This is a genomic window from Rhodanobacter sp. FW101-FHT13A11 (assembly GCF_058790335.1).
On record NZ_JBYTCN010000004.1, the window covers coordinates 1 to 57,671 of the forward strand.

46 protein-coding genes (1 of these 46 running past the window's edge) are annotated in these 57,671 nt (G+C 66.8%); 23 read left to right on the plus strand and 23 right to left on the minus strand.

All coding sequences use genetic code 11. The features are described 5' to 3' along the window. Positions 1-97: 97 nt before the first annotated feature. From AC3WRN_RS05915 to xth, 3 genes are all read right to left on the minus strand, one after another. Positions 98-931: a pirin family protein gene (locus AC3WRN_RS05915; protein WP_492622272.1), complete on the minus strand. Its 834-nt coding sequence runs from the start codon at positions 929-931 to the stop codon at positions 98-100. A gap of 203 nt (positions 932-1,134) precedes the next feature. Further along, positions 1,135-1,812: a YecA/YgfB family protein gene (locus AC3WRN_RS05920; protein WP_068093590.1), complete on the minus strand. Its 678-nt coding sequence runs from the start codon at positions 1,810-1,812 to the stop codon at positions 1,135-1,137. Then, a complete protein-coding gene (gene xth / locus AC3WRN_RS05925; protein WP_068093593.1) occupies positions 1,813-2,592 on the minus strand; it encodes an exodeoxyribonuclease III in 780 nt (259 codons plus the stop codon). It lies immediately after the preceding gene. A 236-nt stretch (positions 2,593-2,828) separates the two neighbouring features. On the opposite strand from xth, the gene AC3WRN_RS05930 reads away from it, so the two are divergent. Next, the gene (locus AC3WRN_RS05930; protein WP_008438719.1) at positions 2,829-3,038 is read left to right on the plus strand and encodes a cold-shock protein; all 210 of its coding nucleotides are present in this window, start codon (positions 2,829-2,831) and stop codon (positions 3,036-3,038) included. A 58-nt stretch (positions 3,039-3,096) separates the two neighbouring features. On the opposite strand, the gene AC3WRN_RS05935 is transcribed toward AC3WRN_RS05930, so the two are convergent. Further along, complete coding sequence (locus AC3WRN_RS05935; RefSeq protein WP_492622273.1) at positions 3,097-5,169, minus strand: M3 family metallopeptidase; 2,073 nt, start codon at positions 5,167-5,169, stop codon at positions 3,097-3,099. An 89-nt stretch (positions 5,170-5,258) separates the two neighbouring features. Here AC3WRN_RS05935 and AC3WRN_RS05940 point away from each other — a divergent pair, with 89 nt between their 5' ends. Beyond that, positions 5,259-5,792, plus strand: a complete 534-nt coding sequence (locus AC3WRN_RS05940; protein WP_068093597.1) for a gamma carbonic anhydrase family protein — start codon at positions 5,259-5,261, stop codon at positions 5,790-5,792. Positions 5,793-5,803: 11 nt separating this feature from the next. Here the strand turns inward: AC3WRN_RS05940 and AC3WRN_RS05945 are convergent, their stop codons facing one another. Then, positions 5,804-6,346, minus strand: coding sequence for an energy transducer TonB (locus tag AC3WRN_RS05945; RefSeq protein WP_068093600.1), 543 nt, complete (start codon positions 6,344-6,346; stop codon positions 5,804-5,806). 138 nt (positions 6,347-6,484) lie between these two features. Further along, on the minus strand, positions 6,485-7,315 hold the full coding sequence (aroE, locus tag AC3WRN_RS05950) for a shikimate dehydrogenase (RefSeq protein ID WP_068093605.1): 831 nt from the start codon (positions 7,313-7,315) through the stop codon (positions 6,485-6,487). 124 nt (positions 7,316-7,439) lie between these two features. Here aroE and AC3WRN_RS05955 point away from each other — a divergent pair, with 124 nt between their 5' ends. After that, the gene (locus tag AC3WRN_RS05955) at positions 7,440-7,697 is read left to right on the plus strand and encodes a hypothetical protein (RefSeq protein ID WP_492622274.1); all 258 of its coding nucleotides are present in this window, start codon (positions 7,440-7,442) and stop codon (positions 7,695-7,697) included. A 79-nt stretch (positions 7,698-7,776) separates the two neighbouring features. Here AC3WRN_RS05955 and AC3WRN_RS05960 read toward each other — a convergent pair whose 3' ends face one another. Further along, on the minus strand, positions 7,777-9,264 hold the full coding sequence (locus AC3WRN_RS05960) for a RimK family ATP-grasp domain-containing protein (protein ID WP_068093608.1): 1,488 nt from the start codon (positions 9,262-9,264) through the stop codon (positions 7,777-7,779). Between the two features lie 198 nt (positions 9,265-9,462). Between AC3WRN_RS05960 and AC3WRN_RS05965 the strand changes: the two genes are divergently transcribed. Continuing rightward, the gene (locus AC3WRN_RS05965) at positions 9,463-9,996 is read left to right on the plus strand and encodes a GNAT family N-acetyltransferase (RefSeq protein WP_068093611.1); all 534 of its coding nucleotides are present in this window, start codon (positions 9,463-9,465) and stop codon (positions 9,994-9,996) included. 9 nt (positions 9,997-10,005) lie between these two features. Here AC3WRN_RS05965 and AC3WRN_RS05970 read toward each other — a convergent pair whose 3' ends face one another. Beyond that, positions 10,006-10,695 carry a hypothetical protein gene (locus AC3WRN_RS05970; RefSeq protein ID WP_492622275.1) on the minus strand — a complete coding sequence of 230 codons (690 nt, stop codon included), beginning with the start codon at positions 10,693-10,695 and terminating at the stop codon, positions 10,006-10,008. Positions 10,696-10,806: 111 nt separating this feature from the next. On the opposite strand from AC3WRN_RS05970, the gene lptM reads away from it, so the two are divergent. From lptM to rbsK, 8 genes are all read left to right on the plus strand, one after another. Beyond that, positions 10,807-10,971 carry an LPS translocon maturation chaperone LptM gene (gene lptM / locus AC3WRN_RS05975; protein ID WP_068093616.1) on the plus strand — a complete coding sequence of 55 codons (165 nt, stop codon included), beginning with the start codon at positions 10,807-10,809 and terminating at the stop codon, positions 10,969-10,971. Positions 10,972-10,981: 10 nt separating this feature from the next. Beyond that, complete coding sequence (dapF, locus tag AC3WRN_RS05980; protein WP_492622276.1) at positions 10,982-11,827, plus strand: diaminopimelate epimerase; 846 nt, start codon at positions 10,982-10,984, stop codon at positions 11,825-11,827. A gap of 94 nt (positions 11,828-11,921) precedes the next feature. Next, on the plus strand, positions 11,922-12,614 hold the full coding sequence (locus AC3WRN_RS05985; RefSeq protein ID WP_492622277.1) for a DUF484 family protein: 693 nt from the start codon (positions 11,922-11,924) through the stop codon (positions 12,612-12,614). A 7-nt stretch (positions 12,615-12,621) separates the two neighbouring features. Beyond that, on the plus strand, positions 12,622-13,509 hold the full coding sequence (xerC, locus tag AC3WRN_RS05990) for a tyrosine recombinase XerC (RefSeq protein WP_492622278.1): 888 nt from the start codon (positions 12,622-12,624) through the stop codon (positions 13,507-13,509). 112 nt (positions 13,510-13,621) lie between these two features. Continuing rightward, positions 13,622-14,158, plus strand: coding sequence for an ATP-dependent protease subunit HslV (gene hslV, locus AC3WRN_RS05995; protein WP_492622279.1), 537 nt, complete (start codon positions 13,622-13,624; stop codon positions 14,156-14,158). A 100-nt stretch (positions 14,159-14,258) separates the two neighbouring features. After that, positions 14,259-15,599 (plus strand): ATP-dependent protease ATPase subunit HslU, encoded by a 1,341-nt coding sequence (gene hslU / locus AC3WRN_RS06000; protein ID WP_068093630.1) that lies wholly within the window; start codon positions 14,259-14,261, stop codon positions 15,597-15,599. Positions 15,600-15,635: 36 nt separating this feature from the next. Beyond that, complete coding sequence (locus AC3WRN_RS06005) at positions 15,636-16,256, plus strand: hypothetical protein (RefSeq protein ID WP_492622280.1); 621 nt, start codon at positions 15,636-15,638, stop codon at positions 16,254-16,256. Between the two features lie 123 nt (positions 16,257-16,379). Further along, positions 16,380-17,279 carry a ribokinase gene (gene rbsK / locus AC3WRN_RS06010; RefSeq protein WP_492622281.1) on the plus strand — a complete coding sequence of 300 codons (900 nt, stop codon included), beginning with the start codon at positions 16,380-16,382 and terminating at the stop codon, positions 17,277-17,279. A gap of 74 nt (positions 17,280-17,353) precedes the next feature. On the opposite strand, the gene AC3WRN_RS06015 is transcribed toward rbsK, so the two are convergent. The 9 genes from AC3WRN_RS06015 to rpmH all read right to left on the minus strand — a co-directional run bounded on the left by AC3WRN_RS06015 (position 17,354) and on the right by rpmH (position 32,133). Further along, on the minus strand, positions 17,354-17,602 hold the full coding sequence (locus AC3WRN_RS06015) for an ATP-binding protein (RefSeq protein ID WP_492622282.1): 249 nt from the start codon (positions 17,600-17,602) through the stop codon (positions 17,354-17,356). Then, complete coding sequence (locus tag AC3WRN_RS06020; protein WP_492622283.1) at positions 17,599-19,131, minus strand: AAA family ATPase; 1,533 nt, start codon at positions 19,129-19,131, stop codon at positions 17,599-17,601. Before AC3WRN_RS06020 ends, AC3WRN_RS06015 begins: the two co-directional genes overlap by 4 nt. Beyond that, positions 19,128-23,078, minus strand: coding sequence for an Eco57I restriction-modification methylase domain-containing protein (locus AC3WRN_RS06025; RefSeq protein WP_492622284.1), 3,951 nt, complete (start codon positions 23,076-23,078; stop codon positions 19,128-19,130). The genes AC3WRN_RS06020 and AC3WRN_RS06025 overlap by 4 nt, the downstream gene beginning before the upstream one ends. Further along, positions 23,071-26,385, minus strand: coding sequence for a helicase-related protein (locus tag AC3WRN_RS06030; RefSeq protein WP_492622285.1), 3,315 nt, complete (start codon positions 26,383-26,385; stop codon positions 23,071-23,073). The genes AC3WRN_RS06025 and AC3WRN_RS06030 overlap by 8 nt, the downstream gene beginning before the upstream one ends. 150 nt (positions 26,386-26,535) lie before the next feature. Next, on the minus strand, positions 26,536-28,170 hold the full coding sequence (locus AC3WRN_RS06035) for an ATP-binding protein (protein WP_492622286.1): 1,635 nt from the start codon (positions 28,168-28,170) through the stop codon (positions 26,536-26,538). Between the two features lie 120 nt (positions 28,171-28,290). Beyond that, the gene (gene mnmE, locus AC3WRN_RS06040; protein WP_492622287.1) at positions 28,291-29,634 is read right to left on the minus strand and encodes a tRNA uridine-5-carboxymethylaminomethyl(34) synthesis GTPase MnmE; all 1,344 of its coding nucleotides are present in this window, start codon (positions 29,632-29,634) and stop codon (positions 28,291-28,293) included. 123 nt (positions 29,635-29,757) lie between these two features. Continuing rightward, positions 29,758-31,500, minus strand: coding sequence for a membrane protein insertase YidC (gene yidC / locus AC3WRN_RS06045; RefSeq protein ID WP_492622288.1), 1,743 nt, complete (start codon positions 31,498-31,500; stop codon positions 29,758-29,760). A 64-nt stretch (positions 31,501-31,564) separates the two neighbouring features. Continuing rightward, entirely contained in the window at positions 31,565-31,969 is a 405-nt protein-coding gene (rnpA, locus tag AC3WRN_RS06050) for a ribonuclease P protein component (protein WP_082823581.1), read from the minus strand. 29 nt (positions 31,970-31,998) lie between these two features. Beyond that, entirely contained in the window at positions 31,999-32,133 is a 135-nt protein-coding gene (gene rpmH, locus AC3WRN_RS06055; RefSeq protein ID WP_007510029.1) for a 50S ribosomal protein L34, read from the minus strand. 203 nt (positions 32,134-32,336) lie between these two features. Here rpmH and dnaA point away from each other — a divergent pair, with 203 nt between their 5' ends. The 9 genes from dnaA (at position 32,337) to AC3WRN_RS06100 (ending at position 42,738) form a co-directional block, all read left to right on the plus strand. Further along, positions 32,337-33,671: a chromosomal replication initiator protein DnaA gene (dnaA, locus tag AC3WRN_RS06060; RefSeq protein ID WP_492622289.1), complete on the plus strand. Its 1,335-nt coding sequence runs from the start codon at positions 32,337-32,339 to the stop codon at positions 33,669-33,671. A gap of 247 nt (positions 33,672-33,918) precedes the next feature. After that, entirely contained in the window at positions 33,919-35,019 is a 1,101-nt protein-coding gene (gene dnaN, locus AC3WRN_RS06065; protein ID WP_492622290.1) for a DNA polymerase III subunit beta, read from the plus strand. Positions 35,020-35,115: 96 nt separating this feature from the next. Then, positions 35,116-36,195 (plus strand): DNA replication/repair protein RecF, encoded by a 1,080-nt coding sequence (gene recF, locus AC3WRN_RS06070; RefSeq protein ID WP_492622467.1) that lies wholly within the window; start codon positions 35,116-35,118, stop codon positions 36,193-36,195. A 95-nt stretch (positions 36,196-36,290) separates the two neighbouring features. Next, on the plus strand, positions 36,291-38,726 hold the full coding sequence (gene gyrB / locus AC3WRN_RS06075; RefSeq protein ID WP_492622291.1) for a DNA topoisomerase (ATP-hydrolyzing) subunit B: 2,436 nt from the start codon (positions 36,291-36,293) through the stop codon (positions 38,724-38,726). A gap of 173 nt (positions 38,727-38,899) precedes the next feature. Next, complete coding sequence (locus tag AC3WRN_RS06080) at positions 38,900-40,189, plus strand: tetratricopeptide repeat protein (RefSeq protein ID WP_492622292.1); 1,290 nt, start codon at positions 38,900-38,902, stop codon at positions 40,187-40,189. Positions 40,190-40,406: 217 nt separating this feature from the next. After that, positions 40,407-41,066, plus strand: a complete 660-nt coding sequence (locus AC3WRN_RS06085) for an energy transducer TonB (protein WP_068093672.1) — start codon at positions 40,407-40,409, stop codon at positions 41,064-41,066. A gap of 55 nt (positions 41,067-41,121) precedes the next feature. Continuing rightward, positions 41,122-41,895: a MotA/TolQ/ExbB proton channel family protein gene (locus tag AC3WRN_RS06090; protein WP_201028733.1), complete on the plus strand. Its 774-nt coding sequence runs from the start codon at positions 41,122-41,124 to the stop codon at positions 41,893-41,895. 11 nt (positions 41,896-41,906) lie between these two features. Continuing rightward, a complete protein-coding gene (locus tag AC3WRN_RS06095; RefSeq protein ID WP_068093678.1) occupies positions 41,907-42,329 on the plus strand; it encodes an ExbD/TolR family protein in 423 nt (140 codons plus the stop codon). Between the two features lie 4 nt (positions 42,330-42,333). Then, complete coding sequence (locus AC3WRN_RS06100) at positions 42,334-42,738, plus strand: ExbD/TolR family protein (protein ID WP_492622293.1); 405 nt, start codon at positions 42,334-42,336, stop codon at positions 42,736-42,738. A 76-nt stretch (positions 42,739-42,814) separates the two neighbouring features. On the opposite strand, the gene AC3WRN_RS06105 is transcribed toward AC3WRN_RS06100, so the two are convergent. Both AC3WRN_RS06105 and AC3WRN_RS06110 read right to left on the minus strand, forming a co-directional pair. After that, positions 42,815-43,558, minus strand: a complete 744-nt coding sequence (locus AC3WRN_RS06105) for a pyridoxine 5'-phosphate synthase (protein ID WP_492622294.1) — start codon at positions 43,556-43,558, stop codon at positions 42,815-42,817. Positions 43,559-43,639: 81 nt separating this feature from the next. Next, the gene (locus AC3WRN_RS06110) at positions 43,640-44,218 is read right to left on the minus strand and encodes a 4'-phosphopantetheinyl transferase family protein (RefSeq protein WP_492622295.1); all 579 of its coding nucleotides are present in this window, start codon (positions 44,216-44,218) and stop codon (positions 43,640-43,642) included. A gap of 159 nt (positions 44,219-44,377) precedes the next feature. Between AC3WRN_RS06110 and AC3WRN_RS06115 the strand changes: the two genes are divergently transcribed. Further along, positions 44,378-47,857 (plus strand): hybrid sensor histidine kinase/response regulator, encoded by a 3,480-nt coding sequence (locus AC3WRN_RS06115; RefSeq protein ID WP_492622296.1) that lies wholly within the window; start codon positions 44,378-44,380, stop codon positions 47,855-47,857. Between the two features lie 21 nt (positions 47,858-47,878). On the opposite strand, the gene AC3WRN_RS06120 is transcribed toward AC3WRN_RS06115, so the two are convergent. The 4 genes from AC3WRN_RS06120 to acs form a co-directional block, all read right to left on the minus strand. Continuing rightward, the gene (locus AC3WRN_RS06120) at positions 47,879-49,342 is read right to left on the minus strand and encodes a glutamate synthase subunit beta (RefSeq protein ID WP_068093693.1); all 1,464 of its coding nucleotides are present in this window, start codon (positions 49,340-49,342) and stop codon (positions 47,879-47,881) included. A gap of 20 nt (positions 49,343-49,362) precedes the next feature. Further along, positions 49,363-54,066: a glutamate synthase-related protein gene (locus tag AC3WRN_RS06125; RefSeq protein WP_492622297.1), complete on the minus strand. Its 4,704-nt coding sequence runs from the start codon at positions 54,064-54,066 to the stop codon at positions 49,363-49,365. Positions 54,067-54,272: 206 nt separating this feature from the next. Next, complete coding sequence (locus tag AC3WRN_RS06130) at positions 54,273-54,944, minus strand: response regulator transcription factor (RefSeq protein WP_068093699.1); 672 nt, start codon at positions 54,942-54,944, stop codon at positions 54,273-54,275. Positions 54,945-55,042: 98 nt separating this feature from the next. Beyond that, entirely contained in the window at positions 55,043-56,983 is a 1,941-nt protein-coding gene (gene acs / locus AC3WRN_RS06135; protein WP_492622298.1) for an acetate--CoA ligase, read from the minus strand. 220 nt (positions 56,984-57,203) lie between these two features. Between acs and AC3WRN_RS06140 the strand changes: the two genes are divergently transcribed. Then, positions 57,204-57,671, plus strand: partial view of a hypothetical protein gene (locus AC3WRN_RS06140; RefSeq protein WP_492622299.1) — the 5' end (the start) only. 909 nt of this gene lie beyond the right edge of the window; 468 of the gene's 1,377 nt are visible here — the first part of the coding sequence; it begins with the start codon at positions 57,204-57,206; the stop codon falls past the right edge of the window.

Sequence of the window (57,671 nt, forward strand, 5' to 3'; positions counted from 1 at the left end):
GGGGGGGGGGGGGGGGGGGGGGGGGGGGGGGGGGGGGGGGGGGGGGGGGGGGGGGGGGGGGGGGGGGGGGGGGGGGGGCTCCTACCGGGCGGCGATCTCAGAACTTGCCCGTGCGGAAATCGGCGATCGCTTCGTGGATCTGCTCGGGCGTGTTCATCACGAACGGTCCGTAGCGCGCCACGCTCTCGTTCAGCGGCTTGCCGGCGACCACCAGCAGGCGCGAGGGCTGGTCGCCGCCGGCCAGCTGCAACTGTTCGCCCTCGGACAGCACGCCCAGTTCGCTGCGACGCAACTGCTCGCCGCCGACCAGGGCCGACTCGCCGTCGAACACGTAGGCGAAACCATGGTGGCCGACGGGAAGGTCCAGCGTGAACTTCGCGCCGGGCTGCAGGCCGATGTCCAGGTAGACCGGCGCGGTGACGATGCCCTCGACCGGGCCGGTGGCGCCGGCCAGCGTGCCGGCGATCACCTTCACCTCGACGCCGGCAGCCGGGTGCACCACCGGGATCCGCTCCGGGCCGATGTCCTGGTAGCGCGGCGCGGTCATCTTGTCCTTCGCCGGCAGGTTCACCCACAGCTGGAAGCCCCACATCAGGCCGTTTTCCTGCTGCGGCATTTCCGAATGCAGGATGCCGCGGCCGGCGGTCATCCACTGCACGCTGCCCGGGGTGAGGTCGCCACGGTTGCCGTGGTTGTCCTGATGCTGCATGTGCCCGGCCAGCATGTAGGTGACCGTCTCGAAGCCGCGATGCGGATGCTCCGGGAAGCCGGCGATGTAGTCGTCGGCGCTGTCGGAGCGGAACTCATCGAGCAGCAGGAACGGATCGAGCATGTCCAGCCCGGGCTGGCCGATGATGCGCTTCAGCTTCACGCCGGCACCGTCGGCGGTGTCGATGCCGTGGATGCGGCGGGCGATGTGGCGGTCGCTCATGGCGTACTCCGGTTCAAGGATGACTGGCCGCCAAGATGGCCCCGTTCGCGCGCCGATCCAAGCACCGGCGCCGGAACGGATCGCTCACGAAGAGCGAGGAGTGAGGGGAGAGGAGTGAGAAGTGAGAAGTGAGAAGTGAGAAGTGAGAGAAAGCACCTGGTGCGCCCGGCTTTTCTCTCACTTCTCACTCCTCACTCCCGCTCTCAATGCACCCAGTGCCCGCTGCGCTGGCGCGGCGGATTGCCATCGTCGTCGTCAGTGGGCTGCTGCTGGCGCACCATCGCCTCGACTTCCGCCTCGGTGGCGGGCTTGGCCTGCCAGTACTGGTTCACCGCGCCGAGCACGGCCGGCACCTGCGCCAGGCATTCGTCGTATTCGTCGTCGCTGAGCTTCTCGAACTCGGTGTCGGCGCTGAGGATGCCTTCGTCCACCGCCAGCGCCATCACCGGGCCGAGCAGTTCCATCAGCTGCGGGTCCTCGGCCAGCCGGCTCTCCCACAACCCGGCACGCAGGTCGATGCCGCGACTGAAGCCTTCGCACCAGCCGGCGGCGGACAGCATCGGACCGCCCTCCATCTCGACCTCGCCGAGGATCGGCTCGTAGGCGTCGACCTCGAGTTCGGCGATGATCGAATCGTTGAGCTTGGCCAGCAGCGCCAGCACCCGGTTGCCTTCGTCCTCGTCGGTGAACGGCTCGTGCAGCACCTCGGGCAGCCATTCGTCCGGCAGCACCAGCAGCGGGCCGACCGCCAGCGCGCTGAGCAGGCCGTGCACGCCGTCCAGCAGCAAGTCGCCTTCGCCGGTATGCGCGCGCAGGTAGCGGTCCAGCTCGTCCAGTTCGTTGTCGTCCAGCGAGCTGGGCCATTCGGTCTTCGAGGTCATTCAGATATCCAGGTCCAGCGTCACCGGCGTGTGGTCGGAGGGGCGCTCCCAGCGGCGCGGTTCGCGGTCGATCGCCGCCGCGGTGGCGGCGGATTTGAGGGCCTCGCCGATCAGGATCAGGTCGATGCGCAGGCCCATGTTGCGGCGGAACGCGGCCTGCCGATAGTCCCACCAGCTGTAGTGCCCAGGCTCCGGCTGGAACAGCCGGAAGCTGTCGTGCAGGCCGAGATCGGTGATCGCCTTCAGCGCGGCGCGCTCCGGCGGCGAGCACAGGATGTCCTCGCCCCAGGCGACCGGGTCGTAGACGTCGCGGTCGTCCGGGCAGATGTTGAAGTCGCCCAGCACGACCAGGTTCGGGTGGCGTTCCAGCTCGCGCGCCAGGAATTCGCGCACCCTGGCCAGCCAGTCCAGCTTGTAGGCATATTTCTCGTCGCCGACCGCCTTGCCGTTGACCACGTACAGGTCGACCACGCGAAGACCGCCAATGGTCGCCGCGAGGATGCGCCGCTGCGGATCGTCCAGGCCGGGGATGTCGGTGACGATGTCGCCGAAACCGTGATGGACTCCGTCGCGGGCCAGGATCGCCACGCCGTTGTAAGTCTTCTGGCCCGAATACGCCACGCGATAGCCGGCCGCCGCGAGCTCGTCGACCGGAAATTTCGCGTCCTCGAGCTTGGTTTCCTGCAGCGCCACGACGTCCGGCTGCGTGTCGGCCAGCCACTGGGTCAGCTGCGGCAGGCGCACCTTCAGCGAATTGACGTTCCACGAGGCGATCTTCATGGCGGCATTGTACGGGATGCACCGGCGGCCACCGCGGCGCGGGCGGGCCCGCGGCGGGATCCGGCCGGGCGGCGGCGCAAGATGAACGGGAAATGCGGAAAATCCACCGGCTGCGCTTATTCCGGTGTATGCTGACGGGGCAAGAGTCTGAGGAAACTCCTATTTTTGCTCCTATTGCGGCCCGTGCCTTCGCGCACCGGACCGCAAACACATCCATGCTTCAAAGGTAAAGTTACATGTCGGATCGTCAGAGCGGTACAGTCAAGTGGTTCAACGACGCCAAGGGTTTTGGCTTCATCACCCCGGAAAGCGGTGATGACCTGTTCGTGCATTTCCGCGCGATCCAGGGCACGGGCTTCAAGTCCCTGCAGGAAGGTCAGCGCGTCACGTTCATTGTCACCAAGGGCCAGAAGGGCCTGCAGGCTGAGGAAGTCCAGGCGGCCTGAAGTCCTCCGGACTTGGAACGCCTCGAAAAAGCCCGCTTCGGCGGGCTTTTTTGTGCCCCTACGCCAGCCCGTGGCTGCGCAGCAGTGCCTCCGGCTCCGGCTTGCGGCCGCGGAACGCGACGAAGCTTTCCAGCGCCGGGCGGCTGGCGCCGACGGCGAGGAACTCGCGGCGGAAGCGCTCGCCGGTGGCGCGGTCGATGACGCTGCCGCTTTCCCCCGCCTGCTCCTCGAACGCGCCGAACGCGTCGGCGCTGAGCAGCTCGGCCCACAGGTAGCTGTAGTAGCCGGCCGCGTAGCCGCCGGCGAAAATGTGGCTGAAGCCGTGCGGGAAACGTTGCCACGCCGGCGGATGCATCACCGCGACCTGCTTGCGCACCTCTTCCAGCACCGCCAGCGCACGCGCACCCTGCGCCGGGTCGTACTCCAGGTGCAGCAGGAAATCGAACAGGGCGAATTCCAGCTGGCGCACCAGGAACAGGCCGGCGTGGAAGTGCCGCGCGGCCAGCATGCGTTCGAACAGCTCGTCCGGCAACCGCGCGCCGGTCTGCCAGTGCCGGGCGAACAGGTCCAGCGCCTCGCGGTTCCAGCCGAAGTTCTCCATGAACTGGCTGGGCAGCTCCACCGCGTCCCATTCCACGCCGTCGATGCCGCCGATCGAGGGCAGCGCGATGCCGGTGAGCAGGTGGTGCAGGCCGTGGCCGAACTCGTGGAACAGGGTCAGCACGTCGTCGTGGGTGAGCAGGGCCGGCTTGCCCTCGGTGGGCGGCGCGAAGTTGCAGGTGAGGAAGGCCACCGGCTGCTGCGGCCCCGCGCCTCCCGGATCGGCGCCGTCGTCGAAGCGGGCGCGGCAGACGTCCATCCACGCGCCGCCGCGCTTGCCGTTGCGCGCGTACAGGTCGACATAGGCGCCGGCGAACACGCGGCCGGCGGCATCGCGCACGTCGTAGTAACGCACCTCGGGATGCCATACGTCGACGCCGTCGCGCGGGGCGAGGGTGATGCCGTAGAGTTTTCCGGCGAGGCCGAACAGGCCGTCGATCACCGACGGCAGCGGGAAGTACGGCTTCAGCTGTTCCTCGTCCAGCGCGTACTCGCGCTGGCGCAGCTTCTCCGCGGCGTAGCCCACGTCCCACGATTCGAGGTTGTCGAGTTTCAGCTCGGCGCTGGCGAACTCGCGCAGCCGGGCCAGCTCGCGCTGCGCCACCGGTTTCGCGCGCGCGGCCAGGTCGTGCAGGAACTCCAGCACCTCGGCCGGCGAGCCGGCCATCTTGGTCGCCAGCGATTCCTCCGCCGCGTTGGCGAAGCCGAGCAACTGCGCGGCCTCATGGCGCAGCGCCATGATCCGCTCGATGCGCGCGCCGTTGTCGAACTTGCCCGCGTTCGGGCCCTGGTCGGAGGCGCGCGTCTGGTAGGCCCAGTACACCCGCTCGCGCAGGCTGCGATTGTCGGCGTAGGTCAGCACGGCCTGCACGCTGGGCTGCTTCAGGGTGACCAGGTAGCCGTCCAGCTGCTGGTCTTCGGCATACTGGCGCAGTACGGCGCGGCCGGATTCGGGGACGCCGGCAAGATCGCGCTCGTCGGTGACGTGCTCGTGCCACGCCTCGCTGGCGTCCAGCACGGCGTTGGAGAATTCGGTGGAAAGCCGGCTCAGCTCCACCCCAATCTCGCGGAAGCGCGAACGCGCCGGCTCCTCCAGCGCCACGCCGGACAACTTGAAATCGCGCAGCGCATGCTCGACCAGCGCGCGCTCGGGGCGCGACAGCGCGGCGAAATCCGGCGCCTCGGCCAGCGCCCGCACCGCGGCGTACAGGTCGCGATTCTGACCCAGTTCGATCGCGTGCTCGGTGAGCTTCTCCTCGGCCGGCCCGTAGACCTTGCGCAAGGCCTCGCCGTCGGCCACCGAATGCAGGTGCGACACCGGCGCCCAGGCCCGCGCCAGGCGCTGCTCCAGCCGTTCCTGGACCAGCATCACGTGGCCGAAGTCGCGCGGCGCGCCGGGCGCGACCAGCGCGTCGATGCCGGCGCGGTAGTCGGCCAGGATGGCTTCGATCGCCGGTTCGACGTGTTCGGGGCGGATCTGCGAGAACGCCGGCAGCGCATCGTCGGCCAGCAGCGGGTTGGGGTGACTCATGGACGCTCCTTTGCAGGCCGCCAGCGTGGCGACCGCGCCGGGCGAAATCAAGCGCGGCGATGGCCCGGGCGCGCGGCTAGAATGCCCGGATGAATCCCCTGCGCAGCTTCAAGGGCATCGCGCCCAGCCTCGGCCAGCGCGTCTACGTCGACCCCGCCGCCAGCGTGATCGGCGACGTGGCGCTGGGCGACGACGTCTCGATCTGGCCGGGCGCAGTGCTGCGCGGCGACGTCAACCACGTCCGCGTCGGCGCGCGGACCAGCATCCAGGACGGCGCCATCGTGCACGTCGCCCATGCCGGCCCGTACGGGCCGGGCTACCCGTGCCTGATCGGCGAGGGCGTCACCATCGGCCACGCCGCGGTGGTGCACGCCTGCAGCATCGGCGACTACTGCCTGATCGGCATGCACGCCAGCGTGCTGGACGGCGCGGTGGTGATGAAACACGGCTTCGTCGGCGCCGGCGCGCTGGTGCCCCCGGGCAAGGTGGTCGGCGAACGCGAGCTGTGGCTGGGCAACCCGGCGAAGTTCGTGCGCCTGCTCAGCGACCGCCAGATCGAGCAATTGCACTACTCGGCCGACCACTACGTGCGGCTGAAGGACGAATACCTGGCGTCCGCCTGATCGCCCGGCGATCACATCCCCCCGCCGTTCGCCCGGCGGATGCGTTCGGCTTCCGCCTCGTGCTGCCGTGCCTCGATTTTGCGCGCGGCGGAAAGCTTGCCGCCGAGCAGGGCCAGCGTGAAATTGTCGCGATCGAACTCGCGCAGCAAGTCGATCTCACGGCGCGCTTCGTCCAGACCCTTCTGGTTGATGGTGCGCTCGATCTCCTCCGAGGCCTGCGGGAACGATTCGCGCAGGGCCTCGTTGGCGGACTTGTTGCTCGGCTCCAGCTGCAGCACGCTGAGGTAGAACTCGAATGCATTGCTGCCGGCCGGCGCGACCAGCCGCCCGTCATGCATCGCGTCGCGGGCCAAGCCGAGCAGGATTGCGGTGCCGCTTTGCGCGTCGTCGCCCGGCGCAGCCGCGGAGCCGGCCGTTGCGGGCCCGGCCACGTTCAATGCGGCATTCGCCGTCGCCCGGGTGTACCAGAAGACCCCACCGGCGGCAGCCAGCAGGAACAGACAGACGAGCGCGATCGCGTATCGGTGCGATACGGCGGAAAGAAAGCGGGGCATGACACCTGCTGCGCAAACCGATGCCGCGCGCTGGAGCTTCCGTCATCGGCGCGCTCCCGGCGGATGGCGGCACCTTAGCGGCGGCACATTGCAGTTATGTGGCGACGCCGCCGCGGCCAACCCCGCGGGCCGGCGCGCTCACGCCGCCCGCTGGCGCAGCGACTGGAACACCGGCTCGGTATCCGGCCGCCGGCCGTGCCACAGTTCGAACGCATCGGCGGCGGTTTCCACCAGCATGCCGAGGCCGTCGACCGCATAGCGGGCGCCGGCCGCCTGGGCCCAGGCCAGGAAGCTGCCGGCCGCCGCGCCGTAGGACAGGTCGTAGCACAGCGCGCGCGCGCCGACCAGCGAGAACGGCAGCTGCAGCGCCATGCCCAGCACGCCGGCCGAGGTGGCGTTGACGATCAGGTCGTAGCTGCCGATATCGGCGAGGTCTTCCCAGTAGCGCGTATGCGCCCGCAGCGGGTCGCCGATCGCGTCGGCCAGCACGTCGGCCGCCACCGGCGAACGGTTGGCGATGGTCAGCGTTTCCACGCCGGCATCCAGCAGGTTCCACGCCACGCCGTGCGCGGCGCCGCCGGCGCCCAGCAGCAACGCGGTATGGCCGCGCAGGTCCAGGTCGTGGCGTTCGGTGATGTCGCGCACCAGGCCGGCGCCATCGGTGTTGTGCGCGGCCAGCCGGCCGGCGGCCAGCGGGGTCAGCACGTTCGCGCTGCCGGCGCGGGTGGCCGCCACGCTGCGCTGGTCGGCCAGCGCGAACGCGGCGGCCTTGTGCGGCAGGGTGACGTTGGCGCCGCGGCCGCCGCCGGCGAAGAAGCGGTGCACCGCCGCGGCGAAATCGGCCGGCGCCGCGTCGATCGCGCGGTACTCCAGATCGATGCCGAACTGCCGCGCGAACGCCTGGTGGATCAGCGGCGACAGCGAGTGGCCGATCGGATGGCCGAACACGGCGAACTGGGCGGCTGGCATGAAGAAAAATTCCCCGGTGGTTGCTGGCGCCCATTCTACGTGGGGGCCTGCCGCAAAGGGGGTCGCAGCCGGTGAGATGGCGGCGCGCCAGCCTGCGCTCACCCATCACGACGAAACCACCGCCATGCGCATTCAAGCCTTGCCTCCCGCCCACCATCAACGCCTGCTCGGCGCCGCCGTGCTGTGGCTGCTGGGCGGCGGCGCCTTGCTGCTGAGCACGCTGGTGCCGGCGCACACCGACCTGCTCGGCTGGACGCCGGCGTTCTGGCTGGTCGGCGCGCCGCTGGTCGTGCTGCTGGCGCTGGAGCCGGCGTTGCCGCGGCAGCTGCTGGCGCTGTGCCGGCCCCGCCGGCGCATGGTCCGCGGCGTGGCCTGGCATTAGAGCAACCCCTCGCCTGAAGGGCTCCCTTCGGTCGCCCAGCCCTCCCGCAGCTCTGCCAGGGAGGGCGCAGGCGCGCCGGTCAGTGGGTGGTGCCGACCTGGCGCTTGCGCTCCATCCGGCGCAGGAACTCCTGCATGATGCGCAGGTACAGCTCGTCGCCCAGATGGGCATCCTCGACGCCGGCGTCGACCGACGGGTTGTCGTTCACCTCGATCACCACCGGCTTGCTGCCGACCTGCTTCAGGTCGACGCCGTAGAGGCCGTCGCCGATCGGCTGGGTCGCCCTCAGCGCCAGCTTCACCACCTCGGCCGGCGCATCCTTCAGCGCGATGGTCTCGAAGCCGCCGGACTTCGCGGTGCCCTTGGCGCCGTGGTTGTAGATCTGCCAGTGGCCACGCGACATATAGTACTTGCAGGCGTACAGCGGCTCGCGGTTGAGCACGCCGACGCGCCAGTCGAACTCGGTGTAGACGTATTCCTGCGCCAGCAGCAGCGCGCTGTGCTGGAACAGGCTGCTGGCCGCCTGCGCCAGCGATTCCTCGTCCTCGACCTTGACCACGCCGCGCGAAAACGAGCCGTCGGGGATCTTCAGCACCAGCGGAAAACCGAGCTTGGCGACGACTTCCTTCATGCCCTTGCTGTCGTCGCGGTAGAGGATCTCGGTGCGCGGCACCGCCAGCTTGCGCGAGACCATCAGGTCGTTGAGGTAGATCTTGTTGGTGCAGCGCAGGATCGAGCTGGGGTCGTCCATCACCACCATGCCTTCCTTCTCCGCGCGGTGGGCGAAGCGGTAGGTGTGGTTGTCGCTGGCGGTGGTCTCGCGGATGAACAGGCCGTCGTACTCGGCCAGGCGCTGGTAGTCGTTCTTGCCGATCGGGTCGACCTCGATGCCGAGCTCCTTGCCCGCGGCGATGAAGGACTTCAGCGCCTTGCGGTTCGACGGCGGCATCTGCTCCTTCGGGTCGACCAGCATCGCCAGGTCGTAGCGGAATTGCCGCCGCGCGCGCGGCTTGCGCCACAGCTTGCGCGAGAAGCGGTCGAGCTCCTCGGCGAAGGCGTCCTCCTGCGCATCGACCAGGGTGTGCAGGCCCACCGGCTTGATCGAGCTGACCTGCCACACGCGGTCACGCTCGAACTCGATGCGCAGCAGCGGGCAGGGGAACATTTCGAACACCTGCCGCGCCAAGTCCTGCAGCGCCGGGTAGGCGGTCTCGCCGAAGTACACCAGGATGCCGAAGTCGGTGGTGTCGCGACCGCCGGCGGGCAGGAAGTGGGTGAGTTTCTGGTTGAGGTCGTCGATGTCCAGGCCGTACAGCGAGCGCCGGCGCAGGTCGTTCACCGTGCGCACCGAGGGCATCACCCGGTGCCCGCGCGCTTCGGCCAGCAGCGACACGTAGTAGCCGGTGCCTAGGTACTTGTAGCTGCGGCACAGGTTGATCACCTGGGTGCGCTCATTGTCGCCGCCGACCGGGGTGCGCAGATAATCCATCGCGCTCATCACGTCGACGGAGGGGTAGTACGAAGCCCAGTCGGAGGCTTTTTCAACAACGATGACCAGACGGGCCATGACACCACCCAGACGATGCGGCACTAGCAGGGGAAATCCCGCGCGAAGCGCGGCGGGACAGGCAGGGGTCGAAGTTTGGCACAGCGTGGGCGTGGCACAAGGGAAAGCGCTGAAGCGTGAATGAATGGACCCCGGCGCGCCCGCCCGCGGGCGCCGGCGGCGCTGCGCGAAGGGCGCGCCGGCTGCTAGAGTCCGCGCGTGCCGACCATTCCCATACCCTCGTCCCCCGAGCACGCGCGCCGCCCCGCACCGGAGCCTGCCCGCTTGCCCGCCACGTCCGCCGGCGTGCGCGTACGCCGCGCCGACACCACCGACCTCGACGCCCTGGTCGCGATGGAGCAGCGCAGCTTCAGCAGCGACCTGCTGAGCCGCACGCAATACCGCCGCCACCTGGACAGCGATTCCGCGCTGGTGCTGGTGGCCAGCGACGGCCACCAGCACGTGCTCGGCGCAGCCGTGCTGTTCTTCCGCAAGGGCAGCGGCGTGGCGCGGCTGTACTCGCTGGCCACCCTGCCCGAGGCGCGCGGCCGCGGCATCGCCGCCGCGTTGCTGGAGGCCGCCGTGGCGGCCGCCCGCCGCCGCGGCTGCCGTGCGCTGCGGCTGGAAGTGCGCACCGGCAACGCCGCCGCGATCGGCCTGTACGAGCGGCGGGGGTTTCGCCGCACCGGCCACCAACCGGGCTACTACGAGGACGGCGAAGACGCCTGGCGCTACGAGAAGCCGCTGGACTGAGCGCCCGGCTCAGCCGCCCAGCGGCTGTCCGATGCGCCGCTCGGTGGCCTCGTCCGGCCGCGCCACCAGCGCGCCGGTGCGCATCAGGCTGACGCTGTAATGGCCCTGGTCGACCAGCGGCAGGAAGGCGCCGCTGCCGTAGACGGTGTCGACCTCGGGCAGCCAGCGCGGATACTGCTTTTTCAGGTCGAGCAGGTCGAACGCGCCGGCTTGGCCGAAGCCGACCACCGTGCGCGGCGCCGTGGCCTCCTGCGCGGGATCGTCGTAACGGCCGGACAGCCGGTCGAGCCGGTACAGCGCCGGCACGCCGGCCAGCAGGGCGGGCAGTTTCCACTTCAGCACCACCGCCTCGAGGCGCCAGTCGTCGCCGGCCAGCTGCACCTGGCGGGTGCTGCCGTCGGGCCAGTTGAGGGTGAGCACCCAGCGCTGCGGCGACAGGATGCGTGCGTCGATCTCCACCACCGGCGCCTCCTCGCCGAGCAGCCGGTAGCCGCGCAGCGCATAGCCGGCACCGGCCAGCAGCAGGGTCAGCGCGAAACAGGCCAGGCACAGCAGCGCGCGCCAGCCGGCGGCGAGCGGGCGGCCGCCGTGCAGGCGCTGGCGCAAGGCCACCAGCTGCGCCAGGGTGAGCAGCGCGAAGGCCGCCGCCAGTATCAGCAGCACGGTCATCGGCATGCGCAGCAGCCCGCTCCAGTCCATCGCGGTTACCTCATCGCCTCGTCGGGCAATTCATCCGCGCATCATAACGGGCGCTGCCGCAGCCGCGCCGGCGCGGCTCGCTATACTGCGGGCGTCCACAGGAAACCCGCCATGCGCCGATCCCTCTTGCTGCTGCCGTTCTGCCTCGCCATCGCCACGCTCGCCGGTTGCGGCAACAAGGGCCCGCTGGTGCTGCCGACCCAACCCGCCGCAGCCTCGACCACGGCGAAACCCGCCGCGCCAGCGCCGCCGGCCAGCGCCGGCAACCCGCGCTGATCGCCCGGCCATGCCACTGCGATTCTCCAAGATGCACGGCATCGGCAACGACTTCGTCGTGCTGGATTGCCGCCATCGCCCGTTCGCGCTGGACGCCGCGCAGATCCGCGCGCTGGCCGACCGCCACACCGGCGTGGGCTTCGACCAGCTGCTCAGCGTCGAGCCGGCGCGCGACCCGGCCTGCGCGTTCTACTACGGCATCTGGAACGCCGACGGCTCGCCGTCCGGCCAGTGCGGCAACGGCGTGCGCTGCGTGGCGGCGTGGCTGCATCGTGCCGGTGCGCTGGCGATCGGCGACGACGTGCGGATCGAGAGCCCGTCCGGCCCGGTGACGGTGCGCCTGCTCGGCGCCGACGAGGTCACCGTGGACATGGGCGAGCCGGTGTTCGAGCCGGCGCGGATTCCGTTCGCGGCCGACGCGGCGGCGACGCATTACCCGGTCGCCGTGGGCGGCGACACGCTGCAGATCGGCGCAGTGTCGATGGGCAACCCGCACGCCGTGGTGGCGGTGCACGACCTGGCCGACCCCGCGCTGCAGCGGCTCGGCCCGCTGCTGTCCGGCCACGAGCGTTTCGCACAGGGCGCGAATGCCGGCTTCGTGCAGCGGCTCGACCGCGGCCACCTGCGCCTGCGCGTGCACGAGCGCGGCGCCGGCTGGACGCTGGCCTGCGGCACCGGCGCCTGCGCCGCGATGGCGGTGCTGCACCGGCGCGGCGACGTCGGCGACACGGTGGCGGTCGAGCTGCCCGGCGGCAGCCTGCGCATCGATTGGGCCGGCCCCGGCCATACGTTGTGGATGACCGGTCCGGCCGCGTTCGCGTTCGAGGGCGAGTGGCCGGTTCCGGCCGCCGCCTGACGGAGCGGTTGAAGCGCGCCCGCGTCCATCGCACACTCCAGCCGGACGGCGCGCCTCCTTCGTGCGCCGCGCAACGGTTCGAGGACATTCGCGCATGACCGCCACCCTGCTCGACGACGCCACCCAGGCCCGCGTGGTTGCCGCCTACCTGAAGCGCCATCCGGAATTCCTCAGCGAATACCCGGAGCTGGCCGCCAAGCTGACCATGCCGCCGCGCGAGCAGGGCGGCGCGGTGTCCTCGCTGGCGGTGTACCAGCTGCAGAGCCTGCGCGACAAGAACGCGGAACTCGAACGCCAGCTGGCCGAGCTGATCGGGATCGCCGCCGAGAACGAGAAACTGATGGAACGCGTGCACGCGCTCACCGTGGCGCTGTTGCGCGCGAGCACGACGGAGGTCACCGCGCGCACCGTGGTCGCCAGGCTCAGTGCGGATTTCCATACCGAACAGGTGCGCCTGCTGCTGTTCGGCGACCAGCCGCCGCTGCCGCGCGCCGACTGGCTGCAGCAGATCGCCGGCGGCATGGCTGCACTGCCGGAGTTCGCCGAGTTCCTGCACAAGAACGAGCCGGTCTCCGGTCGACTCTCCGCCGAGAAGCTCGCCCGCCTGTTCGGCGCCGATGCCGGGCAGATCCGCTCGGCCGCGCTGATGTGCCTCGGCGACTGCGGCATGCTGGCGATCGGCAGCACCGACCCGGACCGCTTCCAGCCCGGCATGGGCACGCTGTTCCTGAAGATGATCGCGGCCACCATCACCGCCGCGCTGGCCCGCTCGCGGGATATCGCCTGAGCCGGCCATGACGCCGGCACAACAGGTCGAGCGCTGGCTCGCCCGCCTCGCCGACGAGCGGCACGCCTCGCCGCACACGGTGGCCAGCTACCGCCGCGACCTGGCCAAGCTGCTGCGCTTCATGCAGGAGCAGCGGCTGGCGGCGTTCGACGCGCTGGACGCGAACCGGATGCGCACGTTCGTCGCCGGCGAGCACCGCGCCGGCCTGGCGCCGAAGAGCCTGCAGCGCCTGCTGTCCTCCTGCCGCAGCCTGTTCCGCCAGCTCGGCCGCGAAGGCGCGCTGGCGAGCGACCCGTTGCTCGGCGTGCGCGGCCCGAAGGTGCGCCGCAAGCTGCCGCAGGTGCTCGACGTGGACGAGGCCACCGCGCTGGTCGAGACCGGCGGCGACGGCGCGCTGGCCACGCGCGACCGCGCGATGCTGGAGCTGTTCTATTCCAGCGGCCTGCGCCTGTCCGAGCTGTGCGGCCTGCGCTGGCTCGCCCTCGACCTCGACGAGGGCGAGGTGCGCGTGCTCGGCAAGGGCGGCAAGACCCGCATCGTGCCGGTCGGCCGCCACGCCGTCGCCGCGCTGCGCGCACTCGGCGCGAAACACGGCATGCCGGCGGACGGCCCGGTGTTCCCCGGCCGCGGCGGCGCGCCGATCAACCCGCGCACGGTGCAGCTGCGCATGAACAAGCTGGCGCTGCAGCAGGGCATCCCCAAGCACATCCACCCGCACCTGCTGCGGCATACCTTCGCCAGCCACATGCTGGAATCCTCCGGCGACCTGCGCGCGGTGCAGGAGCTGCTCGGCCACGCCGACATCGCCACCACCCAGATCTACACCCACCTGGACTTCCAGCACCTGGCCAGGGTGTATGACGCCGCGCATCCGCGGGCGAAACGCAAGCCGTGACCGCCGTGCCCCCTCCCCTGTCATGCAGGGGGAGGAGCCAAAGCCCGCGACATTGAAGCCCCACCTCCGCGGCCCCATCTCCTGCGTTCAGACATCTTCCCGCGGAGCTCCCATGGAATCGTTCCACGCCACCACCATCGTCTGCGTGCGTCGTGAAGGCCGCGTCGTGATCGGCAGCGACGGCCAGGTCACGCTCGGCAACACGGTGATGAAAGGCAATGCGCGCAAGGTGCGCCGGCTGGGCAAGGCGGGCGAGGTGGTGGCCGGGTTCGCCGGCGCCACCGCCGATGCGTTCACCCTGTTCGAGCTGTTCGAGCAGAAGCTCGAGAAGCACAACAACAACCTCACCCGCGCCGCGGTGGAAATGGCCAAGGAATGGCGTACCGACCGCCGCTTCGGCCGGCTCGAGGCGATGCTGGCGGTGGCCGACCGCGAGGCGTCGCTGCTGATCTCCGGCAACGGCGACGTGGTGGAGCCCGAGCACGGCCTGATCGCGATCGGCTCCGGCGGCCCGTTCGCCCAGTCCGCGGCGATGGCCCTGCTCGAGAACACCGAACTGGACGCGCGCACGATCGTCGAGAAGGCGCTGAAGATCGCCGGCGACATCTGCATCTACACCAACCACAACGTGTCGATCGAAGAGCTGTGATTCGGGATAACGGGATTGGGGCTTCGCAAGAGCCCGCACCCCCGGCCCCACCGTAACCCGCAGCTTTTCCGAATCCCCCATCCCGAATCCTGGCGCAGCCATGTCCGAACTCACCCCCCGCGAAATCGTCAACGAACTCGACCACTACATCATCGGCCAGCACGACGCCAAGCGTGCGGTGGCGGTGGCGCTGCGCAGCCGCTGGCGGCGCATGCAGCTGGCGCCGCAGATGCGCAACGAGATCACGCCGAAGAACATCCTGATGATCGGCCCCACCGGCGTGGGCAAGACCGAGATCGCGCGGCGCCTGGCGACGCTGGCCAACGCGCCGTTCGTGAAGGTGGAGGCGACTAAGTTCACCGAGGTGGGCTACGTGGGCAAGGACGTGGAGTCGATCATCCGCGACCTCGCCGACGTAGCCTACAAGCTCACCCGCGAGCAGGCGGCCAAGCGCGTGCGCTCGCAGGCCGAGGACCGCGCCGAGGACCGCATCCTCGACGCGCTGCTACCGCGCCGGCAGACGCCGGGCGACTGGAGCCACGACCATGCCGCCGCGCCGGCGATCGACAGCGACACCCGCCAGAAGCTGCGCAAGCAGCTGCGCGAGGGCGCGCTGGACGAGCGCGAGATCGAGCTGGATTTCGCCATGAACGTGGGCGTGGAGATCATGTCGCCGCCGGGCATGGAGGAGATGGGCGCGCAGCTGCGCCAGATGTTCCAGAACCTGGGCGGGGCCAAGACGCAGAGCCGCAAGCTGGCGATCAAGCTGGCGCGGCCGCTGCTGATCGACGAGGAGGCCGGCAAGCTGCTCAACGACGAGGAGGTCCGTGCGCAGGCGGTGGAAGCCGCCGAGCAGAACGGCATCGTCTTCATCGACGAGATCGACAAGGTGGCGCAGCGCTCCGACTACGGCCACTCCGGGGTCAGCCGCGAGGGCGTGCAACGCGACCTGCTGCCGCTGGTGGAAGGCTCCACCGTGTCGACCAAGTACGGCCCGATCAAGACCGACCACATGCTGTTCATCGCCTCCGGCGCGTTCTCGCTGGCCAAGCCGTCCGACCTGATCCCCGAGCTGCAGGGCCGCCTGCCGATCCGGGTGGAACTCTCCGCGCTCAGCGTGGACGACTTCAAGCGGATCCTGCGCGAGCCGCACAACGCGCTGACCAAGCAGTACGTGGCCCTGCTCGGCACCGAGGGCGTCACCATCGAATTCACCGACTCGGGCATCGACCGGCTGGCCGAGGTGGCGTTCCAGGTCAACGAGCGCACCGAGAACATCGGCGCCCGCCGGCTGCACACGGTGATGGAGCGGCTGCTGGAGAAGATTTCCTTCGAGGCGGCGGACAAATCCGGCGAAAAGTACCTGATCGACGCCGAACAGGTAGACATAAACCTAAGAAAACTGGCCCAGGACGAAGACCTCAGCCGCTACATTCTGTAAACAAGCCGGCGACCCCCGTCTGCTAAAATAGACACCGTGAACAACGTTATTGAACTGAAAAACACCGGCCAGCGCGCCCAGTTGCGCGAGGCGCAGCAGAAGCAGACGCTGGTGCGGTTGTGGCGCGAGGAGCTTGAGCACGGCAGCTTCTGCGGCTACGTGGGCGGCGTGGGACGCGAGTTCTTCCTGCTCTGGGTGGTAGGCGACGGCGTCACCTACGACGGCATGTACGTGATGCGCCATCGCGACGTCACCGAGCTGGAGGCGCCGGACAAGCACCATGTGTTCTTCGAGAAGGCACTGGCGCTGAAGCACATCCTGCCGCGCATGCCGCGCGGCTTCCCGCTGGACAGCATCCGCGAGGTCATCCAGGCCGCCGGCGCGCAGGCGCCGGTGATCGGCGTGCACGTGGATAGCGAGGACGAGTCCGAGGTCTGCTACATCGGTCGCCTGATCGACGTCGAGGAAGACGGCTTCAACATGCAGGAGCTGAGCCCCGACGCGGAGTGGATGCGCGAGCCCTCGTTCTTCGCCTGGGACGAAGTCTCCACCGTCAGCCTCGAGGACAGCTACGCACAGTCCCTGCTCGCTGTGGCCGGCCCCGCGCCGTCCCTGCTGCCCGGCGACACCGGCTTCGGCCGCGCCCCGTCTCCCTGATCCCTTTTCCCTGACTCGCACCGCGGGATAGGATCGGGGAAGGGGCGTTTTGAAGCCGCCCGTGCGGCGCTGCAACCGTTAAGCTCTCGCCTCCACCGTGAAACCGGTGCAGGGGAGCAACAGATGACACGCATCGTCGTGGTCGGCAGCATCAACATGGACCTGGTCACCCAGGCGCCGCGTTTCGTCGGTCCCGGTGAGACCATCCTCGGCGAACGCTTTCTCACCGTGCCCGGCGGCAAGGGCGCCAACCAGGCCGTGGCGGCGTCCCGGCTCGGCGCCGAAGTGGTCTTGGTCGGCGCCACCGGTGATGACGCGTTCGGCCGGCAGCTGCGCGACGGCCTGGCCGCCGAAAAGGTCGACCTCAGTCACGTCGCACGGCTCGACGACAGCGCCAGCGGCACCGCCTCGATCACCGTCGCCGGCGGCGAGAACCAGATCATCGTGGTGCCCGCCGCCAACGCCCGGGTCACCCCGGCGCAGGTCGAACACGCCCAGTCGCTGATCGCCCGTGCCGACGCCGTGCTGGTGCAGATGGAGATCCCGTTGGAAACCGTCGAGGCCACGCTGCGCCTGGGCCACCGCCTCGGCGTGCCGGTGATCCTCAACCCCGCCCCCGCGCAGAAGCTGCCGACCGAGTGGCTGAAACTCGCCCGCTACGTCACCCCGAACCAGCACGAACTCGCCATCCTGCTCGGCGCGGATCCGGCTGAGGATTTCCGCAGCCTGATGCAGCGCGCACCCTGTCCCGTCGTACTCACCCGTGGCGGCGAAGGCGCCTGGTACCGCGAACAGGGCGAACCGATCCACCAACCCGGCTACAAGGTCGACGTCGTCGACAGCACCGGCGCCGGCGACACCTTCAACGCGGCGCTGGCGGTGTTCCTGCACGAGGGCTTAGAACAAGCCGTGCGCAAGGCCTGCGCCGCCGCTGCGCTGTCAGTGACCAAGCTCGGTGCGCAGGGCGGTATGCCGCAACAGTCCGAACTGGACGCCTTCCTCGCGGATCGATCCCGCGCATAAGCCCGTTGGAAATCGCAGCCAACCTGCTGGCCGACGCGTCGATCACCCTGGCCGGGCGCAACGATCCGCATCTTCTACGAATGCAGGCGATCGACCTGCGGGCGATAGTCCATGCCAACCACGCGACGGGTCCTGTTGTTGACGCCAAACACCAGCCAGCCGCCATCGGCACCACGCAAATTGGCTTCGTTCGCCAGCGCGGAGAAGTACTTGCCTATGTCGTCGATACTGTAATCGCTGCCGGCCTGCTTGAACTCAACCACTTCGTTTTTCCAAGTGGTAAGCGGATGATTCAACAATCGCGCGAGTTCGGCTTGATTCATTTCTTTGCCGCCAGATCGAGGAAGGCTTCGATGGCGGCGATGGCCTGCTCAACCTCTGCCTTCGGAATGTTCGGCGCGTTGGGATGCGAATAGGGATTCATCACCACATTCTTCAGCGTCTCCAATTTTTGCATGGCCACATCCCAATCAGCTTGTTTCATGCGTCCAGTCACCTTCCATTGTTTCAGCTTGTCCAGAAAGTCTTGCGCCTGATGAGCTTTGGGGTCGGTGGTGTAGCGCATCTCGATGCTTTTCAGCTCGCAGGCTTTGCGTACTCCAAGTTCAAAGGCCTGCCGGGCATAGTTGGCGGCGGCCTCCACATACGGTGTTGCAATCAGTTCCTTGGCCTTGCCCAGTAGGGCTCGTGCCGGTTTGTTCTGCGTTGGACGGACGATGGGAATAGGCGCCTTTGCAGCACCATCCCCTTCATACACCTCCACGCATTTCCAGCCGGGTTCAGGCAGGTGCGAGCGCGCAAGGTCGAACCAGTTGCGGTCGTGGGTGAGCAGCACGATCTGCCAATCGGTGAACTTCGTGTTGAGCACATCCAGCATCGGCAGGCGGTTGGAATGGTCGAGGCCGATCAGCACATCGTCCAGCACCAGCAGCTTCAAGGCTGTTGAGGGCGTTGTCGGGGTGCAGGCCAGACGACCCGCAAGGTAAATGGAAAGGCCTAGTGCCGAGAGGCGAGCTTCATTCAGGAACAATTGCGGCGTTGGCAGCGGATGGGTGCGAAAGCTCAGTTCGGGTTCCAGTTTTTGCCCATCGATCGTCCGGTTCTGTTTCAGGCGTGCTTTGTTGTAGGTCAGGCCGGGCGTGTTGAATCCCTTGATCTCCACGTCCTTCCAGCCGAGCAACTGCATCAGTTCGTTGACCAGTGGCACCAGCGCAGGGAACGCGCTACGGAAGGCGGTGTTGAAATCTACACAAGCCTGATTGATGCGCGTGAGCGCGGCGCTGGTGTGCTTGTCTGGCTTGCTGGCCAGCACTTTGCTCCAAAGCTCGCCAATAGTGGTGGATGTTCCTCCAGCCACCGTGACTGGATAGTCTCGCAGCAAATGCTCCACTGCGATGTCGAACAGGTTGATTGGGCCGTTGCCCTGTCTGTAGTTGGTATCCAGCAGTGCGCGGTAGTCCAGGCATGCGCGACGCAACGCGGCTTCGGTGACGCGCACATCTGATGTTTTCGCGCGCAACGAACCGGGATGGCTGGCAACCGTCCACTCGACGGCGGGGCTGCCGTCGGCAAATTCCAAGGCCACTTTGCAATCTGTATCCGGCAGGCGGGAAAACACATTCTTGTGTTCACGCAAGGCGCGTGGTGGCTTGAGGGCGAAGAAGCCGCCGAGCGCATGGAAGATGGATGATTTGCCTGAACCGTTCTCGCCATACACCAGAAGGTTTTTGCCCTCCAGATCGAAATGTGCGGGAGTTGGGCCGGGGAAGGCGCGGAAGTCGGTGAGCGTCAGGCGCTTGATACGCAAGGGCGGCATTGCTGGCGCCACAGGCGCCGGCGGAACGGCGCTCATTCCTTGCCCTCGATGATGCGCACCACTTCCAAAGCTTGCAGGTCGAAGAGCATGGCGTATATGGGGTGGTCATTGGCGAAGATCGTGGTTGCCAGTTTTTCCGCCGCCTTGGTAAGCGCATCGCCCTGCAAGGTGGCCAGCTTGCCAACACCCGCCTGCTCGCAGACATCGAACAGGCGAATATTCGCGGCATGCAATTCGTCCGGGAAGAACAATTCGAAGACGAGGCTGTTAATGAGTTGCTCGTATTGCGGGGCACTGGTCGCCAAAACGCAGTCGACTGCTATGCCAAGCGCCGTCTTTTGCTGGGAGGTTGCCGATGGAATTGGGAAAGCCTCCAGTGCTTCCGGCTGCACCTCGTAGTAGCCATTCTGCTTTCCGACAAATCGCCCTCTGGCGTAGTAGGCAGATATGCTGCTGTTCAGCAATGCCAGCAGGTAAAGCCGATCCTCGCCAGCAGGAATGAAATAGGCCGTATTGCCGAGATAGTGCGCTCTGTTATCCAGTGAGAATGTCGGTTCAATCGACACCTTCGTGGAAACAATCTTGGGCTGTTCGAATTCTTGCCAATATGCAATGTTGTCCTGAATTTCAAACCATTCGTAGCCACCTGCTTTTCGCCCTTCCCATTTCCCATCACGCCTGTCGTCCCAGCTCTCGGGTTTGGGCATGAGTTGGGACTTGAAGGTGGATAGGTATTTTTTGATCGCAGGGTATTGGCTGATGGGAAATGGCCTCCTTGTGAAAATAAGCCAGAGGTCTTCTGGCCGTACCTTCCACCGCTTCACATCATTTCCACGCAAGAACGGCTTGATGATGTCCGATGAACTTGCATCCTCCGAAATCAGCCTTTCTCGTGTCTTGCCATCAATGACGAAGGCTTCGTTCAATCCGGTCGTAATCCCACGCGAAACCCTTGAACCAAGATACTTTCGCAGTGGCATGCCCGTGCCAACCACGCGCTCCAGCAGTTGTCGCTTCCCAGTAGGCTCTAGCTGCCAACCAGCCTTCGTTAATTTTGCCTGCGGCACATCAAAAGCAGCGACTTGAAATACCGCAGGAAATTCCTCGACAGGGTGCTCCTGAGCCCAGTTCAAGGTACGCACTTGATCTGTGGCAGGCGCCGGGTTGAGAGGTTTCTCGCGCCGCGTGGCAATGACGATGGTCGGGTAGGCAATGGCGGTGAATACTGCCTCGTCGCCGAAGTCAATGATGTTCTTCAGCCGCGTGTGCGTGGCCATGAACAGGCGCAGGTTTTCGCCGTACTTGGTGCGATACCACTTGTTGGAGGTGATGAAGGACAACACGCCCTGCGGCTTGAGCAGCTTGACTGACCGCTCGTAGAAATAAACGTACAAATCCGCGGTGCCTGTGTAGCACTCGTATTTGTATTCGTCCTTCAATAGCGGCTTCAGTTTCTTGATTTCTTCCTGTCGCACATAAGGTGGATTGCCGATCACGATGTCGAACACGGCTTCGGAATTGTCTCGAGCACGCGGCAGGCCGAACATCCATTCCACATCGAAGAAATCGGCGAAACGGTTCTGGTCGAACGGATCCCAGCGTGCCATGCACTCAGCGTCGCGCACGGTGACGAAGCCGTCGCGTTTGAGCAAGGCGACCAGTTCCTCATGCAGCTTCTGCACCTTTTTCTTGCGGCGCTTTTTGGTGGCGCGAGTGCGTGAGGTGAAGTAGGCGGCGTTGGCGTCACGCAGTTCGGCTTCCTTCTCGGCGATGGCCGGGTCATCCAGTAGCGAGCCTTGCGCACCGTGACGCGGTACGCCGAACAGGGTGTTGGCAGCGACGATCTTGGTTTCCAGATTGGGCAGCGGGGTGATGTTCCAGTTGGGCTTGCTGCTGTCAATCGGCTGGCTGACGATGAGGGCGATGAAAAAGCGCAGCTTGGCGATCTGCACCGCAATGGGCTGGATGTCGGAGCCGAAGATGCACTTCTCGATCAGATAGAGCTTGCGCGTGTAGTCGGCGTAGGCCGGGTCGGCAAAGTCTTTCTTGTGCTTTTCCAGCGCGGCTTCGGCATCGTCAATCTCCGCATCGCGCTGCACGGGATCTGGCGTTTTCTTCGCCAGCACCAAGCGCTCTTTCAGCGGCGCGAGGTTCTGGTCGCGCCAGTGGCGGTTATCCGGGTCCAGCTTTTTCAGCGCCACGAACAGCTTGGCCAGGATACCCATGGGGAAGGCGCCGGAGCCGCAGGCCGGGTCCAGCGCCTTGAGTCGCTCGATGGCGGCCACCAGTGCATCGGTTTCCTGGGCATTGAAGGCGTGGCCGGTGTCGGCGTGGGAGAGCAGCTGACGAAAGTCGCTTTCGCGCTGTTCACCATCAGCCAGATGGCGGGTGAAGTAGGCGATGAGCGCCTCGTCCACCATATAGTCCACCACCTCGCGCGGGGTGTAGAAGGAGCCGGACTGTTTGCGCGCGGTACTGCGCGTATCCGGGTTGTAGCTGGCGAGCAGGTTCTCGAACACCTTGCCCAGCAGTTCCGGATCCAGCGCCACTTCCTCGTCCAGCGGCGTGTTTTCGTCCACGGTGAACTTGTAGCTGTCGAGCAGGTCGATCAAACCCTGCACGGGGTAGCGCTTGCCCTTGGTTTCGAACTCGACATTCAGCGCTGCATCGTCGGTGCCGCCGAAGAACAGTTTGTTGGGCAGCTTTGCCTGGGCTTCTGGGCGGCGTGAAAAACCATCCACGCGCAGCACCCAGCCCTTGCCTTCCTGCACCACTAGTTTTTTCAGTTCCGGGCGGCGCACCAAATCCTCGTCGCTTAGCTGTTCGTCCAGACACTCGAACAGGCCGCCGTTGAGGAAGGGCACATTGGCGAAGCAGTCTTGCAGCACTTTGTCCGGCTGCTTGAAGGCTTCCTGATAGCGGTAAACCAGCGAGATCAGGTAGTCGCCTTTCATGCCGCTGCCAGTTTTGGCCCAGCGGCGTTCAGCGCCCATTTCCTGATTGAGGGTCGCGAAGAACAGATTTTGCAGGATGGCGTGGTAGTAGTTGCTCTCGTCCGGCGCGGCATCGGGCGCCTGCTTGAGCAGGCCCTTGAGCGCGGCGCGCTCGAACAAGGCATCGGGTACCAGGCCGCGTTCCTTGATGAACCAGACGAAGATCAGGCGCGTAAGCAGGCGGATGACGCCGATGGCGTCGCGGTCTTCTTTCTTTTCTCCGCCGCCCTTGGGGAAGTCCACCTCCTTGACGGCCCACAGATACCACCAAGCCAGTTGCCGGTAGAACTCTTTATTGAGCTTTTGGGTTGAGAGCGTTTCGATCCAGGCGTCATACAACTCGCGGAAATTGCCAGGTCTGCGCTTGTCGCCCAGATTGGCCAGCGCGAGGCTGGCAAGAATGTCGATGTGCGCCCGGTGCGGTTTGGCCAGCCGCACATCCTTGATCACGGTAATGCGGCTATCGATCACATCGCGGCTGGCGTCGCGCAGGTTCTGACGGCGGTCGATCACGGCCAGAGAGAAAAGTGCGTCCTGCCGGAACAGGAGGATGGCCGGCATTGGGAAACGCTTGTTCAGTTCGCGCGTGATGGTGGCCAGATCGGTGCGCGACCATTGCTCGCCTTGCAAGTCAATGGCAAGGAACAAGAAGGATTCGATCTGGCCTTGTGCGAGCTTGCCATCCGCACCCAAAGACGACTGACCCATCGCCAGCGAGGGGATTTCGTCGTTGCTGAGCTGGAACAGGAAGACGCAGGATTTCCAGCGGTTGGCCTGCACTTTGGCGCGGTCGATGGCGCCAAGTTCGGGGCGGAATTGCTCGATGTTGCTCAGCAGGGTTTCGGCACTGTTGCCGAGGTCAGCGATCTTTTCGCTGCGATAGCCCAGTGTGGACAGCAGAGCGATGGCGCCTTTCGCCAGCGGCTGGGTGGCGAAGTTCTGTAGTGCACCTTGAATGGATTGGCGAAGGGCGGCGCTTTTCTCAGACATTGTTTGCGTCCTTGATCACCAACCAGGTGATGAGATCGAAATCATTCGTGTGCTTGATCTGCTTGGCTGCATCGGTGAGCTTGCCACCCCGCCCTGCAAATAGATTCCCCGCATTCTTGCGGCCAAACTGCGCAGCAATGGCGGCCACGGCCTTGTCGAGCAGGCCGCTGTAGCGGCTCATGTCCTGCCCGTGAGCGGTCTCTTCATCGAACAGCTTGCACAGCTTGGCGTGCGGTTCGGGCTGGCCCTGGCAGACAGCGCGGAAAATTTCCAGCACCTGCTTGGGTGCGGTGAAGTTGTAGCGCACCTCGCCGTCGTCGCGGATGTAGACGAGGAAGTAGGGTTGCAGCGGGTTCACCGCTTCGTTGCCGGCGGCGTCGATGCGCTGCTTCAGGCAGTAGATGGTGCCGGGTTTGATAGCGCTGTATTCGGCGTGTGGAGGCACCACGGCGTAGAGGCCGAAGGGGGCTTCTTCCAGCTTTTCGCGGTTGGCCTCGATGTAGGTGGCCAGCTCGATGCGGAAGTCGTCCAGCGTGAATTCGCCCAGCGCAACCGATTCGTTGAAGTCTTCCAGGTCCAGCACTTCGTCCTTGAGGCGCAGCAGTTGCTTGTCGCGGTAGCGTAGGTCTTGCTTGATGAGGTCTTCCAAGTCTTCGGCTTGCAGGATGTTGTCTTCCGCCGTGGCGGCAATATCGACCAGCGCCATGCGCGCTTCGACGCGGTTCTTGAGGTTGATGTACTTGTTCAGATCCGGTGTAGGCCAGAAGTTGACAAGCTGGATGGCCGGGTTGGGGCTGCCGATGCGATCAATGCGGCCAAAGCGCTGGATGATGCGCACAGGGTTCCAGTGGATGTCGTAGTTGATGAGGTAGTCGCAGTCCTGCAGGTTCTGGCCTTCGGAGATGCAATCGGTGGCAATGAGAAGGTCGATTTCACCATCCTGCGACATGGACTTCATCTTGGCCCGCTGTTTGGCGCGGGGGGCGAAGTTGGTAAGGATATGGGTGAACTCGGCCTTGCCGAAGGTGGCGCGGTTGGGGCGCGCGCCACCGGACACCAGGGCGATGTGAATGCCCAGTGTGTTGCGTGCCCAACTTTCCAATTCTTCGTACAGGTAGGCAGCAGTATCGGCAAAGGCGCAGAACACGATGACCTTGCGGTTTTCTTCGCCCAGCGTGTTGGTGCCAGGGTGGCGCACCTTGTGTTCGATGAGACGCTTGAGTTCGGCCAGCTTGGCATCGCGCGCGGCATCGACGGCCTGCGCCGCGTCGGCCAGCAGCGAAAGCTGCTGCTTGTCGGTGGCCAAGTCGGAGAGCCAAGCGGCGACATCCATGTGCTCCATGCGGTACTTGAGCTTGGTGCCAGCTTGGAAAGCTTGGGTCAGTTCTTCGTCTTCTTCTGCCGGTTCCGCAAAGAAGTCGGGCTGGATATCTTCCGCCGCCAGTGCCTGGTGTTGCTGAAACTGCTTGAGCCGTTCTTCCAGGTCTTCGATCTTGCTGACCGTGCGCTCCATGGTGATGGCGAAGGCGCGCACGGAGCTTTCCAGCCGCTTGAGAAAGTTCACCTTCATCATGCCGATCAGGAACTGCTCGCGGTTTTCCTGGCTGAAATTCTTGACGCGATGGTCTTCGTACTGCGCCTTGAACTCGTCCAACACGTATTTGGACGGCTTGAAAATGGCAAGTTGGTAGTTGTCGATCTCGTCGTTCAGCTTGTCGTAGGAGAGAAAGCGGCCTTTGAGATCGATTTCGGAGAACACGGATTCCGGCTTTTTGCGCTTGGGAAACTGGCCAATCTGTGCCATCGAGGCTTTGTAATACTTCTGGATGTGCTTGCGCGAGCGGGCGATGGTGAGTTCGTCCAGCAGGGTGAAGAACCCAGCGGAGAGTCGTTCCATCAGGTCACGGGCATCCCTTTCACCCGAGCGCCTGGCCCATTCCATGAAGGTTTTCTGGGCGACGGTGAGCGTGTCCTTGATGCTGTTGATTCCGAAGCTCTGCGAGAAGGCGGTATCGCGCCCTTCGGTGACGAAGTAGATCTGGTTGCGCAAGTCCTTGAGGTCGTTGTTGACCGGGGTTGCGGAGAGCAGCAGCACCTTGGTCTTGACGCCCGCCTTGATGATGTCGTCCATCAGTCGCTCGTAGCGGCTCTTGCGGATGAGGTTGCCGTCTTCGTCGTGCTTGCCCTTGGTGTTGTTGCGGAAGTTATGCGATTCGTCGATGACGATCAGGTCGAAGTTGCCCCAGTTGAGCGTTGCCAGGTCGATGCCATCCACGCGGCCACTGTCACGCGAAAGGTCCGTGTGCGAGAGCACGGTGTAGGCGAAGCGATCCTTGAGAAAGGGGTTGAGTTCGCTGTTGTTCTGGGCGAGATATACCGTCCAGTTGTCGCGCAGCTTTTTGGGGCACAGCACCAGCACACGGTGGTTTCGCAGCTCGTGGTACTTGATGACCGCCAGCGCCGAGTAGGTTTTGCCTAGACCCACGCTGTCGGCCAGGATGCAGCCGTTGTGCTGGTTGATCTTGTGGATGGCACCTTTGACGCCGTCTTTCTGGAAGTCAAACAAGACTTTCCAGATTTCGGTGTCGATGATGGCGGTCTGGTCGAACAGTACGGCGTCGGCTTCCTGGCCGGACAGGAAGCGCTCAAAGACGTGGTAGAGCGTTTTGAAGTAAACGAATTCCGGCGCGTGATCGACGTAAAGCTGCTCCAGGTAGCGCAAAACATCCACCTTGACGTCGGCCACCAATTTTTCGTCGTGCCAGATTTCATCAAACCATTCCTTGAGGTCCGCCCGGTCGCGGTCGCCATCGACGATAAGGTTCAGTTCGATGTTTGGTGTGTCGGACAACCCCAGACCACGTCGGGTGAAGTTGGAACTGCCCAGCAGGGCATGCTCACGTCGGCCATCGTCGATGTGGTAGAGCTTGCCGTGCAGGAGATTGGCTTGGCGAACCGAACGAATATCGACTTTGTCGCGCAACCATGCGGCGCATCGACGAGCGATTTCCTTTTGTTGCAGCCGGTTCGCCAGCTCCAGACCCTCGTCTTCAATCTTGAAGGCTTTTTTGTCGGTCTTTTCTGGATCAAGTGAGACAATGAACCGAGGTTCGCCAAACAGGAAGTTCAGATGCTCGACCTGGTCGAGTTGGCTGGATAGAGCATCGTAGGCATAGATGGTGAAGTAGGCAGACACGACAGAAAGTTGGCTGCCTACGGCCATTTTCTCAGTCAGGAAATCGGCGACGGCTCCACGCGTGTGGTTGTCGCGAATGCCATGGCTAAGGGTATTGTTTTGCCAGCTCATTGATGACTCACTTTTCAATCGCTTGGCTCAGCATCGCCAAACGAGCCAAATAAAAAATCTTTGTTTTATAGATGCTTATATTAATTTCTGGGCGCCTTGGTACAGCATTTTGGTTCAGACAAGGCGGATACGTGTGCTTCTGAGCCAAATCTAAGGAAGACGATAGCGTGTGCCACTGCGCACCCCCTCCTGCTGCAGCTTGCCCTCCTTGACCAGTTGCTCAAGGCTGCGGCGGATGCGCGAGCGCGGGATCTCCGCGCCAATGCGCTGGTGGATCTCGCTGATTCTGGCCATCGGGTAGCGCCCGACATCCTCCACGATCAAGGCTTGGAGGCGGTGTGGCTCGATACGCTTCAACGTGGTTTCCGTCGAAAACTGCAGGCTGTGCAGAAGCTGCGGATCGACAAAATAGCGGGTGGCCTGGGTGCGGCCGGTACTGTGCACGATGGCCCAGCCGGTGAGGCGGGATAGCCACGGGTGCAAGGCATCCACCGAAGGCAGCTCCAGCGAACCTATCAGCTCCCGCGCCGTCATCGCCTCGTGTTGCGCCAGCAAGCCCAGGGTGATGCGTTCGCGCTGGGTGAGTTGATAGGTCTGGTCAGCCTTGGCGATGAAATCGATGACTTCGGGCTTGAGAATGCGTCGGCGGACGGTGACCTGAACGCTGTCGAAGGTTTCCGTCACCTCCGGAACCAGACGACCCTGCGAAAGCAGGATTTCATACATCTTGTCGAAACCGCTGCCTTCGCGCTCCATCAGCTTCAGGTCATGGAACAGTCGTGCCAGATGCTCGTTGCGGCGAACGGTGGTGTGGAGCACGTTCTGCGGCGTCACACCCAGCGGCAACGGCCCCGGATTGATGACTTCCAGGCGATCCGGGTACATCTTGAGAAAGATGTCGCCACGCTGCGTGTAAGGGCGGTGCACCAGGGCGTTCACCAGCAACTCGCGCACCACCACTTCGTCGAATGCGGGCAGCTGTTGGCGGTAGAGGCCATCGGGCAGTTCGTAGTGCTCGCGAAAATCGGGAATGGTTTGCCAGACGCTGTCGATCAGGCTCATCGGGTTCTGGGTGTAGTCATCCCAGACCAGTTTGTTCACCTTCTGATCTTGGGCGTCGTACTTGATGAACTGAATGACGGGCGCGCAGTGCAATTGGGCGCGATGCTGCTGCTGGCCCAGGCACAGGATGCCCAGATGGGTGAGGTAGGCGCCATGCGCCAGCTGATAATGATCCAGCGTTTCATCGACGGTCTTTTCCTTGATCGATGGCTTGACGCGATCGGATGCACGCAGCGCGACGATCAAGCGTTCGCAACTCGCCGGATCGACTTCGGATCGGGAAATACGCAACGTGGTCTGGGTTTCCCACGGCAGCGCCGCGCGCTCGGAAGCCAGCCGCAACACGTCATCACCAACCACTGGTTTGCTTTGATCGGCAACACGCAGGAAGTAATGGCCATCGGTCGTCGAGGCCACGGCGACGGAACGGGGAATGCCGACATCGATGTATTGCCCGCCGTTGGGCGCCGTGACGACCTTCGGCAAGGCAACCACATTGACCGTGCGCTCAGCGACTCGGCGGCGGATGGTGTCAGCCAGATCGTCCGGAATACGTTGATCGGCGGAAGGTTCGTCCTGGTCATCTTCGATACCCACCAGCAGGTGACCGCCCGAGGCATTGGCAAAGGCCACGCAGTCCTTGCTCAGCTCTTTCCAATCGGCCGTTTTGCCCATCACCGAGCGCAGCGATTTCTTGTCGAGTAACTGTCCTTCCTGACTCATGGCTGCGCCCCCTCCGTTCAAGCTTATCAGTCATCCAGGATGAGCCGAAGCCCGGCCATATCAACTCGCCTCAACGATAGACCGTGTTTCGGATTTGCAGATATTCCTGAAATTACGATGTCACTTGCCGATGCAGAACGAGCTGAAGATCGCGCCGAGCAGGTCGTCGCTGGAGTAGCTGCCGGTGATTTCGCCCAGGGCGTGCTGGGCTTGGCGCAGTTCCTCGGCGGCGAGTTCGCCGGCGCGACTGCCGGCGAGAATGGTGGCGGTACGATCGAGGTGCGCGCCAACCTGCTGCAGCGCCAGCACGTGACGGCGGCGGGCGCTGAAGGCACCTTCGCCGCTGCCGGCGCCGGCCAGCCGCTTGAGGTGTTCGCGCAGGGTGTCGAGGCCCGCGCCGGTTTTTGCCGATGCCCACAGCCAGTGCATGCCTTCGCACTGGCTGTGGCGGGCGGGAGCCTGGTCGAGGTCGATCTTGTTGATCAGCACCACGCGTTCGACGCCGACGGGCAGGGCGTCGAAGAAGGCCAGGTCAGCGGTGTAGTCGGCGTCGGTGGTGACCAGCAAGGCAACGTCGGCGCGTTGCAGTTCGCCGTGGGCGCGGCGCACGCCTTCGCGCTCGACTTCGTCTTCCGTTTCGCGCAGGCCGGCGGTGTCGGCCAGTTCCAGTGCGACGCCGTCGAGGCTGAGCGATTCGCGCAGCACGTCGCGGGTGGTGCCGGCGACCGGCGTGACGATGGCGCGCTCGCTGCCGGCCAGCGCGTTGAGCAGGCTGGACTTGCCGGCGTTGGGGCGACCGATGATCGCTACGCGCAGGCCGTCGTTGAGGCGCAGGCCGCGTTGCGCTTCGCGCAGGAGTTCGCCCAGTTCGGCGCGCAGGCTTTCGAGTTGAGCAGCGATGATGGGGTCGGCGAGGAAGTCGATTTCCTCCTCGGGGAAGTCGATCGCCGCCTCGATGTGCACACGCAGCGCGATCAGCGCCTTCAGCAACGCCTCGACCCTGCGCGAGAACACGCCTTCCATCGACTGCAATGCGGCGCGCGCGCCGGCCTGCGAGCGTGCCGCGATCAGGTCGGCGACGGCCTCGGCCTGGGCCAGGTCGAGCTTGCCGTTGAGGAACGCGCGTTCGGTGAATTCGCCGGGCCGCGCCAGCCGCGCGCCGAGTTCGCAGCAGCGGCGCAGCAACAGATCGAGCAGCACGGCGCTGCCATGGCCTTGCAGCTCCAGCACGTGTTCGCCGGTGTACGAGGCGGGGGCGGGGAAGTGCAGCAGCAGGCCGCGATCGATCAGCGCGCCGGCGGCGTCGCGGAACGCGGCGAAGTGCGCGTAGCGAGGTTGCGGCAAACGACCGAGCAGGGTCTGCGCGATCGCCGGCACCGCCGGCCCGGACACGCGCAGCACGCCCACGCCGGCCGCACCGGGAGCGCTGGCGATGGCGGCGATGGTGTCGTTGTCCCGGTTCATGGCATCAGCGTAAACGAAGACGGCCGCGGCGGTTGCCCGGCGCGGCCGCTTTATTGAGAAGTGCGGCCAGGGATGGCCGCCCGTTTGATTCTCGCGATCAGGGACGATCGCAGGAATCACGCATCAGGCAGCCTTGGGCTTGACCACGTCCTCGCGATCCACGTGGTGGGTGATCCACCACTGCTGGCCCAGGCCGACGATGCCGTTGACCGCGTAGTACAGGCACAGGCCGGCGGGGAAGAAGGCGAACATCACCGTGAACAGCAGCGGCATCACCTTCATCATCTTCGCCTGGGTCGGGTCCATGCCCGCGGCGACCGGGTTCAGCCACTGCGTGCCCAGCATCACCAGCGCGTAGATGACCGGCAGGATGTAGAACGGATCGGGCGCGCTGAGGTCGGGGATCCACAGGAACGGCGCGTGGCGTAGCTCCAGGCTGTACTCGAGCACGAAGAACAGGCCGTAGAACACTGGCAGCGTGATCAGCACCGGCAGGCAGCCGCCCATCGGGTTGACCTTCTCCTTCTTGTACAGCTCCATCATCGCCACTTGCATCTTTTGCTTGTCGTCGCCATAGCGCTCCTTGAGCGCCTGGACACGCGGCTGCAGCTTGCGCATGCGGGCGCTGGAACGGTACTGGATGGCGGTGAGCTTCCAGCTCAGGCCCTTGATCAGCAGCACCAGCAGGATGATCGCCACGCCCCAGTTCTTGGTGATCGCGTGGAACTGCGACAGCACCCAGTGCATCGGCACGGCGATGATCTTGAACATGCCGTAGTCGATGGTCAGATCCAGCCCCGGCGCGATCGCGTCCAGCGTGCCCTGCACGTTCGGGCCCACGTACAGGCGCGACTGGCTGGTGAGGCTCTGCCCCGGCGCCACGCTGAGCGCGGGGCCGACGGTGCGGATCAGGTAGCGCGGGTGCGCGCTGTCCGGGTTGAGGGTCTGGGTGACGTAGTGTTCGGTCTGCCCGGCCGGCGGAATCCACGCGGTGACGAAGTACAACTTCAGCATCGCCGCCCAGCCGCCCTTGATATCGGCATCGAGCCGGTCCTTCGGCTCGGCGAAGTTCTTGAACGGCAGCTTCTCGAATTTCTCGCCGGTGTACCAGGCCGCGCCCTGGAAGCTGCGCGTCTCCGGATCGGTATAGTTCTTCAGCCAGCTGCCCGCCTTCGGCGGCTCGACCCGCAGCAACTGCTGGTAGGCGTTGCCCTGCCAGGCAGTGGCGCCGCCGTTGTCGATGCGCTGGCTCACCCCGATCACGTAGCTGCCGCGCTTGAACGTATAGGTCTTGGTGACCTTGAGGCCGGCGGCGTCCTGCCAGGTGAGGTCGACCTTCAGTTCGTCCTGGCCGTCGGCCAGCGTATAGGCAGTTTTCTCGGCGTGGAACAGCGCCAAGTGGTTCGGCTGGTCCGCCGAGGCGCTGTCGCTGCTGCTGACCAGGCCGTTCTGGGCCACCGCGTAGTGCGCGTCGTCGCTGGACAGCAGCACGGTCGGCGGCGGGTTCGGCGCCTTGTGCGTGCGCGGCGCCTGCGGGTAGGCGAGCAGGTCGGCGTGCACCAGGCTGCCGCCGCGGGTATCCACCGCGAGCTTCAGCACGTCGGTGGTGACGGTGACCAGCTGCGCCGTCGCCGGCACGGCCCGACCACTGTCGCCGGCGATCGCCGGGGTGGCGGCGGCTGAAGCGGTTGCGCCCGGGATGGCGCCGGGCACGCTGCCGTCGGCCGGCGTCGCGGCCGTGCCGGCGGCGGCGCTGGCCGCCACGGCCGGCGGCGGGTTGGGCGCGTAGTCCTTCTCCCAGGCCAGGAACAGGAGGTAGGCCACGGCCAGCAGGGCGAACATGAGGAAGGTGCGCGTTTGATTCATCGCGTAGCAGATCCGGGTAACGCCACGACACTTGTCAACGCCGCGGAGACGGGAGGAATGAAGATCAGCGTTCGATTGTGCGGGTGTCGCCGGCGGGCTTCAATGGCCCGGAGGTCGCGGCATGGTTCGCCAGCAGCTTCTTCCACAGGCCATCGAGCTCGGCCAGCAGCTGCGGCCCCGGCACGCCGGCGGCCTGCTCGCGCGCCATCACCATCATGTCGACCGCCGGCAGCTGGTGACGAATGCGCCGGAATGACTCGCGCAGCAGCCGCTTGATCCGGTTGCGCTCGACCGCACGCTTGGAGACGCGCTTGGATATCGCCAGGCCGAGCCGGGCATGGCCGAGGTCGTTGTCGCGGTAGCGCATATGAAAACAGCGGCCGCCTGCGCGTCCGCTGCTGGTCCGCAAGGCGGCGAAGTCACCCGGCCGACGCAGCCGCGCTTCGCGCGGCAGACCGGCGGTGGACATGGCACCCGTCCCCAATACTGGATCGGTGTTTACGGGATCAGGCGCTTGCGGCCCTTGGCGCGGCGCGCGTTGAGGACTTTGCGGCCGTCGGCGGTGGCCATACGGGCGCGGAAACCGTGCGTGCGGGCGCGCTTGAGCTTGCTGGGCTGGAAGGTCCGCTTCATGGCTTACTCCGAAGGGAATGTGGATAAAAAGGTTGGAAAGTATGTGGGGTAGCCGCCGCCGCTGTCAAATGGCGCCACATGGCGGCCTGTGCATGTCCTGTGGATAGCGGTGTGGATATGTGGACGGCGAGGGCGGTCGGGCTGCTGCTAGACTAGTCCGTCCCGTGCGCGCAAGCGCCCAAAAGCTGTGGCTGATTTTATCCATGAGTGATCTGTGGCGGCGCTGCCTTGAGCGCCTCGAAGGCGAGCTGAGCGCCGAAGACCTGCACACCTGGCTGATGCCGCTGCAGGCGCGCGAGGATGCCGACGGCCTGCAGCTGTTCGCGCCGAACCCTTACACCCTGGACACCGTGCGCGAACGCTACCTGGAGCGGATCGGCGCCGTACTGCAGCAGCTGGGCGGCAAGCCCTGCCCGGTGCGGCTGGAAGTCGGGTCGAATTCGCCACGGCCGGCACCGGCGGCCAGGCCGGCCGCCGCGCCCGCGGCCCGGGTTGCCAGCACCCCGGCGCCGGCGTTCAGCCACAACCTGGACCCGCACTACACTTTCGAGACCTTCGTCGAGGGCAAGTCGAACCAGCTCGGCAAGGCCGCCGCGATGCAGGTGGCGACCAACCCCGGCCGCGCCTACAACCCGCTGCTGCTGTACGGCGGCACCGGCCTGGGCAAGACCCACCTGATGCACGCCGCCGGCAACCTGATGCGCGAGCGCAACCCGGACTGCAAGGTGCTGTACCTGCGCTCGGAGCAGTTCGTCGGCTCGATGATCGAGGCGCTGCGCGCCAAGAGCATGGACCAGTTCAAGCAGCGCTTCCGCTCGGTGGACGCACTGCTGATCGACGATATCCAGTTCTTCGCCGGCAAGGACACCACGCAGGAGGAGTTCTTCCACACCTTCAACGCGCTGTTCGAGTCCAAGCAGCAGATCATCCTCACCTGCGACCGCTACCCGAAGGAAGTGGACAAGCTGGAGCCTCGGCTGAAATCGCGGCTGGGCTGGGGCCTGTCGGTGGCGATCGAGCCGCCGGATTTCGAGACGCGCGCGGCGATCCTGCTGGCCAAGGCACACGACAAGGGCGTAGCGGTGGACGAGCACGTGGCGATGCTGCTGGCCAAGCGCATCCGCTCCAACGTGCGCGACCTCGAGGGCGCGCTGAACACGCTGGCGGCGCGGGCCAACTTCTACGGCAAGCCGATCACCACCGACTTCGCCGAGGAGACCCTGCGCGACCTGCTGGCCACGCACGCCCAGGCGATCACCATTCCGAACATCCAGAAGATCACCGCCGAATACTTCAACGTGCGGCTGCAGGACCTGCTGTCCAAGCGGCGCGTGCGTTCGCTGGCGCGGCCGCGGCAGATCGCAATGACCTTGTCCAAGGAATTGACCGAGCACAGCCTGCCGGAGATCGGCGAGGCGTTCGGCGGGCGCGACCACACTACCGTGATGCACGCCTGCAAAACGATCCGCAAATTCATCGAGACCGACGCGCGGATGCGCCAGGACTGGGAGCAGCTGATCCGCACGCTGACCGGCTGAAACCGGCCGATGCGCAAAGTTTATGGATAAGCGGGAGGCCAAGCTGTGGATAATGGGTGGATGGAATCGCATCGGAAGTTATCCACAAACCGCCCACCGGCAGCCAGCCGTTCCAGCCACACCCGTATCATCGTTCAATTATTTGATTATCAAACAAAAAATACGATATAAATCTTATCCACCGCACCAACAACAACCACTAAACTTCTTTTAAAGACAGAACAGCAGGTAGAGGGGAAGCACAGCCATGCAATTCAGCATCCAGAGAGAAGCTCTGCTCAAGCCGCTGCAGCAGGTGGTGGGCGTGGTGGAGCGCCGGCAGACCCTGCCCGTGCTGGCCAACCTGCTGGTCAAGGTGGGTCATGGGCGGCTGTCGCTCACCGGCACCGACCTCGAGGTGGAGATGGTGGCTACTGCCGAGGCCGAGAAACCGGCCGACGGCGAGATCACCATCCCCGCGCGCAAGCTGTTCGACATCGTGCGTGCCCTGCCCGACGGCGTGCGGATCGACGTGAAGCTCAACGGTGACCGCGTGGCGCTCAGCGCAGGGCGCAGCCGCTTCACGCTGACCACCCTGCCGGCTGCCGAATTCCCCACCATCGACGAGATCGAGTTGGTGGAAAAGGTGAGCTTGCCGGAGGAGGTGCTGCGCGACCTGATGGAGCGCACCGCCTTCGCGATGGCGAACCAGGACGTGCGCTATTACTTGAACGGCATGTTGCTGGACCTGCAGGAACATACCTTGCGCTGCGTAGCCACCGACGGCCATCGCCTGGCGATGAAGGAAACCCAGCTGCAGAACTCGGTGAGCACGCGCCGGCAGATCATCATCCCGCGCAAGGGCGTCAACGAGCTGGTCGGCCTGCTGGAGACCGGCGAGGGCCAGGTCGAGCTGGAGTTCGGCCGCAACCACCTGCGCGTGCGTCGAGGCGACGTGGTGTTCACCTCCAAGCTGATCGACGGGCGGTTCCCGGATTACGAGGCAGTGATCCCGCTGGGCGCGGACAAGACCGCCACGATCAATCGCGAGGTGCTGCGCGGGGCCCTGCAGCGGGCTGCGATCCTGTCCAACGAAAAGTACCGCGGCGTGCGGCTGGAACTCTCGCCGGGCAAGCTGCGCATCGTGGCGCATAACCCGGAGCAGGAAGAGGCCGTGGAAGAGGTCGAGGCCGACACCCACGTCTCCGACCTGGCGGTCGGCTTCAACGTGGGCTACCTGCTCGATGCGCTGTCCGCGCTGCGCGGCGACCAGGCCCGGCTCAGCCTGCGCGACGCGCAGTCGAGCTGCCTGGTGCAGGAACACGACAACGAGCACGCCCGCCACGTGATCATGCCGTTGCGGCTCTGACATTCGCTGCATGGCCTGCGTACAGGGCGGTGGACAAGGGCAACGCCGGGGCGTCCGCGAGGACCCCCGGCGTTGCCGTTTATGGGAACTGCGCCCGTGAGGCTGGAGCAGTTGCGGGTGCGCGGGCTGCGTTGCCTGGGGAACGTCGGCGTGGCGCTGGATCCGGCGCTCAACGTGTTCACGGGCGCCAACGGTGCGGGCAAGACCAGCGTGCTGGAAGCGGTGTTCCTGCTCTCGCACGCCCGTTCGTTCCGCAGCGGCGCGAAAGAGGCGCTGTTGCAGCGGGGCGCGTCGCAGCTGTCGATTTTCGCCGAGCTTCGTCATGCGGACGGGCGAGCCGGCCGGGTGGGCCTGGGCCGCGACGGCGTGCGCTGGGAAGCCAGGCTGGACGGCGCGAACGTGGCGATCGGCCAACTGGTGCGCGAGTGTGCGGTGGTCTGCTTCGAGCCGGGGTCGCATGCGCTGATCGCCGGTGCGGCGGAGGAACGCCGCCGCTACCTGGACTGGGGCGTGTTCCACGTGGAACACGAATTCCTGGCCGGCTGGCGTCGCTACCAGCGCGCGCTCAAGCAACGCAACAGCCTGCTGCGTTCCGCCACGCCGGGGGATGACGATTTGTTCACGCCGTGGGAGATCGAACTCGCCCAGTCCGCGCAGCAGATCGACCAGCAACGTGGTGCCTACCTGGATCTGCTGAAACCCAAGCTGCTTGCCAGCATCGGCGGCCTGCTGCCGGAACTGGGGGCGCTCGAGTTGCGATATCGCCGCGGCTGGCCGGAGGAGCAGGACCTGGCCCGGCAGCTGCGCGAGCAGCGGGGCAGGGATCTGGCCCGCGGGCATACCACGCTGGGCGCGCACCGGGCCGACTGGTCGATCGCGTTCGAGCATGCGCCGCTGCGCGAGCATTTGTCCCGCGGCCAGGAAAAGCTCACGGCGCTGGCCTGCATGCTGGCCCAGGCCGAGCTGTATGCCGAACACTGCGGCGAATGGCCGATCGTCTGCCTGGACGACCTCGCCTCCGAGCTGGACCAGGCCCATCAGGCGGCCGTGGTCGCCCAGCTGGCTGCAGCCCGGGCACAGGTTCTGCTGACCGGCACGGAGTTGCCGCAGGCTTTGCAGGGTCTGCCGGCTCGTGTGTTCCACGTGGAACAAGGCGAGCTGACGCGCCTGCTATAATCAGCGGGTTGCATCTCCACCAGAGGGCATAACCCTGTCCGGCCTTTCACGGCGCCGCGTCGGGCGGGTTGCTGGCGCCAGGAAACGGTCGACGCATGAACGAACCCATCAACGAATCGCATTACGACTCCAGCAACATCAAGGTCCTGAAGGGCCTGGAGGCGGTGCGCAAGCGCCCGGGCATGTACATCGGCGACACCGATGACGGCACCGGCCTGCACCACATGGTGTTCGAGGTGGTCGACAACGCGATTGACGAGGCGCTGGCCGGCTACTGCGACAAGGTGGTGGTCACCATCCTCGATGACGGTTCGGTCAGCGTCAGCGACAACGGCCGCGGCATCCCGGTCGACATCCACCCGGAGGAGGGCCGTTCCACCGCCGAGGTGGTGATGACAGTGTTGCACGCCGGCGGCAAGTTCGACGCGAATTCGTACAAGGTCTCCGGCGGCCTGCACGGCGTGGGCGTGTCGGTGGTGAATGCGCTCAGCGATCATCTTTGGCTGACCATCCATCGCGACGGTCACGAATACCTGCAGGAGTACGCGCTCGGCGAGCCGCTGTACCCGTTGAAGCAAGTCGGTCCGTCGTCCAAGCGCGGCACCCTGGTGCGCTTCCTGCCCAGCCCGGCCACGTTCACCAGCAACATCGACTTCCACTACGAGATCCTGGCCAAGCGCCTGCGCGAGCTGGCCTTCCTCAACTCCGGCGTCACCATCGATCTGAAGGACGAGCGCGGCGAAGGACGCCAGGACTCGTTTGCCTACGAGGGCGGCATCCGATCATTCGTGCAGCACCTGGCCCAGCTGAAGACCGCGCTGCACCCGAACGTGATCAGCCTGACGGCGGAGCAGGACGGCATCGTGGTGGAGGTGGCGATGCAGTGGACCGACTCCTACCAGGAGACGATGTTCTGCTTCACCAACAACATCCCGCAGCGCGACGGCGGCACCCACCTCACCGGCTTCCGCGCCGCGCTGACCCGCTCGCTGCAGAACTACATCGAGAAATCCGGCCTGGCCAAGAACGCCAAGGTGGGCGCGCTGTCCGGCGACGACATGCGCGAAGGCATGATTGCGGTGCTGTCGGTGAAGGTGCCCGACCCGAAGTTCTCCTCGCAGACCAAGGACAAGCTGGTTTCGTCCGAGGTCAAGACCGTGGTCGAGCAGGTCGTCAACGAAAAGCTCGGCGAGTTCCTGCTGGAACACCCGAACGAAGCGAAGGCGATCGCCTCCAAGGTGGTCGATGCCGCGCGCGCGCGCGAAGCTGCGCGCAAGGCCCGCGAGATGACCCGGCGCAAGGGCGCGCTGGACATCGCCGGCCTGCCGGGCAAGCTGGCCGACTGCCAGGAGAAGGACCCGGCGCTGTGCGAGCTGTTCCTGGTCGAGGGTGACTCCGCCGGCGGCTCGGCCAAACAGGGCCGCAACCGCAAGACCCAGGCCGTGCTGCCGCTGAAGGGCAAGATCCTCAACGTCGAGAAGGCGCGCTTCGACCGCATGCTGGCCTCGGCCGAGGTGGGCACCCTGATCACCGCGCTCGGCACCGGCATCGGCAAGGACGAGTACAACCCGGACAAGCTGCGTTACCACCGCATCATCCTGATGACCGACGCGGACGTCGACGGCTCGCATATCCGCACCCTGCTGCTGACCTTCTTCTACCGGCAGATGCCGGAGCTGATCGAGCGCGGCCACATCTACATCGGCCTGCCGCCGCTGTACAAGGTGAAGCAGGGCAAGCAGGAGCTGTACATCAAGGACGACACCGCGTTGAACGACTACTTGATCTCCAGTGCGGTCGACAACGCCGCGCTGACCTACAACCCGGACGCGCCGCCGATCGCCGGCGAGGCGCTGGAAAAGCTGCTGCGCGGCTACCAGCACGCGCTGGACCAGATCGCCAAGCTGGCACATCGCTTCGATGCCGCCGTGTTGAACGCCCTGCTTGAACACACGCCGATGGCGCCGGCGCTGTGGGCCGATTCGCTTGCGATGCAGGCGTGGCTCGACGGCGCCACCCAGCGCCTGGCCGCCAGCGGACTGGGCAAGCCGCATTACCGCATGTCGCTGCGCCCGGCTCACGGCGAGCAGCCGGCCGCGATCGAGGTGGTGAAGGAACAGCACGGGCTCAGCCATACCTGGTTGCTGCCGCAGCCGTTCTTCGCCAGCAACGAGTTCCGCCCGCTGCTGGCGATCAGCCAGCAGATCGCCGGCATGATCCAGCCCGACGCCGTGGTGCGCCGCGGCAACGCCTCGCGTGGCGTGCTCAGCTTCCTCGACGCCCGCAACTGGTTGTTGGACGAGGCCAAGAAGGGTCGCAGCATCCAGCGCTTCAAGGGCCTGGGCGAAATGAATCCGGAGCAGCTGTGGGATACCACGGTGAACCCGGACACCCGGCGCATGCTGCAGGTCGGCATCGAGGACGCCATCGCGGCCGACCAGATGTTCTCGATGCTGATGGGCGAGGCGGTCGAACCGCGCCGCGATTTCATCGAGGCGAACGCGCTGAAGGTGGCCAACCTGGACATCTGACCATGCACACCGGCGCGCGGGCCGCGCCGATGTCCGGGATGGCGATCAAGTAATTGATTTTTAACGAGCTTTGATGCGGCAGTGCAACTTGTTATCGCTTGCCGGATCGGGTTATTCTCCACAATTCCCCCGCGTCAATCGATCGATACGCGCAGACAGAAACGAGGATCACCATGAAGCATGCCCGAGGGTTAACCATGCTGGCCGGCGTTGCGCTGTTGCTGGGCGTGGCCAGCAGCCCGGCGCTGGCGCGCAAGAGCGATGACGCCAAACCCAAGAAGGAAGTGCTGTATCCGAACGCGACCCGCGTCGAGCCGAAGCTCGACCTGACCAGCGAGAAGGACCAGAAAAACCTCAACGCCGGCCTGGACGCCGTCAACGAGGGCGACAAGGCCAAGGCCGAGCAAGTGCTGCAGCCGATCATCGACGGCAGCAAGAGCAAGTACGCCCAGGCGCTTGCCCTGCAGGGCATGGCCAGCCTCCATTACAACGACGGCGACACCAAGGGTGCGATCGCCTCGCTGCAGCGCTCGCTGGCGCTCGGCGTGATGCCGAACGATACCTACTTCCAGCTGATGTACATGCTGGCGCAGTTCCAGATGGCCGACGAGCAGTACCAGCCCGCGCTGGACACGATCACCAAGTGGCGCGCCGAGGGCAAGAAGGAAACCGCCGACTCCTACGCGCTCGAGGGCAACGCCGACTATCGCCTCAACAAGTATCCCGAGGCGATCGCCGCGATCACCAAGGCCAAGTCGCTGACCGACAAGCCGCAGCCGACCTGGGACCAGATCCTGATGGCCAGCTACGCCGAGTCCGGCCAGAACGACAAGGCCGCCGCGCTGGCGCAGAGCCAGCTCGGTGCCAACCCGGATGACCCGAACGCGCTCAACAACGCGGTGGCGGTGCTGACCCAGGCGCAGAAGTACCCGCAGGCGATCCAGATGCTGGAAAGTGCCCGCGCCGCCGGCAAGCTCACCAAGGACACGCAGTACGTGAACCTGGCCAAGCTGTACCTGATCACCGGCCAGGACGGTGCCGACCCGGCGCCGAATGCGACCAAGGCCGGCCAGGTGCTCGAGGAAGGCATCAGCAAGGGCGTGGTCAAGGCCGACGCGGATACCTACGTGCTGCTCGGCCAGTCGGCCGAACTGGCCAACAACACCGGCAAGGCGATCGACTACTACAACAAGGCCGAGCCGACCGCCACCGACGGCGAGCCCGCGTTGCGCAGCGGCCGCCTGCTGCTGAGCGAGAACAAGTACAGCCAGGCCAAGACCCTGATCCAGCGGGGCATCGACAAGGGCGTCAAGCACAAGGGCACGGCATACATGCTGCTGGCCGAGGCCGAGCGCGGGCTGAAGAACAAGCCGGGCGCGATCGACGCCATGAAGAAAGCGGCCCAGGATCCCGAGACGGCCGCGAAGGCCAAGGCATGGCTGCAGAAGAGCGGTGCGGGCTGATCCGCACCGCTGCGGCGTGCGCCACGGTGCGGATGGACGTCCATATTTCCTCCCCCTCGGTGCTATACAAATGCCATGCTCTGTTGTAACGTTGAAAACCTTTCCCTGCGTATCCCCAGCGGCAAGTTCTTTCCGGGTTCCGTCCATGCATCGGACGGTTTCGGGTCAAGCCCTGCGGCAACGTTCTCTTCCGTTGATCAGCTTCAGACAGTGACAGATGGCCTCAAGTAACGAAGATATCGGGCGCGAGCCGTTTAGCTGGAAGCGCACCTGGGCATTGGCAGTTGCCATCGGACTGCATGCGTTTGCGTTCCTGTTGATCGTGGCGCCAATGGCGCCCCCGCATCAGGACCACAAGGAAAAGGAACGCATCGTCCAGGTGAACTTCATCGAACCGCCGCCGCCGCCGCCGCCACCGCCGCCGCCGCCGCCGGAGCCGCCGAAGCAGCCGCCGCCGAAGATCATCCAGCAGATCAAGCCGCCACCGACCCCGCCGCCGCCGACTCCGCCGCCGCCGGTGGAAGAGGTGTCGAGCAATGCAGTGGCCGCTGCGCCGCCTGCGCCGCCGGCACCGCCTGCGCCGCCGGCGGACATCACGGCCAGCTCGGATCTCAGCTACAACAGCCGGCTTCAGCCGAAGTATCCGCCGCAGGCCATTCGCCAGCGGCACGAGGGTACGGTCGTGCTGATGATCCTGGTGGGTGTGGATGGCTCGCCCAAGGACATCCAGATCGACCGGTCCAGCGGCTACCATGAACTTGATCGTGCCGCCATGGATGCCGCACGCCGTTGGCGCTTCAATCCAACGATCCGAAATGGACAAAAAGTTGAAGGGTACGCACGCGTTCCGGTCAACTTCAATCTCAGCCAGCTGTAACCGGGTTCGCCCGGTTACGGTTACAGTTCACGCTTGACTTCCCTAGGGTAGCGTTATGTTCCTACAGACTCCTGATACGACCGGTGCCGCGCAGGCGATGGGTGGCAACACCAATGCCGAAGCCATGAAGCAGATGGGCTTCGACAACCTGATCCAGAACTTCGACTGGCTAGGCTGGGTGGTCTTCGTGACCCTGGTCGCGATGTCGTTCCTGTCGTGGTACTTCATCATCGCCAACGGCATCCGCAATGCGACCGTGAAGGCCCGTGCCGACAAGGTCATCAACGGCTTCTGGGGCAACGGCTCCACCCAGGACGCGATCCGCGAACTGGAAGCCCAGCCGCGCAGCGAGCCGTTCTCCAAGATCGCGCTCGACGCCGCCTCGGCGGTCGCCCACCACCAGCAGGCCACCACGGCGGCAGGCACCACCGGCCGCCTGGCCGAATCGCTGAGCCGTTCGGAGTTCATCGACCGCGCCCTGCGCCAGGCCGTGGCCCGCGAGAGCCTGCGTCTGGAAGGCGGCATGACCCTGCTCGCCACGGTGGGTTCGGCGGCGCCGTTCGTCGGCCTGCTCGGTACCGTGTGGGGCATCTACCACGCCCTGATCCGCATCGCCGCTTCCGGCAACGCGTCGATGAACGCGGTGGCTGGCCCGGTCGGCGAGGCGCTGATCATGACCGCGTTCGGTCTGTTCGCCGCGATCCCGGCGCTGTTCGCCTACAACTTCTTCAGCCGCTCGAACCGCGTGGTGTACGCCCGTTTCGACGAATTCGCGCACGACCTGCACGACTTCTTCGCCACCGGTTCGCGCGTCGAAAGCCAGAAGTGAGGGATTGACCCATGGCAGTCAGCCTAGGTGGCAATTCCGGCGGTCCGATGTCGGAAATCAACGTCACGCCGCTGGTCGACGTGATGTTGGTACTGCTGATCATCTTCATGATCACGGCGCCGCTGATGTCGCACTCCATCACGATCGACCTGCCCACCGCGAATCCCAAGACGCCGGACTCCGAGATGGCGGTGCCGCCGCTGGATCTGGCGGTCAAGCAGGACGGCAGCATGTACTTCAACGACCACCTGGTCACCGAAGCCGAGTTGCGGGCACAGTTCGCGGTGAATGCGCAGAAGTCGCCCCAGCCGGAGCTGCAGATCCGCGCGGACAAGGGTACCGAGTTCAAGATCGTGAAGAAGATCATCGGCGACGCCAAGGATTCGGGCATGGTGCATGTCGCGTTCATGACCACTGACGCGCCGAAGGGGTGACGAGATGGCTTTCACTACCAACACCAGTGGACCGATGTCGGAAATCAACGTCACGCCGCTGGTCGACGTGATGCTGGTGCTGCTGATCATCTTCATGATCACGGCGCCGGTGCTCGCGCACCGGATCCAGGTCGACCTGCCGCAACCGAATCCGAACGTGGTTCCGCCGACCAACCCGCCGGATCCGATCCACCTGAAGATCGACCAGGCTGGCGCGCTGTACTGGAACGATACGCCGGTGGACGAGCTGGGCCTGAAGGCGCAGTTCGCGGTGATCGCCCAGCAGAGCAACCAACCGGAAATCCAGATCGCCGCGGCCGACGCGGTGGCCTACGAGCATGTGGCGCGCGTACTGGCTGACGCGAAGAGCTACAAGCTGGTGAAGATCGGGTTCACCGAAAACCTCTGATCCGGTATTCCGGGGCAGTATCAAGCACGAAACCCCCGCCTCGCGCGGGGGTTTTCGTATGCATGGGAAACGTCGCTCAGCGCAGGATCTGCAGGTAATTGTGCACCGTGGTGGCCAGGCCTTCGTACAGCGCCTCGCCGATCAGTGCATGGCCGATCGAGACCTCGGCCAGGCCGGGGATCGCCGCCTTGAACGTGCCCAGGTTCGCCTGGCTGAGATCGTGCCCCGCGTTCACCGCCAGCCCGGCCTGCTGCGCGTGCCGCGCGGTATCGGCGCAGGCGGCCAGCGCGGCCTGGGGCCGGCCCTCGGCAAAGGCGTGGGCGTAAGGCCCGGTGTAGATCTCGATGCGCTCCACGCCGATCGAGGCGGCCAGCTCGAAACCCCGGCAGCCGGCGTCCACGAACAGGCTGACCCGGCAGCCGAGCGCGCGCAGTTCGTCGACCAGCGGCTGCAGCCGCGGGAGATCGCGCTGCAGGTCGAAGCCGTGGTCGGAGGTGATCTGGCCGTCGCCGTCGGGCACCAGGGTGACCTGGGCCGGGCGCACCTCGCGGGCCAGCGCGAGCAGCCCGGGGTAGGCGCCGCGGGCGGCGGCGAACGGATTGCCCTCGATGTTGTACTCGACCCGGCCGCGCAGGGTCGCGGCCAGCGCGCGCACGTCGTCCGGACGCACGTGGCGCAGGTCGGGGCGCGGGTGCACGGTGATGCCGCCGCAGCCGGCCTCGATGCAGGTCTGCGCAGCGCGGCAGATGTCGGGCTCGTCGCCGCCGCGCGAATTGCGCAGCACGGCGATCTTGTTGAGGTTGACGCTGAGCAGGGTCATCGCGGACGGGCGCTCCCGGGTAGAGCCGTGGACAGGGCAACGCCGGCGGCGATGCCGGCGGGGTCGGAAACAGTGCGCCGATCAGCCGCGGCTGGCAAGCGTGCCGAAGCGGACCTGCCGTTCGCCGCCACGCCACGCCAGCGTCGCGACCAGTCCGGGCGCGATGGCCAGCCGCCGCAACTGCCAGGCCGCGGCGTCGTCGCCCTCGAGACGTTGCAGGCTGGGCCGCTCGGCGGTGCCGGCGATGCTGAGGCGGTCCAGTCCGAACGCGAGGCCGCGTCCCAAAGCCTTCAGCACCGCCTCCTTGGCCGTCCATAGTTCGAGGAAGGCGGCGCTGCGCGCGGTCGGCGGCAGCGCGGCGAGCGCGGCGGCCTCTTCGGCGCTGAAGTAGCGCTCGGCGATCGCCAGCGCGCGGGGACGGGGGCGCAGGCATTCGAGATCGACGCCGGGAGCGACGTGCCGGCCCACCGCCACCAGCGCATGGGCGCCGCTGTGCGACCAGTTGAAGTCGAGCGAGGGATCGTGCCCGCCGGCCAGCACCGGCCGGCCGTAGGCGCCTTCCGCCAGCACGACCCGATCCGCCGGCAAGCCGAGGTAGGCGGCCAGCACCGCGCGCAGCGGTCCGCGTCCGTCCCGCGGGTGGTAGTCCAGTCGCCACACGTGAATCTCGTCATCGCGCAGGTGCTCTGCTACGTTGGCAAGCGTCGGTAGGCGCGCGGCGGTCATCCGCGCATGGTGCCGCCCGCGCCGGCGCCGCACAAGCGCATGCCCGGGCTCTGGCGCAGAGCAGGAACGGGTTCGAGTGAGAGGGGTGAGGGCTTGATCCAGGGCTGGCTGCTGCTGCTGGTGTCGCTGCTGTACGTCGGGCTGCTGTTCGTGGTGGCCTACGCCGGCGACCGGCGGCCGCTGTACCCGCGCCAGCCGCGGCTGCGCCCGATCGTCTACAGCCTGGCGCTGGCGGTGTACTGCTCGTCGTGGACGTTCTACGGCGCAGTCGGCACGGCCGCGCGCGACGGCCTGGCCTACCTGCCGATCTATCTCGGCCCGATCCTGCTGTACGTGTTCGGCTTCGGCCTGCTGCGCCGGCTGGTGCAGGTGGTGAGGCAGCGCAACATCACCTCGATCGCGGACTTCATCGGCGCGCGCTTCGGCAAGTCGCACGGCCTGGCCGCGCTGGTGGCGGTGATCGCGGTGGTCGCGGTGGTGCCGTACATCGCGCTGCAGTTCAAGGCGGTGGCGATGTCGTTCGGCGTGCTCGGCGGAACCGCGCTGGGCGCGGTCAGGAGCGGCGGCATCGACAGCGCGATGTGGTGCGCGGTGCTGCTGGCGGTGTTCGCGATCCTGTTCGGCACGCGCAGCATCGACGCCACCGAGCACCACCACGGCATGATGCTGGCGATCGCGCTGGAGTCGCTGATCAAGCTGCTGGCATTCGTGGTATTGGCAGGCTACGCGCTGTGGCGGGGGCCGGGGCTGGTCGGCACCGTGCAACTGCCGGTTGCCCAGCTGAGCCACGGCCTGTCGCCCGGCTTCCTCGCGCAGACCATGCTGGCGTTCTGCGCGATGTTCTGCCTGCCGCGGCAGTTCCAGATCGGCATGGTCGAGTGCGAGGACGCCGGCGACCTCACCCGCGCGCGCTGGATGGTGCCGCTGTACCTGGTCGTCGTCAGCGTGGCGGTGCTGCCGATCGTGGCGGCCGGCGCGCGCATGCCGCTGCTGCACGCGAGCGGTGCCGATGCGTGGGTGCTGACCCTGCCGATGGCGCACGGCGACCGCGGCATGGCGCTGCTGGCCTTCATCGGCGGCTTTTCGGCGGCCACCGGCATGGTGATCGTGGCCTCGGTGGCGCTGTCGACGATGATCAGCAACGACCTGGCGATGCCCGCGCTGCTGCGCATCCGCCGGCTGCGGCTGGAGCAGCGCAGCGATCTGTCGCAGCTGGTGCTGGGCGTGCGCCGGATCGCGATCATCGCGCTGGCGCTGATGGCCTACGCCTACTACCGGGTGGCCGCGAACGCGGAGAACCTGGCCGCCACCGGCCTGCTCGCATTCGCCGCGGTGGCACAGTTCGCGCCCGCGCTGATCGCCGCACTGTACTGGCGCGGCGCCAGCCGCCGCGGCGTGGTGACGGGTCTGGCCGGCGGTTTCGTGGTGTGGCTGTACACCATGCTGCTGCCTGCGGTGGTGCGCACGGACCAGTGGCTGCACCACGGACCGTTCGGCTGGGACTGGCTGCGCCCGCAGGCGCTGTTCTACCTGAGCGGCTGGGATCCGGTGATGCACGGCACGTTCTGGTCGCTGCTGGTCAATGCGGGCTGCCTGGTGTTCGTCTCGCTGCGCTTCCGGCCCAGCCTGGAGGAACGCCTGCACGCGGCGGTGTTCATGGACGCCGACCCGGCCAGCCGCGGCGGCGCCGGCGACTGGCGCGGTCGCGTGGCGGTGGCCGACCTGCGCACCATCGCCGAGCGCATCGTGGGCGAGCGCAGCAGCGTGCGCGCGTTCGAGGAGTACGCGCAGCGGCGCGACAAGCCGCTGCTGCCCGGCGAGGCGGCCGACCGCGCGCTGATCCAGTACACCGAGCGCCTGCTCGCCTCGGCGGTGGGCGCGGCCAACGCGCGGCGCATCCTGATCAGCGCGCTGTCCGGCAGCGGCCTCGACCTGGCCGAGTCGGTGGCGCTGCTGGACGAGGCCTCGCAGGAACTGCGCTTCAACCGCGAGCTGCTCTCCACCACGCTGGAAAACGTCTCGCAGGGCATCAGCGTGGTCGACGCGCAGATGCGGCTGGTGGCGTGGAACCGCCGCTACCTGGAGCTGTTCGACTACCCCGACGGCATGGTCCACGTGGGCGTGCCGGTGGCCGAGCTGATCCGCTGGAACGCCGAGCGCGGCGAGTGCGGCCCGGGCGAGGTCGAGGCGCACGTGGCCAAGCGCATCCAGTACATGCGCGCCGGTTCGCCGCACCTGTTCCAGCGCGTGCGCCCCGACGGCACGGTGATCGAGATGCGCGGCCGCGCGCTGCCCGGCGGCGGCTACGTCACCACCTACACCGACGTCACCGCGTACAAGCATGCCGAGCAGGCGCTGATCGAGGTGAACGAGACGCTGGAGCAGCGCGTCGAGCAGCGCACCGCCGAGCTGTCCGAGGCGCTGGCCGCCACCGCGCAGGCGCGCCGCGCGGCGGAAACCGCGAACATCTCCAAGACGCGCTTCCTCGCCGCCGCCAGCCACGACCTGCTGCAGCCGCTGAACGCGGCGCGCCTGTTCACCTCGGCGCTGCGCCAGCATTCCGGGCTGGACGCCGAAGCGAGCGGGCTGGCCGAGCGCATCGACGCCTCGTTCCGGGCCGCCGAGGACCTGCTCGACGCGCTGCTCGACATCTCGCGGCTGGACGCCGGCAGCTACCATCCCGAAGTCGGCGGCTTCGCGCTGGCCGAACTGTTCGATTCGCTGAAGGCGCAGTTCGCGGTGGTCGCCGAGCAGCGCGATCTGCGCCTGCGCGTGGTGCCGACCACGCTCGCCGTGCGCAGCGATCCGCAGCTGCTGCGCCGGATCCTGCAGAACTTCCTTTCCAACGCGCTGCGCTATACCAGCCGGGGTGGCGTGCTGCTGGGCGCGCGGCGGGTGGGGGGCGAGGTGCGCATCGAGGTGTGGGATTCCGGCCCCGGCGTCGCGGCGGAGCAGCGCGCGCGCATCTTCGATGAGTTCCAGCGGCTGGAACACCCGTCGCCGTGGGGCGAGAAAGGGCTGGGCCTGGGCCTGTCGATCTGCGACCGCCTCGCCGGCATGCTCGGCCACCGGCTCGACCTGCATTCGCGGGTCGAGCACGGCAGCTGCTTCGCGGTGACCGTGCCGCGCAGCGAGGCGGTGCCGGTGCGGCGCCAGCGGGTGGAGCGCGCCGGCCCGGACAAGCAGCTGCCGCTGACCGTGCTGTGCCTGGACAACGACGCCAGCATCCTCGACGGCATGCGCGCCCTGCTCAGCCGCTGGGGGGTCGATTGCCGCACCGCGCTGGACGTGGCGCAGGCCCGCGCCGAACTGAGGCGCGGGCCCATCGACCTGATCCTGGCCGACTACCACCTGACCGACAGCGTCGACGGCCTGCAGGCATTGCAGCAGCTGCGCGACGCGCTGGGCGAACTGCCGCCGGTGGCGATGATCACCGCCGACGGCAGCAGCGAGCTGAAGCAGCGCGCCCGTGCGCGCGGCTACCCGGTGCTGCACAAGCCGGTGCGCCCGGCCGCGTTGCGTGCGCTGCTGACCGCGCTGGTGCGGCGCCAGGGCGAGGACCGGCCCGCCTGAGCCGGCGGGCGGGTCAGCCGGTCAGCGCGGCAGGCTGGAATGGCCCATCAGGAACTCGTCCACCGCGTGCGCGCACTGGCGCCCTTCGCGGATCGCCCAGACCACCAGCGACTGGCCGCGGCGCATGTCGCCGGCGGCGAAGACCTTGTCCACGCTGGTGCGATAGCCGCCGCGGGCCTCGGTACCGGCCCTGGCGTTGCCGCGTGCATCCTTGGCCACGCCGAACGCGTCCAGCACGCCCTGCGCGGGCGCGACGAAGCCCATGGCCAGCAGCACCAGGTCCGCCTGGATCTCGAACTCGCTGCCGGCCACCTCGTGCATCTTGCCGTCCTTCCACTCCAGCCGGACAGCGGTGAGGCTTTTGACCCTGCCCTTGCCGTCGTCGTTGAAGCACTTGGTGGCTACCGCCCAGTCGCGCTGGCAGCCTTCCTCGTGCGAGCTGGAGGTGCGCAGGCGGATCGGCCAGTACGGCCACACCAGCGGCTTGTCCTCCTGCCTGGGCGGCCGCGGCAGCAGCTCGAACTGGGTCACCGCCACGGCGCCTTGCCGGTTCGAAGTGCCCACGCAGTCGGAACCGGTGTCGCCGCCGCCGATGACGACGACCTGCTTGCCGGTGGCGACCAGCTGGTCGTTCAGCGCGTCGCCGGCCGCCACGCGGTTCGCCTGCGGCAGGAACTCCATCGCGAAATGCACGCCCTGCAGCGCGCGGCCGGGCACCGGCAGGTCGCGCGGGGTTTCCGCGCCGCCGGTGAGCGCCACCGCGTCGAATTCCCGCAGCAGCAGTTCGGGCGCGATCACGCTGACCTTGCCGTGGTGCCCGGCGTCGGCCGCGGCGCCCACGAACACGCCGGTGCGGAACTGCACGCCTTCGCCGCGCATCTGCTCCAGGCGCCGGTCGATGTGGCCCTTGTCCAGCTTGAAGTCGGGGATGCCGTAGCGCAGCAGGCCGCCGATGCGGTCGCTCTTCTCGAACACGGTCACCGCGTGGCCGGCGCGGGCCAGCTGCTGCGCGGCGGCCAGCCCGGCCGGGCCGGAGCCGACCACGGCCACCTTCCAGCCGGTTTTGCGCGCGGCCGGCTGCGCCACCACCCAGCCTTCCTCCCACGCCTTGTCGATGATCTTGTGCTCGATCGACTTGATGCCCACGGCATCGTCGTTGATGTTCAGCGTGCAGGCGGCCTCGCAGGGAGCGGGGCAGATGCGGCCGGTGAACTCGGGGAAGTTGTTGGTCGAATGCAGCACGTCGATCGCGCGCTTCCAGTCCTGCCGGTACACCAGGTCGTTGAAGTCCGGAATGATGTTGTTGACCGGGCAGCCCTGGTGGCAGAACGGCGTGCCGCAGTCCATGCAGCGCGCGGCCTGCAATTTGGCCTGGTCGTCGGACAGCTGCTGGGTGAACTCGTGCCAGTGCTTCTTGCGCTGCGCGGGCGCCTCGCTGGTTTCCTGCAGGCGCGGGTACTCGAGAAAGCCGGTGATCTTGCCCATCTGTGGTGTTCCCCCTGGACTCAGGCCGTGGCCTTCTCGGTGGATGCGGTCGCGGTTTCCCGCGGCGGTTGGGCCAGCGCGCGCTTGTACTCGTGCGGCATCACCTTGACGAAATGCGTGCGCGCATTGATCCAGTCGTGCAGGATCGCCCTGGCGCGGAAACTGCCGGTGTAGCGGAAATGCGCCTCGAGCAGCCGGCGCAGGATCGCCTCGTCGGTTTCGCCGGCGCCGCCGCGGGTGGGCGGATGCCACAGCGCCCGCGGCACCCGCAGCTCCTGCTCGACGCCGGAGAGCAGCGGTTCCAGGCCGACCATGGAAAGATTGCAGCGCGGCTGGAAGTGCAGCTCGGGGTCGTAGACGTAGGCCACCCCGCCGGACATGCCGGCGGCGAAATTCCGCCCGGTCTCGCCGAGCAGGACCACGGTGCCGCCGGTCATGTATTCGCAGCCGTGGTCGCCGACGCCTTCCACCACGGCCGTGGCGCCGGAGTTGCGCACGGCGAAGCGTTCGCCGGCGACGCCATTGAAGTAGGCCTCGCCTTCGGTGGCGCCGTACAGCACCGTGTTGCCGGCGATGATGTGCTCCGGGCCGAAGCCGTGGAAGTCGTTCGGCGAGCGCACCACGATGCGTCCGCCGGACAGGCCCTTGCCCACGTAGTCGTTCGCCTCGCCGACCAGGTCGAGCGTGATGCCGCGGGCCAGGAACGCGCCGAAGCTCTGTCCGGCGGTGCCGTCCATCTGGATGTGGATGCTGTCGTCGGGCAGGCCGGCGTGGCCGTGGCGGCGCGCCACCTCGCCGGAAAGCATGGTGCCCACGGTGCGGTTCACGTTGCGCACGCTGACGATGAAGCTGGTTCGTTCGCCGCGCTCCAGCGCGGGCCGGGCCTTCTCGATCAGGGTGTGGTCGAGCGCCTTGCCGGCCTGGTCGAGGCCGTGGTCCTGTGCGGACACGTGCCGCCGCGCCACCTCCGCCGGCACCTCGGGGCGGTAAAACACGCGGGCGAAATCCAGCCCGCGCGTCTTCCAGTGCGCGATGCCCTGGCGGATGTCGAGCAGGTCGGCGCGGCCGACCAGTTCGTCGAAGCGGCGGATGCCCAGCTGCGCCATGATCCGGCGCGCCTCCTCGGCCACGAAGAAGAAGTAGTTCACCACGTGCTCGGGCTTGCCGCTGAACTTCCTGCGCAGTACCGGATCCTGCGTGGCCACGCCGGTGGGGCAGGTGTTGAGGTGGCACTTGCGCATCATGATGCAGCCTTCCACCACCAGCGGCGCGGTGGCGAAGCCGAATTCGTCGGCGCCGAGCAGGGCGCCGATCACCACGTCGCGGCCGGTCTTCATCTGGCCGTCCGCCTGCACCCGGATGCGGCCGCGCAGGCGGTTCAGCACCAGGGTCTGCTGGGTTTCGGCCAGGCCCAGTTCCCACGGCGTGCCGGCGTGCTTGATCGACGACCACGGCGAGGCGCCGGTGCCGCCGTCGTGGCCGGCGATCACCACGTGGTCGGCCTTGGCCTTGGCCACGCCGGCCGCCACCGTGCCCACGCCCACCTCGGACACCAGCTTCACCGAGATCGACGCCTGCGGGTTGCAGTTCTTCAGGTCGTGGATGAGCTGGGCCAGGTCCTCGATCGAGTAGATGTCGTGGTGCGGCGGCGGCGAGATCAGGCCCACCCCCGGCACCGAGAAGCGCAGCCGGGCGATGTAGTCGGAGACCTTGTGGCCGGGCAGCTGGCCGCCCTCGCCGGGCTTGGCGCCCTGCGAGATCTTGATCTGGATCTGGTCGGCCGAGACCAGGTAGGCCGCGGTGACGCCGAAGCGGCCCGAGGCCACCTGCTTGATGCGCGAGCGCAGCGAGTCGCCGGCCTCGAGTTCGAGATCGCGTTCGATGTGCGCCTCGCCGAGCAGGCCGGCGACGGTGTCGCCCTGCTTGATCGCCACGCCGCGCAGCTCGCCCTGGTAGCGCGCCTCGTCCTCGCCGCCTTCGCCCGTGTTGGACTTGCCGCCGATGCGGTTCATCGCGATGGCCAGCGTGGTGTGCGCCTCGGTCGAGATCGAGCCCAGCGACATCGCGCCGGTGACGAAGCGCTTGACGATCTCGGCGGCCGGTTCCACTTCGTCCAGCGGAATCGCCGCGGCCGGGTCGAGGCGGAACTCGAACAGCCCGCGCAGCGTCATCAGGCGCCGGCTCTGGTCGTTGACCAGCTGCGAATACTCCTGGTAGGTCTGCGCGTTGTTGGCGCGGGTGGCGTGCTGCAGCTTGGCCACCATGTCCGGCGTCCACATGTGTTCCTCGCCGCGCACGCGCCAGGCGTACTCGCCGCCCACGTCCAGCGCGTCGGCCAGCACCGGGTCGTCGCCGTAGGCGGCGGCGTGCAGGCGCAGCGCTTCCTCGGCCACCTCGAACAGGCCGATGCCCTCGATGTTGGAGGTGGTGCCGGTGAAGTACTTGTCCACCAGCTCGCGGCTCAGGCCCACAGCCTCGAAGATCTGCGCACCGGTGTAGGACATGTAGGTGGAGATGCCCATCTTGGACATCACCTTCTGTAGGCCCTTGTCGATCGCCTTGATGTAGTTGCGGATCGCCTTCTCCGCGCCGATCCCGTCGCTGCCCGCGGCGAAGTGCTGCGCCAGCACTTCCATCGCCAGGTAGGGGTGGATCGCCTCGGCCCCGTAGCCGGCGAGCAGGGCGAAGTGGTGCACCTCGCGCGCCGAGCCGGTCTCCACCACCAGGCCGGTGCTGGTGCGCAGGCCCTTGGTGACCAGGTGCTGGTGGACGGCCGAGGTGGCCAGCAGGGCCGGGATCGCCACGCGCTCGCGGTCGCTGCGCCGGTCGGACACGATCAGGATGTTGTGGCCCTGGCGGATCGCGTCGGTGGCTTGCGCGCACAGCGAGGCGAGGCGCGCCTCGATGCCCGCCTTGCCCCAGGCCGCCGGGTAGGTGATGTCCAGCTCGAAGCTGCGGAACTTGCTCTTGGAGTAGCGCCCGATCTTGCGGATCTTGGCCATCTCGGCGAAGTCCAGCACCGGCTGGGCCACCTCCAGCCGCAGCGGCGGGTTGATGTTGTTGATGTCCAGCAGGTTGGGCTTGGGCCCGATGAAGGACACCAGCGACATCACCAGCTGCTCGCGGATCGGGTCGATCGACGGGTTGGTGACCTGCGCGAACAGCTGGCGGAAATAGTTGTACAGCGACTTGCTGCGCTCCGACAGCACCGCCATCGGCGAGTCGTTGCCCATCGCGCCGATCGCCTCCTCGCCGGCCTGCGCCATCGGCAGCAGCTGGAACTTCAGGTCCTCCTGGGTGTAGCCGAAGGCCTGCTGGCGGTCGAGCAGGCTGTCGACGGCGCGCGCTTCGGCGCGCGGCTCCGGCAGCGCGTCCAGCTTGATCCGGATGTGCTCGATCCACTGCTTGTACGGCCGGGCGTTGGCCAACTGGTCCTTCAGCTCCTTGTCGTCGATGATGCGGCCCGCTTCCATGTCGATCAGCAGCATCCTGCCCGGCTGCAGCCGCCACTTCTTCACGATGCGCGATTCGGCGACGGGCAGCACGCCGGCCTCGGAGGCCAGGATCACCAGATCGTCGTCGGTGATCAGGTAGCGCGCCGGGCGCAGGCCGTTGCGGTCGAGCGTGGCGCCGACCTGGCGGCCGTCGGTGAAGGCGATCGCGGCGGGGCCGTCCCAGGGTTCCATCATCGCGGCGTGGTATTCGTAGAACGCGCGGCGGTTGTCGTCCATCAGCGTGTGGCGTTCCCAGGCCTCGGGAATCATCATCATCATCGCGTGCGACAGCGGGTAGCCCGCCATGGTCAGCAGCTCGAGGCAGTTGTCGAACGAGGCGGTGTCGGACTGGCCGGGGTAGATCAGCGGCCACAGCTTCGCCAGGTCGTCGCCGAGCACCGGCGAGGAGATCGCGCCGGTGCGCGCGTTGATCCAGTTCACGTTGCCCTTGACCGTGTTGATCTCGCCGTTGTGCGCGATCATGCGGTAGGGGTGGGCCAGTTCCCACGCGGGGAAGGTGTTGGTGGAGAAGCGCTGGTGCACCAGCGCCAGCGCCGACACGGTGCGCGGGTCGGCCAGGTCGAGGTAGTACTGGCCGACCTGGCCGGCCAGCAGCAGGCCCTTGTAGACCACTGTGCGGCTGGACATCGAGGGGACGAAGTATTCCTTGCCGTGCTTCAGGCCCAGCGCGCGGATCGCGTGGCTGGAGGTCTTGCGGATGACATACAGCTTGCGCTCCAGCGCGTCGGGCACCATGACGTCGGGCCCGCGCCCGATGAAGAGCTGTCGCACCACCGGTTCGGTCGCCTTGACCGCCGGCGACATCGGCATCCCGGCGTCGACGCGCACGTCGCGCCAGCCCAGCACCACCTGGCCCTCGGCCCGCACGGTGCGCTCCAGCTCCTGTTCGCAGGCCAGCCGCGAGGCGTGCTCCTTGGGCAGGAAGATCATGCCCACGCCGTATTCGCCCGGCGGCGGCAGCTGCACGCCCTGCTGCGCCATGTCCTCGCGGTAGAGCAGGTCGGGGATCTGGATCAGGATGCCGGCGCCGTCGCCCATCAGCGGATCGGCGCCGACCGCGCCGCGGTGATCCAGGTTGCGCAGGATCAGCAGGCCCTGCTGGACGATGTCGTGGCTTTTCCTGCCCTTGATGTGGGCGACGAAACCCACGCCGCAGGCGTCGTGTTCGTTGGATGGGCTGTACAAACCCTGCGCGCGCGGCTGAGCCATGTTCTCCACTCCCGGCATGGGGAGAATCGACTATAGTGCGCCGCAACAAAAGAAAGCAAGAAAATCAAATAGCCGTATATAAGGCTGATTGACGGCGTGCCCCGGCGCCGAAGAAACCGCGTCCGGGCCGCATCGGCGCAGGCGATACGGCGGGCGGCTCGGGATGTCCGGCCCAACCCAGGCCCGATCCGCTCGCCCGCAAGGGCTCAGTCGGGATCGTCCGCTATGGCCGGCAGGCTTTCCTGGTCGACCGCGAGCTGGCTGGCGAGCAGGGCCACCTGGGTGCGGTTGTTGACGCCGAGCTTGCGCATGATCGCGGTCATGTGCGCCTTCACGGTGGCCTCGGAGACGCCCAGCTCCCATGCGATCTGCTTGTTCAGCAGGCCCTCGGCTATCATCGTCATCACGCGGAACTGCTGCGGCGTCAGCGCGGCTACCTGCGCGGCGGCGGCCGCTTCGTCGGGCTTGAGCTCGGCGGGGTTGCCGAGCAGGGCCGGCGGCAGCCAGACGTCGCCGTCCAGCACGGCGCGGATCGCCGCCACGATGTCGGCGCCGGCGGTGGACTTGGGGATGTACGCCGAGGCGCCGTGCGCCAGCGCGCGGCGCGCCACCTGCGCCTCCTCGTGGCCGGAGACCACGATGGTCGGCAGCCCCGGGTACTGGCCGCGGATGTGCGCCAGCGCGGAGTAGCCGCGCGCGCCGGGCATGTGCAGGTCGAGCAGCAGCAGCTCGGCGTCGGGGAACTGCTCGATCAGGCCGAGCAGGGTGTGCACGCTGTCGGCCGTATGCACGCGCGCCTGCGGCAGCGCGGCCAGCACCGCGCGCTGCAGGGCATCGCGGAACAGCGGATGGTCGTCGGCGATCAGGATGTCGGGCATGGGCTTCGTCGGGAGTGCAGGAGCGCACCCTGTGCGCGATGCTTTTGTCCGGTGGTGGGGAAAGAGCATCGCGCACAGGGTGCGCTCCTACAGTTGCCTCATTTGATCAATCGCTCGTCGACCAGGTTCTTCACCACGCCCGGGTCGGCCAGGGTGGTGATGTCGCCGAGCTGGTCGGGCAGATTCTCGCCGATCTTGCGCAGGATGCGGCGCATGATCTTGCCCGAACGGGTCTTCGGCAGGCCGGGCGCCCATTGCAGGTAGTCCGGCGTGGCGATCGGGCCGATCTCCTTGCGCACCCAGGCGATCAGTTCCGCGCGCAGCGCATCGCTGCCGGTCTCGCCGGCGACCAGGGTGACGTAGGCGTAGATGCCCTGGCCCTTGATCTCGTGCGGGCAGCCGACCACGGCGGCCTCGGCCACCTTCGGATGCGCCACCAGCGCGCTCTCCACCTCGGCGGTGCCGAGGCGGTGGCCGGACACGTTGATCACGTCGTCGACGCGGCCGGTGATCCAGTAGTAGCCGTCCTCGTCGCGGCGCGCGCCGTCGCCGCTGAAGTAGTTGCCGGGATAGGCGCTGAAGTAGGTGTCGATGAAGCGCTGGTGGTCGCCGTAGATGGTGCGCACCTGGCCGGGCCAGGAATCGGTGATCAGCAGGTTGCCCTCGGCCACGCCTTCCAGCACCTGGCCGTCGGCGTCGACGATGGCCGGCTTGACGCCGAAGAACGGCAGCGTGGCCGAGCCGGGCTTGGTGGCGATCGCGCCGGGCAGTGGCGAGATCATGATGCCGCCGGTCTCGGTCTGCCACCAGGTGTCGACGATCGGGCAGCGGCCCTCGCCCACCACGTGGTAGTACCACTCCCACGCCTCCGGGTTGATCGGCTCGCCGACCGAGCCGAGCAGGCGCAGCGACGCGCGGGAGGTCTTCTTCACCGGGCCCTCGCCCTCGCGCATCAGCGCGCGGATCGCGGTGGGCGCGGTGTAGAACAGCGTCACCTTGTGCTTGTCGATCACCTGCCAGAAGCGGCTGTGGTCGGGATAGTTCGGCACGCCCTCGAACATCACCGTGGTGGCGCCGTTGCAGAGCGGGCCGTACACCACGTAACTGTGGCCGGTGACCCAGCCGACGTCGGCGGTGCACCAGTAGACGTCGTCCTCGCGCAGGTCGAACACCAGCTCGTGGGTGTAGCTGATGAACACCAGGTAGCCGCCGGTCGAGTGCTGCACGCCCTTCGGCTTGCCGGTGGAGCCGGAGGTGTACAGCACGAACAGCGGGTGTTCGGCGTCGACCGGGACCGGCAGGCAGTCGGCGGACTGGCCTTCCATCAGGGTGTGGTAATAACGGTCGCGCGGCGACTGCATGTTCACCGCGCCGCCGGTATGGCGCACCACGATCACGGTTTCCACGCTGTTGGTGCCGGGGCGCTCCAGCGCCGCGTCCACGTTGACCTTGAGCGGGATGTGCTTGCCCGCGCGCAGGCCCTCGTCGGCGGTGACCACCACCTTGGCCTGCGAGTCGGCGATGCGCCCGGCCAGCGAGTCGGGCGAGAAGCCGCCGAACACCACCGAGTGGGTGGCGCCGAGTCGGGCGCAGGCCAGCATCGCCACCGCCGCCTCGGGGATCATCGGCAGGTAGATCGCCACGCGGTCGCCCTTGGCCACGCCGAGATGCTTCAGCGTGTTGGCGAACTTGCACACTTCGGCGTGCAGCTCGCGGTAGGTGATCCTGCGCGAGTCCTTCGGGTCGTCGCCCTCGAAAATGATCGCGACCTTGTCGCCGCGCTTCTCCAGGTGGCGGTCGAGGCAGTTCGCCGACACGTTGAGCTCGCCGTCCTCGTACCAGCGGATGTGCAGGTCGTCGCGCCTGAACGAGACGTCCTTGATCCGGGTCGGCGCGCGGGTCCAGTCCAGCCGCTGGCCGACGCGGCCCCAGAAGCCCTCCGCATCGCGCACCGACTCGGCGTAGAGGCGCGTGTAATCGTCGTGGCGCAGGCGCGCGGCGGCGGCGAACGAGGGATCGACCGGGTAGAGCTTGGACATGGCTGGGCTCCTGCTGGCTGGGTGCCGGGAACGGCGAGGGGGATGCCGCGGCAGGCGACGGCGCCCGGCGGCATGCGGGCTTCGAGTGTAGCCCGATCGTTGCGGCGGAGGCGGCGCGGCGGCGTCTCGACTTTGGTCGAACTTCGACCAATGGCGAATAGTCGCCCGCGCCGCAGCATGGCCATGCTCGGCCCGTCATCGACCTTGGGGAGACGCACGCATGACGACGCGATACACGAACCGTTACAAGGCGCTCGCCCTGAGCATGGCCTGCGCGCTGGCCCTGCCGCTGGCCGCTCATGCGCAGAGCGACGCGCGCGAACAGCAGCTCGAGCAGCGCGTGGCGCAGCTGGAGCAGCAGTTGAACGAACTGAAGGCGATGATCAAGGCGCAGAAGGCCGCGCCGGCGCCGCAGGCTCCGGCCGCGCAGAGCGTGGCCGCCGCGCCCGCGTCCACGCCGACCTTCAGCAGCGCGCCCGGCGTGTCGGTGGCGCTGCACGGCTTCATCAGCGCCAGCGCGTTCAGCCAGAACAAGAGCTTCACCTACGGCAACGGCCAGAACGCGCTGTTCCCGATACCCGGCTCGAAGGGTTCGCTCAGCGGCGTCGACGTGCGCAACACGCGCTTCTGGCTCGACTTCAAGGGCGCCAAGTTTGCCGGCGACTGGAACGGCGGCGGCCGCATCGAG

Excerpts from the sequence above, each read along its gene's own strand:
- hslV (WP_492622279.1), top strand. The coding sequence starts at position 13,622 with ATGGAATCGTTCCACGCCACCACCATCGTCTGCGTGCGTCGTGAAGGC.
- AC3WRN_RS05945 (WP_068093600.1), bottom strand. The coding sequence starts at position 6,346 with ATGCCCCGCTTTCTTTCCGCCGTATCGCACCGATACGCGATCGCGCTC.
- AC3WRN_RS06080 (WP_492622292.1), top strand. The coding sequence starts at position 38,900 with ATGAAGCATGCCCGAGGGTTAACCATGCTGGCCGGCGTTGCGCTGTTG.
- AC3WRN_RS05915 (WP_492622272.1), bottom strand. The coding sequence starts at position 931 with ATGAGCGACCGCCACATCGCCCGCCGCATCCACGGCATCGACACCGCC.
- AC3WRN_RS05970 (WP_492622275.1), bottom strand. The coding sequence starts at position 10,695 with ATGGACTGGAGCGGGCTGCTGCGCATGCCGATGACCGTGCTGCTGATA.
- mnmE (WP_492622287.1), bottom strand. The coding sequence starts at position 29,634 with ATGAACCGGGACAACGACACCATCGCCGCCATCGCCAGCGCTCCCGGT.
- AC3WRN_RS06120 (WP_068093693.1), bottom strand. The coding sequence starts at position 49,342 with ATGGGCAAGATCACCGGCTTTCTCGAGTACCCGCGCCTGCAGGAAACC.
- AC3WRN_RS06085 (WP_068093672.1), top strand. The coding sequence starts at position 40,407 with ATGGCCTCAAGTAACGAAGATATCGGGCGCGAGCCGTTTAGCTGGAAG.
- gyrB (WP_492622291.1), top strand. The coding sequence starts at position 36,291 with ATGAACGAACCCATCAACGAATCGCATTACGACTCCAGCAACATCAAG.
- AC3WRN_RS05920 (WP_068093590.1), bottom strand. The coding sequence starts at position 1,812 with ATGACCTCGAAGACCGAATGGCCCAGCTCGCTGGACGACAACGAACTG.
- rpmH (WP_007510029.1), bottom strand. The coding sequence starts at position 32,133 with ATGAAGCGGACCTTCCAGCCCAGCAAGCTCAAGCGCGCCCGCACGCAC.
- AC3WRN_RS06125 (WP_492622297.1), bottom strand. The coding sequence starts at position 54,066 with ATGGCTCAGCCGCGCGCGCAGGGTTTGTACAGCCCATCCAACGAACAC.
- AC3WRN_RS06020 (WP_492622283.1), bottom strand. The coding sequence starts at position 19,131 with ATGAGCGCCGTTCCGCCGGCGCCTGTGGCGCCAGCAATGCCGCCCTTG.
- AC3WRN_RS06035 (WP_492622286.1), bottom strand. The coding sequence starts at position 28,170 with ATGAGTCAGGAAGGACAGTTACTCGACAAGAAATCGCTGCGCTCGGTG.
- acs (WP_492622298.1), bottom strand. The coding sequence starts at position 56,983 with ATGTCCAAGCTCTACCCGGTCGATCCCTCGTTCGCCGCCGCCGCGCGC.
- dnaN (WP_492622290.1), top strand. The coding sequence starts at position 33,919 with ATGCAATTCAGCATCCAGAGAGAAGCTCTGCTCAAGCCGCTGCAGCAG.
- AC3WRN_RS06095 (WP_068093678.1), top strand. The coding sequence starts at position 41,907 with ATGGCAGTCAGCCTAGGTGGCAATTCCGGCGGTCCGATGTCGGAAATC.
- AC3WRN_RS06015 (WP_492622282.1), bottom strand. The coding sequence starts at position 17,602 with ATGAATCAAGCCGAACTCGCGCGATTGTTGAATCATCCGCTTACCACT.
- AC3WRN_RS06025 (WP_492622284.1), bottom strand. The coding sequence starts at position 23,078 with ATGTCTGAGAAAAGCGCCGCCCTTCGCCAATCCATTCAAGGTGCACTA.
- xerC (WP_492622278.1), top strand. The coding sequence starts at position 12,622 with ATGACGCCGGCACAACAGGTCGAGCGCTGGCTCGCCCGCCTCGCCGAC.
- AC3WRN_RS05940 (WP_068093597.1), top strand. The coding sequence starts at position 5,259 with ATGAATCCCCTGCGCAGCTTCAAGGGCATCGCGCCCAGCCTCGGCCAG.
- yidC (WP_492622288.1), bottom strand. The coding sequence starts at position 31,500 with ATGAATCAAACGCGCACCTTCCTCATGTTCGCCCTGCTGGCCGTGGCC.
- dnaA (WP_492622289.1), top strand. The coding sequence starts at position 32,337 with ATGAGTGATCTGTGGCGGCGCTGCCTTGAGCGCCTCGAAGGCGAGCTG.
- rbsK (WP_492622281.1), top strand. The coding sequence starts at position 16,380 with ATGACACGCATCGTCGTGGTCGGCAGCATCAACATGGACCTGGTCACC.
- AC3WRN_RS06030 (WP_492622285.1), bottom strand. The coding sequence starts at position 26,385 with ATGAGCTGGCAAAACAATACCCTTAGCCATGGCATTCGCGACAACCAC.
- AC3WRN_RS06105 (WP_492622294.1), bottom strand. The coding sequence starts at position 43,558 with ATGACCCTGCTCAGCGTCAACCTCAACAAGATCGCCGTGCTGCGCAAT.
- AC3WRN_RS05930 (WP_008438719.1), top strand. The coding sequence starts at position 2,829 with ATGTCGGATCGTCAGAGCGGTACAGTCAAGTGGTTCAACGACGCCAAG.
- hslU (WP_068093630.1), top strand. The coding sequence starts at position 14,259 with ATGTCCGAACTCACCCCCCGCGAAATCGTCAACGAACTCGACCACTAC.
- dapF (WP_492622276.1), top strand. The coding sequence starts at position 10,982 with ATGCCACTGCGATTCTCCAAGATGCACGGCATCGGCAACGACTTCGTC.
- rnpA (WP_082823581.1), bottom strand. The coding sequence starts at position 31,969 with ATGTCCACCGCCGGTCTGCCGCGCGAAGCGCGGCTGCGTCGGCCGGGT.
- AC3WRN_RS06100 (WP_492622293.1), top strand. The coding sequence starts at position 42,334 with ATGGCTTTCACTACCAACACCAGTGGACCGATGTCGGAAATCAACGTC.
- AC3WRN_RS05985 (WP_492622277.1), top strand. The coding sequence starts at position 11,922 with ATGACCGCCACCCTGCTCGACGACGCCACCCAGGCCCGCGTGGTTGCC.
- AC3WRN_RS06090 (WP_201028733.1), top strand. The coding sequence starts at position 41,122 with ATGTTCCTACAGACTCCTGATACGACCGGTGCCGCGCAGGCGATGGGT.
- AC3WRN_RS05960 (WP_068093608.1), bottom strand. The coding sequence starts at position 9,264 with ATGGCCCGTCTGGTCATCGTTGTTGAAAAAGCCTCCGACTGGGCTTCG.
- AC3WRN_RS05955 (WP_492622274.1), top strand. The coding sequence starts at position 7,440 with ATGCGCATTCAAGCCTTGCCTCCCGCCCACCATCAACGCCTGCTCGGC.
- AC3WRN_RS05935 (WP_492622273.1), bottom strand. The coding sequence starts at position 5,169 with ATGAGTCACCCCAACCCGCTGCTGGCCGACGATGCGCTGCCGGCGTTC.
- lptM (WP_068093616.1), top strand. The coding sequence starts at position 10,807 with ATGCGCCGATCCCTCTTGCTGCTGCCGTTCTGCCTCGCCATCGCCACG.
- aroE (WP_068093605.1), bottom strand. The coding sequence starts at position 7,315 with ATGCCAGCCGCCCAGTTCGCCGTGTTCGGCCATCCGATCGGCCACTCG.
- AC3WRN_RS06130 (WP_068093699.1), bottom strand. The coding sequence starts at position 54,944 with ATGCCCGACATCCTGATCGCCGACGACCATCCGCTGTTCCGCGATGCC.
- xth (WP_068093593.1), bottom strand. The coding sequence starts at position 2,592 with ATGAAGATCGCCTCGTGGAACGTCAATTCGCTGAAGGTGCGCCTGCCG.